Source organism: Rothia amarae (assembly GCF_042677725.1).
In the GTDB taxonomy this organism is placed as follows: domain Bacteria; phylum Actinomycetota; class Actinomycetes; order Actinomycetales; family Micrococcaceae; genus Rothia; species Rothia amarae.
In genome coordinates this window covers 76,204-133,874 of sequence record NZ_JBHUCN010000005.1, presented here as the reverse complement: position 1 = coordinate 133,874, position 57,671 = coordinate 76,204, and the positions used below count along the sequence as shown (strand labels likewise).

Annotated in this window: 51 protein-coding genes, 5 tRNA genes and 1 riboswitch (1 of these 57 running past the window's edge); of the genes, 44 read left to right on the top strand and 12 right to left on the bottom strand. The window is 52.4% G+C overall.

Features of this window, described 5'->3' with window-relative positions; translation table 11 throughout:
- Window positions 1-1,487 carry the 3' portion of an amino acid carrier protein gene (locus ACFR81_RS02015; RefSeq protein ID WP_151146710.1) on the top strand. 40 nt of this gene lie to the left of the window's left edge, so only the last 1,487 of its 1,527 coding nucleotides appear in the window; the start codon falls outside the window, past its left edge; it ends in the stop codon at window positions 1,485-1,487.
- 43 nt (window positions 1,488-1,530) lie between these two features.
- Here the strand turns inward: ACFR81_RS02015 and ACFR81_RS02010 are convergent, their stop codons facing one another.
- A complete protein-coding gene (locus ACFR81_RS02010; protein ID WP_068173065.1) occupies window positions 1,531-2,148 on the bottom strand; it encodes a mismatch-specific DNA-glycosylase in 618 nt (205 codons plus the stop codon).
- 94 nt (window positions 2,149-2,242) lie between these two features.
- On the opposite strand from ACFR81_RS02010, the gene ACFR81_RS02005 reads away from it, so the two are divergent.
- Both ACFR81_RS02005 and dxs read left to right on the top strand, forming a co-directional pair.
- Window positions 2,243-3,160, top strand: a complete 918-nt coding sequence (locus tag ACFR81_RS02005) for a DNA-methyltransferase (protein ID WP_343873896.1) — start codon at window positions 2,243-2,245, stop codon at window positions 3,158-3,160.
- 114 nt (window positions 3,161-3,274) lie between these two features.
- Window positions 3,275-5,251 (top strand): 1-deoxy-D-xylulose-5-phosphate synthase, encoded by a 1,977-nt coding sequence (gene dxs, locus ACFR81_RS02000; RefSeq protein ID WP_343873894.1) that lies wholly within the window; start codon window positions 3,275-3,277, stop codon window positions 5,249-5,251.
- A gap of 84 nt (window positions 5,252-5,335) precedes the next feature.
- Here dxs and ACFR81_RS01995 read toward each other — a convergent pair whose 3' ends face one another.
- From ACFR81_RS01995 to msrB, 3 genes are all read right to left on the bottom strand, one after another.
- Window positions 5,336-5,794, bottom strand: a complete 459-nt coding sequence (locus tag ACFR81_RS01995) for a Rieske (2Fe-2S) protein (protein WP_343873891.1) — start codon at window positions 5,792-5,794, stop codon at window positions 5,336-5,338.
- 48 nt (window positions 5,795-5,842) lie between these two features.
- A complete protein-coding gene (locus ACFR81_RS01990; RefSeq protein ID WP_377148608.1) occupies window positions 5,843-7,105 on the bottom strand; it encodes an HRDC domain-containing protein in 1,263 nt (420 codons plus the stop codon).
- A gap of 191 nt (window positions 7,106-7,296) precedes the next feature.
- Window positions 7,297-7,710, bottom strand: a complete 414-nt coding sequence (gene msrB, locus ACFR81_RS01985; protein WP_145174417.1) for a peptide-methionine (R)-S-oxide reductase MsrB — start codon at window positions 7,708-7,710, stop codon at window positions 7,297-7,299.
- A 144-nt stretch (window positions 7,711-7,854) separates the two neighbouring features.
- On the opposite strand from msrB, the gene ACFR81_RS01980 reads away from it, so the two are divergent.
- Window positions 7,855-9,141, top strand: coding sequence for an alpha/beta hydrolase family protein (locus ACFR81_RS01980; RefSeq protein ID WP_343873882.1), 1,287 nt, complete (start codon window positions 7,855-7,857; stop codon window positions 9,139-9,141).
- Here the strand turns inward: ACFR81_RS01980 and ybaK are convergent.
- On the bottom strand, window positions 9,138-9,632 hold the full coding sequence (ybaK, locus tag ACFR81_RS01975; RefSeq protein ID WP_343873879.1) for a Cys-tRNA(Pro) deacylase: 495 nt from the start codon (window positions 9,630-9,632) through the stop codon (window positions 9,138-9,140). The two genes, ACFR81_RS01980 and ybaK, sit on opposite strands and share 4 nt — an antisense overlap.
- A 193-nt stretch (window positions 9,633-9,825) precedes the next feature.
- On the opposite strand from ybaK, the gene zapE reads away from it, so the two are divergent.
- The 21 genes from zapE to ACFR81_RS01870 all read left to right on the top strand — a co-directional run bounded on the left by zapE (window position 9,826) and on the right by ACFR81_RS01870 (window position 26,804).
- Window positions 9,826-10,881: a cell division protein ZapE gene (zapE, locus tag ACFR81_RS01970; protein ID WP_318275038.1), complete on the top strand. Its 1,056-nt coding sequence runs from the start codon at window positions 9,826-9,828 to the stop codon at window positions 10,879-10,881.
- A gap of 215 nt (window positions 10,882-11,096) precedes the next feature.
- A tRNA-Gly gene (locus tag ACFR81_RS01965) sits at window positions 11,097-11,169 on the top strand.
- 50 nt (window positions 11,170-11,219) lie between these two features.
- Window positions 11,220-11,290 (top strand) — tRNA-Cys (locus ACFR81_RS01960).
- 27 nt (window positions 11,291-11,317) lie between these two features.
- A tRNA-Val gene (locus tag ACFR81_RS01955) sits at window positions 11,318-11,389 on the top strand.
- Between the two features lie 193 nt (window positions 11,390-11,582).
- Window positions 11,583-11,658: transfer RNA gene (locus ACFR81_RS01950), tRNA-Gly, on the top strand.
- A 121-nt stretch (window positions 11,659-11,779) separates the two neighbouring features.
- Complete coding sequence (locus tag ACFR81_RS01945) at window positions 11,780-12,661, top strand: cytochrome (protein WP_068173053.1); 882 nt, start codon at window positions 11,780-11,782, stop codon at window positions 12,659-12,661.
- A gap of 59 nt (window positions 12,662-12,720) precedes the next feature.
- Window positions 12,721-13,314 (top strand): peptide deformylase, encoded by a 594-nt coding sequence (gene def, locus ACFR81_RS01940; protein ID WP_145174428.1) that lies wholly within the window; start codon window positions 12,721-12,723, stop codon window positions 13,312-13,314.
- A complete protein-coding gene (gene fmt / locus ACFR81_RS01935) occupies window positions 13,314-14,246 on the top strand; it encodes a methionyl-tRNA formyltransferase (RefSeq protein ID WP_151146692.1) in 933 nt (310 codons plus the stop codon). The genes def and fmt overlap by 1 nt, the downstream gene beginning before the upstream one ends.
- On the top strand, window positions 14,243-15,955 hold the full coding sequence (locus tag ACFR81_RS01930) for an RsmB/NOP family class I SAM-dependent RNA methyltransferase (RefSeq protein ID WP_343873864.1): 1,713 nt from the start codon (window positions 14,243-14,245) through the stop codon (window positions 15,953-15,955). Before fmt ends, ACFR81_RS01930 begins: the two co-directional genes overlap by 4 nt.
- A gap of 99 nt (window positions 15,956-16,054) precedes the next feature.
- Window positions 16,055-16,717: a ribulose-phosphate 3-epimerase gene (gene rpe / locus ACFR81_RS01925; RefSeq protein ID WP_145174437.1), complete on the top strand. Its 663-nt coding sequence runs from the start codon at window positions 16,055-16,057 to the stop codon at window positions 16,715-16,717.
- 81 nt (window positions 16,718-16,798) lie between these two features.
- Window positions 16,799-17,728, top strand: a complete 930-nt coding sequence (locus ACFR81_RS01920) for a hypothetical protein (RefSeq protein WP_145174440.1) — start codon at window positions 16,799-16,801, stop codon at window positions 17,726-17,728.
- 70 nt (window positions 17,729-17,798) lie between these two features.
- Window positions 17,799-17,924, top strand: a riboswitch (FMN riboswitch).
- A gap of 126 nt (window positions 17,925-18,050) precedes the next feature.
- Window positions 18,051-18,764: a nicotinamide riboside transporter PnuC gene (gene pnuC / locus ACFR81_RS01915; RefSeq protein WP_068173040.1), complete on the top strand. Its 714-nt coding sequence runs from the start codon at window positions 18,051-18,053 to the stop codon at window positions 18,762-18,764.
- Window positions 18,754-19,824, top strand: a complete 1,071-nt coding sequence (gene ribD, locus ACFR81_RS01910; RefSeq protein ID WP_377148606.1) for a bifunctional diaminohydroxyphosphoribosylaminopyrimidine deaminase/5-amino-6-(5-phosphoribosylamino)uracil reductase RibD — start codon at window positions 18,754-18,756, stop codon at window positions 19,822-19,824. Before pnuC ends, ribD begins: the two co-directional genes overlap by 11 nt.
- A gap of 22 nt (window positions 19,825-19,846) precedes the next feature.
- Window positions 19,847-21,145 (top strand): 3,4-dihydroxy-2-butanone-4-phosphate synthase, encoded by a 1,299-nt coding sequence (gene ribB / locus ACFR81_RS01905; RefSeq protein ID WP_068173037.1) that lies wholly within the window; start codon window positions 19,847-19,849, stop codon window positions 21,143-21,145.
- Window positions 21,142-21,864 (top strand): GTP cyclohydrolase II, encoded by a 723-nt coding sequence (locus tag ACFR81_RS01900; protein ID WP_083147373.1) that lies wholly within the window; start codon window positions 21,142-21,144, stop codon window positions 21,862-21,864. Before ribB ends, ACFR81_RS01900 begins: the two co-directional genes overlap by 4 nt.
- Entirely contained in the window at window positions 21,861-22,337 is a 477-nt protein-coding gene (gene ribH, locus ACFR81_RS01895; RefSeq protein WP_068173035.1) for a 6,7-dimethyl-8-ribityllumazine synthase, read from the top strand. The genes ACFR81_RS01900 and ribH overlap by 4 nt, the downstream gene beginning before the upstream one ends.
- Window positions 22,338-22,430: 93 nt before the next feature.
- A complete protein-coding gene (locus tag ACFR81_RS01890) occupies window positions 22,431-23,792 on the top strand; it encodes a threonine/serine exporter family protein (RefSeq protein WP_343873852.1) in 1,362 nt (453 codons plus the stop codon).
- An 80-nt stretch (window positions 23,793-23,872) separates the two neighbouring features.
- Window positions 23,873-24,136: a phosphoribosyl-ATP diphosphatase gene (locus ACFR81_RS01885; protein WP_068173034.1), complete on the top strand. Its 264-nt coding sequence runs from the start codon at window positions 23,873-23,875 to the stop codon at window positions 24,134-24,136.
- Window positions 24,137-24,152: 16 nt separating this feature from the next.
- Window positions 24,153-24,998 carry an ATP phosphoribosyltransferase gene (gene hisG, locus ACFR81_RS01880; protein WP_343873848.1) on the top strand — a complete coding sequence of 282 codons (846 nt, stop codon included), beginning with the start codon at window positions 24,153-24,155 and terminating at the stop codon, window positions 24,996-24,998.
- Between the two features lie 8 nt (window positions 24,999-25,006).
- The gene (gene hisF / locus ACFR81_RS01875; RefSeq protein ID WP_068173028.1) at window positions 25,007-25,768 is read left to right on the top strand and encodes an imidazole glycerol phosphate synthase subunit HisF; all 762 of its coding nucleotides are present in this window, start codon (window positions 25,007-25,009) and stop codon (window positions 25,766-25,768) included.
- Window positions 25,734-26,804: an endonuclease/exonuclease/phosphatase family protein gene (locus tag ACFR81_RS01870; protein ID WP_141669449.1), complete on the top strand. Its 1,071-nt coding sequence runs from the start codon at window positions 25,734-25,736 to the stop codon at window positions 26,802-26,804. The genes hisF and ACFR81_RS01870 overlap by 35 nt, the downstream gene beginning before the upstream one ends.
- Window positions 26,805-26,898: 94 nt before the next feature.
- Here ACFR81_RS01870 and ACFR81_RS01865 read toward each other — a convergent pair whose 3' ends face one another.
- Complete coding sequence (locus tag ACFR81_RS01865; RefSeq protein WP_343873841.1) at window positions 26,899-27,540, bottom strand: TIGR03085 family metal-binding protein; 642 nt, start codon at window positions 27,538-27,540, stop codon at window positions 26,899-26,901.
- A gap of 51 nt (window positions 27,541-27,591) precedes the next feature.
- Between ACFR81_RS01865 and hisI the strand changes: the two genes are divergently transcribed.
- The 9 genes from hisI to ACFR81_RS01820 all read left to right on the top strand — a co-directional run bounded on the left by hisI (window position 27,592) and on the right by ACFR81_RS01820 (window position 37,456).
- Complete coding sequence (gene hisI / locus ACFR81_RS01860) at window positions 27,592-27,990, top strand: phosphoribosyl-AMP cyclohydrolase (protein ID WP_068173024.1); 399 nt, start codon at window positions 27,592-27,594, stop codon at window positions 27,988-27,990.
- 86 nt (window positions 27,991-28,076) lie between these two features.
- Window positions 28,077-29,663, top strand: coding sequence for an anthranilate synthase component I (locus ACFR81_RS01855; RefSeq protein ID WP_343873839.1), 1,587 nt, complete (start codon window positions 28,077-28,079; stop codon window positions 29,661-29,663).
- The gene (locus tag ACFR81_RS01850; protein WP_083147369.1) at window positions 29,664-30,233 is read left to right on the top strand and encodes a Trp biosynthesis-associated membrane protein; all 570 of its coding nucleotides are present in this window, start codon (window positions 29,664-29,666) and stop codon (window positions 30,231-30,233) included.
- 151 nt (window positions 30,234-30,384) lie between these two features.
- On the top strand, window positions 30,385-30,636 hold the full coding sequence (locus ACFR81_RS01845) for an HGxxPAAW family protein (RefSeq protein WP_343873834.1): 252 nt from the start codon (window positions 30,385-30,387) through the stop codon (window positions 30,634-30,636).
- An 81-nt stretch (window positions 30,637-30,717) separates the two neighbouring features.
- A complete protein-coding gene (gene trpC, locus ACFR81_RS01840) occupies window positions 30,718-31,548 on the top strand; it encodes an indole-3-glycerol phosphate synthase TrpC (protein WP_343873831.1) in 831 nt (276 codons plus the stop codon).
- A gap of 16 nt (window positions 31,549-31,564) precedes the next feature.
- The gene (gene trpB / locus ACFR81_RS01835; RefSeq protein ID WP_068173019.1) at window positions 31,565-32,902 is read left to right on the top strand and encodes a tryptophan synthase subunit beta; all 1,338 of its coding nucleotides are present in this window, start codon (window positions 31,565-31,567) and stop codon (window positions 32,900-32,902) included.
- Window positions 32,902-33,753 (top strand): tryptophan synthase subunit alpha, encoded by an 852-nt coding sequence (gene trpA / locus ACFR81_RS01830; RefSeq protein WP_343873828.1) that lies wholly within the window; start codon window positions 32,902-32,904, stop codon window positions 33,751-33,753. The genes trpB and trpA overlap by 1 nt, the downstream gene beginning before the upstream one ends.
- Window positions 33,753-34,631 carry a prolipoprotein diacylglyceryl transferase gene (gene lgt, locus ACFR81_RS01825; protein WP_343873824.1) on the top strand — a complete coding sequence of 293 codons (879 nt, stop codon included), beginning with the start codon at window positions 33,753-33,755 and terminating at the stop codon, window positions 34,629-34,631. Before trpA ends, lgt begins: the two co-directional genes overlap by 1 nt.
- A gap of 347 nt (window positions 34,632-34,978) precedes the next feature.
- Window positions 34,979-37,456: an ExeM/NucH family extracellular endonuclease gene (locus ACFR81_RS01820; RefSeq protein WP_343873820.1), complete on the top strand. Its 2,478-nt coding sequence runs from the start codon at window positions 34,979-34,981 to the stop codon at window positions 37,454-37,456.
- Between the two features lie 89 nt (window positions 37,457-37,545).
- Here ACFR81_RS01820 and ACFR81_RS01815 read toward each other — a convergent pair whose 3' ends face one another.
- On the bottom strand, window positions 37,546-38,124 hold the full coding sequence (locus ACFR81_RS01815) for a flavodoxin domain-containing protein (RefSeq protein ID WP_068173013.1): 579 nt from the start codon (window positions 38,122-38,124) through the stop codon (window positions 37,546-37,548).
- Window positions 38,125-38,455: 331 nt separating this feature from the next.
- Between ACFR81_RS01815 and pyk the strand changes: the two genes are divergently transcribed.
- Complete coding sequence (gene pyk, locus ACFR81_RS01810; RefSeq protein ID WP_343873816.1) at window positions 38,456-39,943, top strand: pyruvate kinase; 1,488 nt, start codon at window positions 38,456-38,458, stop codon at window positions 39,941-39,943.
- 88 nt (window positions 39,944-40,031) lie between these two features.
- Here the strand turns inward: pyk and ACFR81_RS01805 are convergent, their stop codons facing one another.
- Window positions 40,032-40,598: a hypothetical protein gene (locus tag ACFR81_RS01805; RefSeq protein ID WP_190616616.1), complete on the bottom strand. Its 567-nt coding sequence runs from the start codon at window positions 40,596-40,598 to the stop codon at window positions 40,032-40,034.
- 225 nt (window positions 40,599-40,823) lie between these two features.
- A tRNA-Leu gene (locus ACFR81_RS01800) sits at window positions 40,824-40,906 on the bottom strand.
- 192 nt (window positions 40,907-41,098) lie between these two features.
- On the opposite strand from ACFR81_RS01800, the gene ACFR81_RS01795 reads away from it, so the two are divergent.
- On the top strand, window positions 41,099-41,713 hold the full coding sequence (locus tag ACFR81_RS01795) for an ANTAR domain-containing response regulator (RefSeq protein WP_068172997.1): 615 nt from the start codon (window positions 41,099-41,101) through the stop codon (window positions 41,711-41,713).
- Window positions 41,714-41,987: 274 nt separating this feature from the next.
- Here the strand turns inward: ACFR81_RS01795 and ACFR81_RS01790 are convergent, their stop codons facing one another.
- Window positions 41,988-42,467, bottom strand: a complete 480-nt coding sequence (locus ACFR81_RS01790) for a PaaI family thioesterase (RefSeq protein WP_145174489.1) — start codon at window positions 42,465-42,467, stop codon at window positions 41,988-41,990.
- A gap of 89 nt (window positions 42,468-42,556) precedes the next feature.
- On the opposite strand from ACFR81_RS01790, the gene polA reads away from it, so the two are divergent.
- The 3 genes from polA (at window position 42,557) to rpsA (ending at window position 47,849) form a co-directional block, all read left to right on the top strand.
- On the top strand, window positions 42,557-45,394 hold the full coding sequence (gene polA, locus ACFR81_RS01785) for a DNA polymerase I (protein ID WP_377148603.1): 2,838 nt from the start codon (window positions 42,557-42,559) through the stop codon (window positions 45,392-45,394).
- Complete coding sequence (locus ACFR81_RS01780; protein ID WP_343873808.1) at window positions 45,395-46,042, top strand: GNAT family N-acetyltransferase; 648 nt, start codon at window positions 45,395-45,397, stop codon at window positions 46,040-46,042.
- A gap of 319 nt (window positions 46,043-46,361) precedes the next feature.
- The gene (gene rpsA, locus ACFR81_RS01775) at window positions 46,362-47,849 is read left to right on the top strand and encodes a 30S ribosomal protein S1 (protein WP_068172991.1); all 1,488 of its coding nucleotides are present in this window, start codon (window positions 46,362-46,364) and stop codon (window positions 47,847-47,849) included.
- A 255-nt stretch (window positions 47,850-48,104) separates the two neighbouring features.
- On the opposite strand, the gene ACFR81_RS01770 is transcribed toward rpsA, so the two are convergent.
- A complete protein-coding gene (locus tag ACFR81_RS01770) occupies window positions 48,105-48,809 on the bottom strand; it encodes an IMPACT family protein (RefSeq protein WP_343873804.1) in 705 nt (234 codons plus the stop codon).
- 99 nt (window positions 48,810-48,908) lie between these two features.
- Between ACFR81_RS01770 and coaE the strand changes: the two genes are divergently transcribed.
- Both coaE and ACFR81_RS01760 read left to right on the top strand, forming a co-directional pair.
- On the top strand, window positions 48,909-49,517 hold the full coding sequence (coaE, locus tag ACFR81_RS01765) for a dephospho-CoA kinase (protein ID WP_343873800.1): 609 nt from the start codon (window positions 48,909-48,911) through the stop codon (window positions 49,515-49,517).
- Between the two features lie 112 nt (window positions 49,518-49,629).
- The gene (locus tag ACFR81_RS01760; protein ID WP_343873798.1) at window positions 49,630-51,381 is read left to right on the top strand and encodes a BCCT family transporter; all 1,752 of its coding nucleotides are present in this window, start codon (window positions 49,630-49,632) and stop codon (window positions 51,379-51,381) included.
- Between the two features lie 98 nt (window positions 51,382-51,479).
- On the opposite strand, the gene ACFR81_RS01755 is transcribed toward ACFR81_RS01760, so the two are convergent.
- Window positions 51,480-53,000, bottom strand: coding sequence for a catalase (locus tag ACFR81_RS01755; protein WP_343873796.1), 1,521 nt, complete (start codon window positions 52,998-53,000; stop codon window positions 51,480-51,482).
- A 233-nt stretch (window positions 53,001-53,233) separates the two neighbouring features.
- On the opposite strand from ACFR81_RS01755, the gene uvrB reads away from it, so the two are divergent.
- From uvrB to ACFR81_RS01740, 3 genes are all read left to right on the top strand, one after another.
- Window positions 53,234-55,387: an excinuclease ABC subunit UvrB gene (gene uvrB, locus ACFR81_RS01750; RefSeq protein ID WP_068172981.1), complete on the top strand. Its 2,154-nt coding sequence runs from the start codon at window positions 53,234-53,236 to the stop codon at window positions 55,385-55,387.
- Between the two features lie 160 nt (window positions 55,388-55,547).
- Window positions 55,548-56,177 (top strand): NAD(P)-dependent oxidoreductase, encoded by a 630-nt coding sequence (locus tag ACFR81_RS01745; RefSeq protein WP_343873792.1) that lies wholly within the window; start codon window positions 55,548-55,550, stop codon window positions 56,175-56,177.
- A 263-nt stretch (window positions 56,178-56,440) separates the two neighbouring features.
- The gene (locus tag ACFR81_RS01740; RefSeq protein ID WP_145174507.1) at window positions 56,441-57,640 is read left to right on the top strand and encodes a TerC family protein; all 1,200 of its coding nucleotides are present in this window, start codon (window positions 56,441-56,443) and stop codon (window positions 57,638-57,640) included.
- Window positions 57,641-57,671 lie beyond the last annotated feature (31 nt).

The following is a 57,671-nucleotide window of genomic DNA, read 5'->3' as shown; positions in this document are numbered from 1 at the left end:
CGCCTGTTCTCGTATATCTATGTCTCATCGTTGGTGTTTTTTTCACCATCCGAACGAGACTATTGCAAATTCGAAAAATTCCTACAATGATTCGAAGCACCTTCAAAGGTGACTCCACTGCTGAAGGTGTTTCATCTTTCCAAGCTTTGGCAATGTCGCTTGCGGGTCGAGTCGGTACAGGCAACATTGCTGGTGTTGCCACAGCAATTGCTTTTGGCGGACCAGGCGCGGTTTTCTGGATGTGGATGGTTGCTTTCCTCGGTTCCTCTACATCATTCGTAGAATCTACCTTGGGTCAAATTTATAAAGAAAAAGATAAGCTCACCGGTGAGTTCCGCGGCGGTCCAGCTTATTACTTTGAAAAAGCTTACAAGCACACCAAATATTCTGGACTCTTCAAGGTCTATGCATCCATCTTTGCGTTTGCGACTGTTCTTGCTTGCGGTATTTTCCTGCCAGGTGTACAGGCAAACGGTATTGCGACCGGACTGCAAGGAGCATGGCCTTCCATTCACCCCTGGATGGCTGCTGTTGCCGTTACTATTTGTTTGGCATTCATCGTTGTCGGTGGTGTGAAGAGAATCGCAAACTTTGCATCTGTCGTTGTTCCCGTCATGGCCGTGCTATACATTATCGGCGCCATCATTGTTGCATTCGTCAACATCGATCAAGTTGTTCCTGTATTTAGCCTCATTTTCTCCTCAGCATTTGGTACTCACGCGGCTTTTGGCGCAATTCTTGGTACTGCTATTGAATGGGGAGTCAAGCGCGGAATCTATTCGAATGAAGCTGGTCAGGGCACAGGTCCTCACGCCGCGGCAGCAGCTGAAGTGAAACATCCTGCCTCACAAGGTTTTGTTCAAGCGATGGCTGTATACATTGATACCCTCTTCGTGTGTACCGCTACTGCTTTCCTCATCATCTCCACGGGGATGTACCGTGTCTACTCAGGAGGGAGCGAAGACAGCCCGGTTCTAGCTGAAGGTAGTGGAAATCTGCCAGACAATGCAGTGGTTGGTCCAGCTTTTGCCCAAAATGCATTTGATACAGTGTTTAGTGGTTTCGGCCCCATGTTTATTGCAATTTCTTTGGTCTTCTTCGCATTCACCACCATCATCGCTTACTACTACATGGCTGAAACCAACCTTCGCTACCTCACCCGCAATTTTAGAAACCTCGAAATTCAGCGAGCAGCTATTCGTGGCCTTCAATTTGTGATTCTGATTGCAACTGTAATGGGTTGTGTTAACAGTGCAGGTTCAGCATGGGCTTTGGGCGATATTGGTGTAGGGCTCATGGCATGGCTGAATATTATAGGCATCCTCTTTTTGAGGAGACCTGCTTTAGCGGTATTGCGTGATTATGAAGAACAGCAAAAGCAAGGTTTGGAGCCTACCTTCAATCCAGAGGCTTTGGAAATATACAATGCTGATTTTTGGCAGATTCGTCACGATACTGGAATGATGCAACAGGTAAGAAAGAACTAAAATCCTGATCTAATCGGACCCCTTCAACGAAAGGGGTCCGATTCTATATTGAGTCCCAGATTGTCTTCCACTTGTCACCTAAAGTCTGAATGGTCTCGTGCGCGTTGAGACCTGAGGGCTGGGGAGTCACCCATAATTCGATATCCTGAGGCCAATCATCCATCTCCGATGTATCCTGGTGACCCAGCTTAGCTTTATTATTTGAAAACGCCGTGCGGTAGGCGGTAATACCAATGATGGCAACGGCGCGAGGCTTTAGCTCTTCAGCAAGACGGATAATGCGCTGGCGCGATTCCTTGAGCTCTTCTGCCGTCAACTGGTCGGCACGAGCAGTTGCCCTCGGTACCAGATTAGTGATGGCGATTCCCGCATCGATCAGGCGTTGTTCATCTTCATCGCTGAGACCGGTCGAAGCATCTACTTTAGGACTCAAAATACCGGCGACGTCGAGCGAGGGCCAAAACCTATTACCCGGGTGGGCAAAGGGTGCGTTGACTGCCGCGGTCCATAGACCAGGGTTTATGCCAACCATCAACAACTTCACCGGATAGGGATTTTCCCCGGTAGGCAAACGGTCGGTGATTTCATCGTTTTCGAAGTGATGCAGTTCCTCTTTATGCGGGCGACGCCCCTGCAAAGGGGAAGGATGTAGTTTACTCATACTCCTATTGTGACCGCTGGTCTTTCGATGATTCTTCCATTGGGACTCAGAGCTAAATTCTTGTCAAGCAAAGTAATACTGTTAAAATGACTTCATGCCCCACGAACCCATCTGGACCCCGACTTCACCCAACACGGTGATTCAAGGAGATAACCTCAATGTGCTGCGTGAACTTCCGGATGAGTCTTTTCAGCTAATTTATATTGACCCGCCTTTCAACACGGGGAAGGTGCAAAAACGCCAGTCTCTGAAGACGGTGCGCTCGCAGGAGGGCACTCGCGTGGGGTACAAAGGGCAAACTTACGAGACGATCCGTGGAAAAATTACTAGCTACGACGATTCGTTTGAAGATTTTTGGGAATTTTTAGAGCCCAGGTTAGAAGAAGCGTGGCGGTTGCTGAAGTCTTCGGGAACCCTCTACCTGCATTTGGATTACCGCGAAGTTCACTATGCCAAGGTTCTTCTCGATGCCCTCTTTGGCAGAGAGTGCTTTCTCAACGAGATTATTTGGGCTTACGATTACGGGGCTCGTTCGAAGAAGCGTTGGCCTACTAAACATGACAATATTTTGGTCTATGTGAAAGACCCCAAAGGCTACTATTTCAACAATACTGAGGTTGACCGTGAGCCTTATATGGCGCCGGGCCTGGTTACTCCAGAAAAAGTAGCCTTAGGAAAGCTACCCACCGACGTCTGGTGGCACACGATAGTTTCTCCGAGCGGACGAGAAAAAACGGGATATCCTACTCAAAAACCCCTGGGCGTATTGCGGCGCATCATCCAGGCGAGTTCTACCGAAGGCGACTGGGTGTTGGATTTCTTTGGCGGCAGCGGCACTACCGGTGATGCCGCCCGCCAGCTGGGCAGAAAATTCTTACTCATTGATAAGAACAAGCAGGCATTTGACACGATGAAAACCCGCTTTGCGCGCGTCATCGACGCCGAAGAAGAATCTCAACAGATTCAGTTCGCCAAGTTTAGAAAGAGCCCTGTTCACCTGATTGAAGGCTGATAATTCGAAAGTTATTCCCTGGGACGGGTAAAGTTGAGACAGCGGAACCATCAGGGTACTGAGATGAGATACCCTGGTCACCGCTGAGAATTGTGCATACTAAAGGAGATCACCGTGGGATTGCTTGAGAACATCTCGACGCCTAAAGATCTAGATCGTCTTTCGGAGAGCGAGATGCATCAGCTGGCGCAAGAAATTCGTAGTTTTCTCGTGCAGCATGTGGCGCAGACCGGTGGTCACTTGGGACCAAACTTGGGCGTGGTTGAACTGACCCTCGGTATTCACCGCGTATTCGATTCGCCACACGACTCCATCATTTTTGATACGGGACATCAGTCCTACGTACATAAAATTTTGACCGGTCGCCACAATTTTGAGACTCTACGTCAAAAAGGCGGACTGGCAGGTTACCCCGACCGTGCAGAATCAGAGCATGACATCGTGGAGTCTTCTCATGCGTCGTCGTCGCTGAGCTGGGCTGATGGTATTTCTCGTGCCCACCAGTATAACGGGGAGGACGACCGCTATACTGTCGCGGTGATTGGCGATGGCGCACTAACCGGCGGTATGGCCTGGGAGGCAGTGAATAATATTGCTGCTGACCGCCAGCGCAAAGTAGTGATTGTGGTGAACGATAATGGCCGTTCCTATGCTCCTACGGTGGGTGGTTTTGCCAACCATATGGCTGAGCTTCAGCAAGAACTACAGAATCGTCTGGATCAGGTTCGCCTGGATCGCCGCTACGATAAGACTCTCGATGTGATGCGCCAGAAGCTACAGAAGTCTGGTCCTGTGGGCGAGATGGTTTACCGCGGTCTGCACGGTATGAAAGCGGGACTCAAAGATATCGTGGTGCCCAACGGTCTCTTCGAAGATTTGGGCATGAAATATGTAGGACCGATTGATGGCCATGACCAAGATGCCGTGGAAACCGCGCTGACAGCTGCAAAGAACTTTGGTGGCCCCGTTATTGTGCATGCGATTACCGAAAAGGGCCGGGGTTATGCTCCTGCCCGAGCGCATGAGGACGACCAGTTCCACGCGGTGGGTATTATCGACCCCGAAACCGGTCAACCTCTTGCTTCAAAGGGTGGGCAGTCTTGGACTGGCGTTTTCTCGTCAGAGATTAAGAATATTGCCGACGAGCGTGAAGATATCGTGGGCATTACCGGCGCTATGTTGATTCCTGTGGGGCTCAAACCCATGCAACAGGCTTACCCCAACCGTGTAATCGACGTGGGAATCGCCGAGCAACATGCCATCGCCATGAGCGCAGGTCTTGCTTTTGGCGGACTGCATCCGGTGATTGCCCTTTACGCTACCTTCTTGAATCGCGGATTTGACCAGCTATTAATGGACGTTGCGCTACACGGTGCTGGAGTGACCATCGTTCTCGACCGCTCGGGTGTCACAGGTCCTGATGGTCCTTCTCATCATGGTATGTGGGATCTTGCTCTTTTGCAGTTCATCCCCGGTTTGCATCTGGCAGCTCCGCGTGATGCTGCGACTTTGCGGGAAGAGCTGCGGGAGGCAGTAGCTATTAACGATGCTCCCACCGTTATCCGCTACCCTAAGGGCGACGTCGGCGACGACATCTCTGCTATCCACCGCATGGACGACGGCGTGGACGTCCTGAGGCAATCCGGCGATTCAGATAGCTCCAGCGGGCAGCTGGACGTACTGCTGGTTGCTGTGGGCGCGATGGTGCCCCTGGCGTTGAGTGTTTCCGAATCCCTGGAACAGCAGGGGGTATCGAGCACGGTGATTGATCCTCGCTGGGTCATGCCCGTGCCGGGGTCGGTTGTCAGCGCAGCACGCGACCACCGAATCGTTGTGGTACTAGAAGACGGCGTCAAGGCGGGGGGAGTTGGCTCCCGAATCCGTCAGGAGATGCGTTCGCACGGTGTTGATACCGCTTTAAACGAAGTGGGATTGCCCTCTGAATTTATTCCCCATGCTTCACGCAGTGAAATTTTTGATGAAGTTGGGCTCACAACCGAGAAAATTACCGGAGATATTATGGCTCAGCTTTCGGGGGAAATGGTTCCTTACGCTCGTGGTAAGGGAATTAAGCCCAAGCACGCTCGTTGATAGCTACCTCTGCATTGAATATTGAGTTATAAATAAAACCGCTTGAATATGAATAGGTTCAAGCGGTTTTTTCTGGTGTGAAGGCTAGGAGACGATGATTCGTCCGTTTTTTACCTCTACGGCATACTCGGGCAGAGGCTCGGGGGCGGGGCCGCCCTTGACTGAGCCATCTTCAATGCTGAACTGCGACGCATGGCAGGGGCATGCGAGATTCTTATTTTGCACGTTGAGCTGGCAACCCTGGTGAGTGCACACGGAGCTAAATGCTTTGAACTTGCCTTCGCTGGGCTGAGTTACCATGACCGAGAGATCACCCGAAGTAGCTTTGAGCGCACTGCCGACGGGAACATCTGCGGCAGCGGCAATATCGGTGGGAGCCGAAGGCTTTTTCGCCTCGGTCAGACCGCCTTCAGCGGACTTACCCGCATCTGAATCATTCGATCCGCAAGCGGTGAGGGTCACGCCCGCAACGCCTACGCCCGCTCCGCCAAGGGCTAGACGGCGGCTGACTGCGCCGGTCTCGGTTGTCTTTTCATTCTCCATGTTTGTTCCTCCCATAGGGGTGCCGCCTCATTTGGGCTGAAAACCTGGTTATTCCAGATATTTTTCAAAGAGCGGCAGAAGTCTTGGTACCACTAAGTTTATCTGCCAGTTACGCGCGCCCAAAGAGCGAAGCTCGTATGACAGAGAATCTTCGCTGATTTCTTGGGGTGGTTCCCAGCAGAGACGGCGTAAAGTATCGGGCTGAAGGATGTTGTCGTGGGGAATATTAATGTCGTCTGACAAGTCGTTGAGCGTTTCCTTTGCCGCCTGAATCAACGCGTGCGACGCTGGACGCTTGTGTTCCCAAGCCTTGATGGGCGGCGGAGCGCTGGCAGGGGTGGTGTAGGGCACCGGTTGTTCAGCGGATTTTGCTTCATGGATAGCCCGCACCCACCGGGGCGCTTCCCGTCGCAGCGATCGCGTTTGGAAGCCTGGGATCGCCAGTATAGCTGGGACAGTGCGGGGCATTGACCGAGCTGCTTGAATTAATGAAGAATCGGGTAGTAAACGCTTGGGTGCTATATCTTTTTTCTGAGCGAGATGGTCGCGTTCAAACCAAAGATTTTTCAGTGCCGTCAACTGGCGTCTGTTACGTAACGCCTGAATTCCCTTGGTTTTGCGCCAGGGGTCGGGGGTGCTTTCTTTGGGAGGGGCTGAAGCTAGGTAGGCGAATTCCTCTAATGCTATTTCGAGTTTTCCTTGCTCCCTCAACACGTCTTCGATGGCGTCTCTGAGATCAACGAGTATTTCGACGTCGAGCGCCGCGTAGTTTAGCCATTCAGCCGGCAGAGGTCGTTTGGACCAGTCCACTGCCGAGTGTTCTTTTTTTAGGCGGTAACCCAGTAGCTGTTCGACGACAGTTCCCAACCCCACGCGGTCAAAGCCAGCAAGGCGTGAACCTAGTTCTGTGTCGAAGAGAAAATCGGGGTGCATGCCTAGATCTGCGAGGCAGGGCATATCTTGCGTGGCGGCGTGGAGAACCCACTCGACGCCGCGTAATGCCTCGTTAATGAGAGAGAGGTCTTCAAATGCTTCGGGGTCAATCAGGATGATTCCTGAGTCTCCCCGTTTGAGTTGTACCAGGAAGGCTCGCTGACCGTAGCGGATTCCCGAAGCACGTTCAGTGTCCACTGCCACAGAACCTTCGGCGTTTTTGAGAACCTGCGCAGCATTGCGCAAACCGCGTTCTGTACTGATGACCGCAGGGATGCCATCGGCTGGTCGATTGAGGAGGACGATGTCAGGAATAGCGAATTCGCCTAGCCCAAGTTGCTCGCAAGTGGGAGCAACAGATTCAGACTGCCCACTCATACGAGACCCACCCATCCGTTTTATCCTCAAAAATAGCTCTTCCGATTGCCGAGGTTTTGATTCTTGGCACAGAATTCTATTCTACGACTGCCGTTGCATTTTTGGGCGGAAAATGACTTTAACGCTGAACACCTCTGGCGCCCTCGTTAAGGCGGAGGCGTCAGAGGTGATGGATTTTTTCTCACGTGAGCTTACTTTTGCGGCTCAAAGGTGAGACAGATGGAGTTGATGCAGTACCGCTGATCGGTGGGAGTATCGTATCCCTCGCCTTCAAAGACATGACCTAGGTGAGAATCGCAGGCAGCGCAACGGACTTCAATCCGTTTCATGCCCAAAGAGTAGTCTTCGAGGTAGCGCACGCTGTCAGAGGCTGCGGGGTCAAAGAAGGAGGGCCAACCACAGTGGGTGTCGAATTTTTCAGTAGAGCGGAAAAGCTCGGCGTCACAGGCGCGGCACTTATAGACACCTTCTGTTTTGTTATCTAGGTGCTCACCGGTAAAGGGACGCTCGGTCCCTCCTTCGCGAAGTACGGCAAATTCCTGGGGGTTGAGAACTTCTCGCCAGTCTTTGACGACTTTACCCACGCCAGGTTTGAACTCAGACATAAGTGTATCTCCTTCAGTTGCAATACCTATGTTCTCACTATAACCGGTCAAGACACACCGGTATTCCTTCCAGGAAAAGGGCAAACTTTTTTCAGTTTGAACGGCTATAGTTCACAGTGAAACTGGTGAGAACGAAGAAAGTCGTTGCAAACAGCCGTGAACAAAGCACAGACAAAAGACCGCATCCTGAATTCACCCTGGACCCCAGCAACTATCGGAGCCGCAGTCGGAGCCGGATCTGCAACAGTCGGTCTGCTGAGCGCAGCGGCTGTCTCAACCTATTTTGCTCGCAAGGTGGTGGTTCCTCCCAAACGGCCGGTGGAAAATTTACGCCTTATCTCGGTGGGTTATGACTCCATCGAGTTGACGAGCCACCAGCAGCCCTCAAGCGTGCGTTTGCCAGCAACCGAAGCAACTCTTGCTCCCGGCGAGTACGGTCTATTTTTTAACGGTGGTCAAGGATTCGCTGTAGTGGGTGAAATTACTGCCTATTCCCCCCAAGAACAGACGGTCACGCGCAAGATTCTCAATGTAGTTTCCGGTGATCTGGCGACGGCGCAGAGAGGTCGACTTTCCGGTGTTGTTTCGCGTACCCCCGAGGCGGCAGGGTATAGCTGTGAAGATATTTCACTGGAACTGGCGGTGGGCTCGGCCCCTGCCTGGTTAGTCCATCCCGATGCACGGCTTCCAGAGTCCGAATTCTCGCCAGATGTATCTCCGACAGTACAAACAGGTTCAAGAACTTGGGCAATCATGGTGCATGGGATGGGTGCCACCCGCGCAGAAACCTTACGGGCATTGGAAACAACACAGGCGCTTGGCATGACGTCGCTGCACATGTCGTATCGCAATGATCGTGAGGCACCGCCGTCGGTAGATAACCGCTACGGTCTAGGTTTTACCGAATGGGCAGATGTAGATATAGCCATCGACTACGCGCGGGAACACGGTGCGCAGGATGTAGTTCTCTTTGGTTGGTCAATGGGCGGTGCGATCTGCCTCCAGACTATGAGGCGCGCCCGCAATCGCCGTCTTATCCGAGCGATGGTTCTGGATGGGCCGGCAGCGGATTGGCTTGATCTGATGCAGTATCACACGCGAATCAATAAAATTCCGCTCCGCCTTGGTGCACTGGGAGTCTCGATGATTTCGCAACCTGCCCTCAACATCTTTACCGGTCTGCAAGAGCCCATCGAAATGGATACTCTCTCATGGACCAAACATGCGGGGGACATCACCGTACCCACATTGATTCTGCATTCAATGGATGACGCGTTTGTGCCCGCTTATAGCTCGCAGAAGCTGGCGGAGCGTTCACCTCTGGTAGATTTTGTCCCCTTCGAAGGAGCAACCCATACGCGCGAGTGGAATGTTGATCCCCGCCGCTGGTTTGATGCAGTTACCTCCTGGTTACCTGCGCATCTCAGCTAAGCGGCTATATCCGCATACTTTCCCTGGGCAAGAGCGAGCAAATCATCGGGAGTTAACTCGATGTCTAGTCCTCTCTTGCCCCCGGAAACCAAAATAGTGGGAAAGAGCTGGGCAGTTTCATCGAGCACAGTAACGTGAGGTGTTTTTTGACCTAGAGGAGAAATCCCTCCCACTACGTACCCGCTCCGTTTCTCTGCGACTGAAGGCTCTGCCATGGTGGCTGACTTCCACCCCAGAGCAGCCGCAGCAGCTTTGAGGCTGAGTTTGCCTGCCACCGGGACTACACACACCGCATACTCTTTTTCATGGTGAATCATAAGAGTTTTGAAAACTTGATCTTCCGAGCGACCCAGCGCAGCGGCGGCTTCTAATCCAAAGGCCTTTTCGCCGTCTTGATGTGCATATTCGCGCACCTCATAGGTAACGCCTGCTTCTTCCAGTACTTGCAGTGCCGCAGTTGCGGCGGCGCCTTTTTTCTTTTTCTTAGCCATGGTGTTCTCCTCATCTAAGGTTTCTGCCTCTAATGTACCGAGAGGAGAGCAACAAGAAAAATGTAAAGGCTAAGGCAACCTGTAGCCCGAAATAGAGGAAACACTCGCGGTGTTCACTAGACTGAGATATCAAGACAGTCACACTGCTGATGAATAGCACGTGTGAAATTTGTACCGGCTAGAAAGCACACTCGTGGTTACTTTTGAACATCTCACCGAACGACGTCCGCAGGTTTCACCTGAAGAATTGCTCGCAGGGTTCCGCCCCTCTGAACGATTTGGTGAGGTGTCGTTTGAGACCTATCGACCAGATCCACAGCAACCTTCTCAGTCCGCTGCCGTTGAGGCTTTGAAAAAGTTTGCGGCAAGCATGGGGCAGAGCCCACAGGGTTCGGGCGGCTTCTTCTCGAAACTTTTTGGTGGCGGAAGCAAAAATCCAGCGGCTGCGCAGGGTATGTATTTGGACGGCGGGTTCGGCGTCGGTAAAACTCACCTTCTGGCGTCCCTATGGCATGCTGTGGATGGCCCCAAAGCCTTCGGTACCTTTGTGGAATACACCAATCTGGTAGGTGCCATGGGATTCCGCAATACGGTTGGTGCACTGAGCAAATACAAGCTGGTCTGTATTGATGAATTTGAACTCGACGATCCCGGCGACACCGTTTTGATGTCCCGCCTAATGCGAGAGCTTTCCGACGCAGGAGTGCGCTTGGTGGCAACCTCGAATACCTTGCCCGGCGCACTGGGGGAGGGACGTTTTGCCGCCCAGGATTTCAAGCGAGAAATTCAGGTATTAGCGGATCAATTCGATGTATTGCGCGTTGACGGTGAAGACTACCGTCACCGCGGTCTAGAAAAAGCTCCCAACCCGGTTGTCCCAGGCACCGAGGAAGCAACTGTAGAAGAAAAATTCCCCGCTAACTCCCGCATTGCAGTAGATAATTTTGCCGACGTCGTGGAACACCTTTCGCAGGTCCATCCCTCTCGCTACCGTCAGCTCGTTGCGGACTTGGACGGTATCTGCTGGAAGAACGTTGAGCCTATTACCCGACAGGATATTGCCCTCCGTTTTGTAGTCCTTGCTGACCGGCTCTATGACCGCGATCTTCCTATTGTTTCCTCAGGCGTTCCGTTTGACCAGGTCTTTACCGAAGAGATGATGGCTGGGGGATACCAAAAGAAGTATTTCCGTGCGGTATCCCGACTCACCGCACTGGCACGCGAGGCAGCAACGGGTGAACGTGCATAAATAAAAAGAGCATCCCTGTGAGATACTCCATATAAAATGGTGGGGGGTCACAGGGGTGTTTGGATCTTCCGGTGCGGCTGAAATCCCTGATTTTCTGCGGTTTTTTGAGAGGTGTTGTGTCGATTTGGCAGCGGGGGATAAACTGTGTAAAGTATTTATCTGTCAGGTCAGCGAGTTGAAGAACTCCAAGTGACCATCCTGAAAAGGTGACATATGCGGTTGTAGCTCAGTTGGTAGAGCACCACCTTGCCAAGGTGGATGTCGCGAGTTCGAGTCTCGTCAACCGCTCGCATGCTGTTTCTAGTAAGAAGCACAGGCCCTGGCTTCATGCAAGGCACGGTGAGGTGGTCGAGTGGTTAGGCAGCGGCCTGCAAAGCCGTGTACGCGGGTTCAAATCCCGTCCTCACCTCGCAGACAATATTTTCATATTGTTTATGCGCGATTGGCGCAGCGGTAGCGCGCTTCCCTGACACGGAAGAGGTCACTGGTTCGATCCCAGTATCGCGCACAAACTAAACCCAGCTGAATTTTTCAGCTGGGTTTTGTGTTTAACACTAAGAGTTCTAAAAGTGACTGCCCAATCCTGCGCACCCTGCGAGGTGAACTTATCAGTGTGTTGCATATCGCAGCGAGATCCCCTTAGAATCATCCTTTTCAATTTGCAGGGTTTTAAAAAGTTGTGTATAGTATTTCTTCGTTGCGCGGTTGTAGCTCAGTTGGTAGAGCACCACCTTGCCAAGGTGGATGTCGCGAGTTCGAGTCTCGTCAACCGCTCCAAAGAAGGGCTTCCGAACCATCGGAAGCCCTTTATTTTTATCCCAGAATCCTGGAGCAGAACTCTTCAGAAACGTAGATTTCTAACCCCGCCCGCACGTGCGAGCAGAAGTGAAGGTGCAATATGACATCACCACGGCTAGCCTCAAACACCGACTTCGGTCGAATGTACGCACGCATTGTGGGGGGAGAGCTGGAAGTTCCTTCTATTACCACGGTAATCAGCCAGCAGGCTATGGATCTGGGCGGCTGGCACGGATACATGGCTGCTAAAGCGGCTCTAGAGGATCACCGGTCCTATCGGGCGTCGTCCTCTCCCGGTCTAAAATTTGCGATCATCCGGGATGCAGCCAATGCCAGTGAACGATTTAGGGACGACGCCGCTGCGCGTGGCGACCGCGTTCATAACTACGCAGAAAATGTTGCGTTGCGGGCAATGGGTGAGCCCCATGAAGCTGACGAAATGCGTGAAATTCTGGTGAGCCTTGGCGAACAAGCCTACGCAGACCGCTTTGACGAATGGTGGGATCAGTTTCGACCCACTCCACTAGCCACCGAAGTGACCATCTGGAACGACACTGTGGGTTATGCAGGAACGCTTGATTTGGTTGCGGAAATTGCCGGACACACCTGCATTATTGATTACAAAACTAAAGGAACAGATCGCAAAGGGCGAGTAAAGTCGCTAGATCACAAAGTAGTGATGCAGCTTGTTGCCGGGTTGAAGGCTGAGAAATCTCTGGTCGATGCAGAGGCCGGGCAATGGGAAGACTGGAAACACGGACAAGCTCCTATTCTGATGGGTGTTGCCCTCGGCGAGACCGAGGTCGTGGCGCAACAAGCTAACCCGAGAGTTCTGGAAAATAACTGGTATAAGTTCTGTGCTCTCAAGCGGGTGTGGGACTATAACAAGACTTTGGCTGAAGAAGAGTGTGAAGTGCTGATGCCGGTGATCCCTCCTCCTCTCAATGAGGCCGAGCCGTCTTTAGACGAAAAGAAAGCCTAATTTCTCTACACTGGTAAGAGAAAAACCTCCAAATGTTTTCCCTGCACGAAAGAAGATTCATGGCGATTTTGACCGTACGGACCGTGGGCGATCCCGTTCTGCGCAGTGAGTGTGAAGAAATCACTGTTTTTGACGACGATTTGAAGAAATTGATTGCCGACATGCTAGAGACCATGTATGAGGTCAACGGCGTGGGACTGGCGGGACCGCAAATCGGAATCAATAAGAAAATTTTTACATTCGGAAATATTGATGGTCGAGAAGGCTACATCATTAACCCTGTACTGGAGACCGGCGATGAAGACCAAGAAGGCGGCGAAGGTTGCCTCTCGGTTCCCGGTATTTCCTCCGATACCCCACGAAAAAATTGGGCGAGAGTCACCGGGGTAGACGCCGACAACAAGCCCCTTGTGCTTGAAGGTGAGGGTCTTTTTGCCCGTATGCTCCAGCATGAGACGGATCATCTATACGGCACCCTCTTTATCGACCGTTTGGTGGGCGAAGAACGTAAAGAAGCTATGCGTGCTATCCGCAAGGCAGATTTTGAAAATGTGTCTGCGGCTGTGCACAGCGAGCGCGCGAGTGCAGTTTCTTCTGCATTTGGGGCGGGCGTTGTGCCTTCTGGGTCTGCATTTGGAGGGGGAAAACGCTGATGGCATTTAAGGTTCTATTTGCAGGCACTCCTGATCTTGCCGTTGAAACTCTCAACGCTCTGATGGAAACCGACCATGAAGTGGTGGGTGTTCTGACTCGTGAGGATGCTCCTCAGGGTCGCAAACGCGTTCTTACTCCCTCAGCTGTAGCGCAGCGCGGCGAAGAGCTTGAGCTGCCAGTTATTAAGGCTAATCAGTGGTCGAAAGAGGTTGCTGAAGAAGTTAAGAAACTTCAGGCAGATATTGCTGCTGTAGTGGCGTTTGGTGCTATTTTGCCGCCGTCGGCTTTGGATTTATTGCCTCACGGCTGGATTAACCTGCATTTCTCATCGTTGCCTCAATGGCGCGGTGCGGCACCGGTGCAGCGTGCTCTGATGGCGGGGGAGAGCGAAATTTTTTCGAATGTTTTTCGGATTGAGCGCGGACTCGATACTGGTCCCGTTTTTCGCGAAGAATCAACCGGTGTTGGTCCTACTGACACCGCAGGTGAGATTCTGCTGCGTCTTGCCCGCAGCGGTGGCTCGCTCTTGAACGAGGCCTTTGCCGATATTGAGGCAGGAGGTGAAGGGATACCGCAGAGCGGCGACCCTACCCATGCTGCCAAGCTGTCATTGGACGATGGACGCCTGGATTGGAATCTGCCGAAAGCCGACATTTTAGCGCGCTATCGGGGAGTGACCCCCGAACCTGGCGCCTGGTGTACTTTCAACGATGCCCGCTTCAAAGTGGGGGAGCTCGCTCTCTCCGATGCCACACCTGCCGGTCCTGTGGGAACCGTGCACCTGGTGAATAAGAAGCCTGTGGTGACCGTAAGCGATGGCACGGTGGAACTCATCAAGGTGCAACCTGCAGGTAAAAAAATGATGAACGCAGCTGACTGGGCACGAGGTCTAGGATCTGCAGTAGCAGAGCAGAAAGTAGTGTTGTCATGAGCCAATCAAACTTCGGCGGGCGTCGTTCAGGCGGCCAATCGGTCGGAGCCGCAGGACACAACCGTGCGGGGCAGAGGCGAAGCGGAGCTAACCGTCGCGATGACCGCAACGATAGCTTCAATCCAGCCGGCGCGGGACGTACCAAACGCGGTGGCGGCGGAGAAACCCGACGGAACGATAAGGGTCGAGAACGCAACCGTAAGGCGCAGTTCTCCCGTGAGTTCTCCGAGTCGGCACCTTCGGCTCGCCGTCGTTCTAGCGATCCCGCCCGTTTGACTGCATATCAGGTGATTAACGCTGTGGTCATGGACGATTCCTACGCCAACCTAGTGCTCCCCAAGACTATTCGGGCAAATCATCTAGACCACCGCGACGCCGGATTCGCTACCGAACTTTGCTACGGTACGTTACGCCACCAGGGCACCTATGATGCGATTTTGGCACACTGCGTAGACCGCCCTCTAGAGAAGACCGGCAAGCAGATTATGACGGCGCTGCGCATGGGTGCTCATCAGATTCTCTCGATGCGCGTTCCCTCCCACGCGGCGTTGAACTCCACTGTGGCGCTGGCACGCGCGGAGATTGGTTCTGGCCCGGCAGGGTTTATCAACGCAGTGTTGCGTCGAGTCTCTGAGCGATCTCCCGAAGAATGGCAGGACATCATTCAGGCGGATGCCAAGGACGAATACACTCGTTTAGCGCTGTCCAAGTCCCACCCTGCCTGGGTAGTTCGCGCCTTCCGGCAGGCGCTGGCGGCTCATGGTCGTAACCCTGAAGAAATCGGTGCTCTATTGGACGCCGATAATGCCGCTCCTGTGGTGAACTTGGTGGCTTTACCTGGTTTAGGTTCTTTGGATGAGGCACTTGATAAAGGCGCTGAAGAGGGTACCTTGGTGCAAGGCTCTGCGTTGTACTCATCGGGTGATTTGAGTCGCCTAGAATCTGTGCGTGAGGGAACAGTGCGTGCCCAGGATGCCGGATCTCAGTTGGTCGCGCGTGCACTAGCGGATGCGCCTTTGGAGGGCACTGACCGTGCATGGCTTGATCTGTGTGCAGGACCCGGTGGTAAAGCAGCACTGTTGGGTGCGCTCGGCGCTGACCGTGGTGCTCAATTGCTCGCTAATGAGTCAGCAAAACACAGGGCAAAGCTGGTTGAATCCTCCCTCAAGCCGTTGACCCAGGGTAGCTATAAGGTTGTGACCGGCGATGGTCGGAAGATTTCTAGTACGGTAGAAAAACAGTCGCTGTTGCCCTCGGGTATGCGCCCCGGTCAGCTCTTTGACCGCGTCATGGTAGATGTACCCTGTTCAGGTCTGGGCGCGTTGCGGCGTCGTCCCGAGGCACGGTGGCGTAAAACCCCGCGCGATATCGCCGAGTTGCTCACCTTGCAAAAAGAGCTTTTTGATGCTGCGGCAGCGCAGACTCGCCCCGGGGGTTTGATTGCGTATGTTACTTGCTCACCCCACATGGCAGAGACCCAGAACATTGTGCTGGATATTCTCAAATCCGGTGAGGTTGAACTTCTTGATTCGGCAGCAGCACTGCGCAACGCGGCGTTGAAAGATTCTGCAGGTAATTCTGTACTGGCAGGGGAGCTAGACCCAGCGCATGTGCTCGATGAGAGGCATCCATCGCAGACTACAGCCCAGCTGTGGCCGCATATTCACGGTACGGATGCTATGTTCTTTGCACTGTTCCAGAAGAAATAAATCCATATATACTCAAGCCTCTCAGTTTATACTGGGAGGCTTTTGCAATAGAGTGGAATAGTAGCTACTGACCCACTGAAGTGTGAAGGCGGAATGACCATGAGTTGCCATATCAACCCCTCTATTTTAAGTGCTGATTTTGCTAACCTGCAGGCTGAATTAGAGGCGATTAGCACCGCTGATGCCGCTCATATTGACGTGATGGACAACCACTTTGTTCCCAACCTCACCTGGGGTCCGCCGGTGGTTAAGCGACTACGCGAGGTCTCACCTGTTCCTTTTGACGTTCATCTGATGATTGAGGACGTCGACCGCTGGGCACCACAGTACGCAGAAATTGGATGCGAGTCGGTGACTTTCCATGCGGAGGCTGCGATTGCTCCCATCAAGCTAGCCCGTACTTTGCGCGAGGCAGGAGCTAAGGCGGGGATGGCGCTTCGCCCCGCCACGCCCGTCGAACCGTATTTGGATATACTGAGTGAGCTCGACATGCTGCTGATTATGACCGTTGAACCCGGTTTTGGCGGCCAGAAGTTCCTTGACGTTACCCTGCCTAAAATCCGCCGTGCTGCCGTAGCACTGAAGGATTCGCCCACCCCACTTGCCATTCAGGTGGACGGCGGAATCACCGAAGAAACTATTGTTCGCGCTGCTGAGGCGGGCGCAAACGTTTTCGTGGCTGGTTCTTCGGTCTATGGTGCTGAGGATCCCTCAGCCGCTATTGCGGCATTGCGCCAGGCTGCAGAGCACCCCCACTCCTAGTTCTGCCCAGGATAAAGTTTGATCGAGCAACCAATCGTTCCGCGAATGCTCTGACTTAACTAAGATAAAAAATTCCTCCTCATGAAGAAAGGCAACACCGTGCACCAGCGCCCCATCAAACGTGCCGCCCATACGCCGCTGGGGCATGCATGGGAGTCTTTCGAGAAGGGACGGCGGCTCTTTGAACTGCAAGATTTCCCCGGTGCTATCGCAGTCTTCGAATCTTCCCTCAAACAATTCCGCGCCGTCCTAGAATCAGAGGGCGAAGCCATGGCGGCCTCAGCTATAGCTGCAGCCTATGGTAATAACGGCATGCACGAGTTTGCGATGCCTTTTGCCGAAGAAGCCTTGGATGCTTTCATCCGACTGGGGCATGCTGAGCAGGTTGCTGAACAACGTCAGAACCTTGGGTCGCTCTATATGTCCTGTGACCGCGCCGAGCAAGCAAGGCAGTCATTCGCTCAGGCAGCAGAGGACTTTATTTCTCTCAAAAATTGGGAGAGAGCTGGCGATAACGCACTTTTGGCCGCTAACCTCAATGCAAGAGACAACCAATTTGGATCTGCCCGCACCCTCTTTTTACAGGCACTGGATAATTTCAGCAAAGTTGAATCGGGAGCTTCAGAACATTCTCGTGCAACGGGGCTCATGCAGCTTGCCTACCTGGAAAAAGTCGAAAAAAATATGGACGCCGCGCGTCTGCTCTACGCCGAAGCTCTTGAAGCGTTCCAAGCAATGAACAGCCCCTGGGAAATCGGTTCGTGTTTAGAGGGCTTAGCAGCGGTGGAATTTGAAGCCGACGCCCTTGATTCGGCTGTTTTGCACGCCAAAGCAGCCCTCGATACATTCCAGCAAAACGGTTTCCGAAGAGATGCATTGCGAGCCAAGGTGAACTACCGAGCGGTCAAATTAGCCCAGGAACGAGCCAACCGTTTGGCGGCGCCGTCCTCCTCGGAGGAATCTGTCGGAAGTCACCTGCCCGGAACGCCTTTCCCAGATGAGCGCCCCTGACAAGTCCTGCCAAGAGTACACCTACTTGGGGCAAATAAATCTCTGTGCCATAATCAAAGCACAACTAAAAATCGTGCTCCGGGACCCGGTGAAATTCCGAACCGGCGGTGATAGTCCGCTAACTTACGCGCAAGCGTGAGCCTGCTAGGTGAAATTCCTAGACCGACAGTACAGTCTGGATGGAAGGTAGCACGAACAAAACGTTCTAAGAACCCGCCCCGGCACCAGCCGGAGGAGTTCTTTGAGTGCCGATTTGGGCTCCTACGGGCGTCCACGCATGAAAACGCTTTGTTCTCCCCGGAGCCTCCGCGAAAGGGAAACAATGGAATTTCTGCGGTGGCTCTTCGACGCTCAGTGGCAGATTGGCGATCAATCACTGTTGGTGCGCGAAGTCCTCGGAAATGTATTCGGTCTAGCCAGCGCGCTAGGTGGTATGAGACGTAAAGTGTGGGCGTGGCCAGTAGGAATCGCCGGGAATGCGCTTCTTTTCACCGTCTTTTTGGGCTCTGTTTTTGGGTCCCCCCACGCCATCAATATGCTCGGTCAAGCGGGCAGGCAAATCATGTTTATTGCCGTTTCAATCTGGGGCTGGTACCGGTGGAAGGCTTCAAAGAATCAAGGCGGCTCTGCCGTCGTTCCCCACTGGGCTAGCGGCAAAGAACGTCTGTTTCTCATCTTAGCAATGATAGCGGGCACCGGTCTTTTGACACCTGTTTTCCGAGCACTCGGTTCTTACGAGCCCGTGTGGTCAGACGCATGGATTTTCATGGGGTCATTGCTGGCGACCTACGGCATGGCGCGAGGCTGGGTCGAATTCTGGCTCATTTGGGTAGCCGTAGATTTGGTGGGTGTACCTTTGCTGTGGTCTGCCGGTTACTATGCGACCGCGCTGATGTACGTGTTCTACGGAATCTTTACGTTGACCGGCTTCTTTGTGTGGTGGCGTACTCGAAACCGAGAAATGGCGCGCGTTGAAGTAGAGACTAATTTTCCTGACCCCACTGTCAATACCGTAGAAGCATCCCATGAACGCTAAGCTCTTGCATTTACCCAAGCACGGAACTTATTTGAGTGAAAACTCAGCTATGAGCCTGGCTTTAGAAGCGGCATCCCAGGGGGTGCGCGGGGCAAACCCACTAGTGGGCGCTGTTATATGCAACGCCGAGGGGCGGTTCCTCACCGCAGGATGGCACCGCGGAGCAGGCACCGCACATGCAGAAGCCGATGCCCTGGCTAACGCCCGTGACCGGGGAATCGACGTGACCGGTGCGCACATGTTTGTGACACTAGAACCTTGCAACCACACCGGTAGAACCGGTCCCTGCTCCCACGCTATTGCAGATGCTGGTATTGCATCGGTGACGTTTTCAGAAGCAGACAGAACCAGCCAAGCCTCAGGCGGGGCACAGTATCTTGCATCCCGTGGAGTGAACGTTGAATCGGGGTTGCTGAGTACAGCAGCGCAGAAACTAAACCGCCGATGGTTTGACACGACATCCTCCGCTCGCCCCTGGGTAAGCGCAAAAATCGCTTCAACTCTTGACGGCTATATTGCGGCAGCAGATGGTAGCAGCCAATGGATTACGGGGGCTGAGGCGCGATTAGACGGCCATTCAATTCGTGCTCGTGTTGATGCCATCGTGGTGGGAACTCAGACGTTCTTTGATGACCAGCCCCGTCTGACCGCCAGAGATGCACAAGGGAACAACCTGTCCCATCAGCCACTGCGCGTGGTGATGGGGGAACGGAAGCTGGATGATAAGACCGCCGATGGGCAACCAGAAAACTTTCTGCATATAGCGACTCGGAACCCGCGCGTCGTGCTGGCCGAACTGCAACGACGCGGCGTCAAGCACCTGTTGATTGAAGGTGGACCCACCATTATTTCGGCCTTTTTAGACGCTGATGCGGTGGACGAAATCTTTTGGTATCAAGCCCCCAAAATTCTAGGTACAGGCAAGAGCGCCATTCCCGATTTGGGCATTGAGACTCTGGCGCAGGTGCGCCGCTGGGAACTGGATGATTTAGGTATGACTCCGGCGCTCACTCGCTTGGGGGATGACCTCCGAGTGCATCTAGCGCCGGGTGCTCACTAAGTATTTGAAAGAAGAGAAAACTATGTTTACAGGTATCATCGGAGCCGTTGGCTCAGTAGAAAAAATCGAACCCGCTGTGAACTCTGTCGGGGACCAAGAATCTGCGGTGATTACTATTCAAGCAGGTGAGATTGTCGACGATCTGGAACACGGTGGATCGCTGGCAGTCAACGGAGTGTGCCTCACCGCTACACGCACGGAGAACGTGCAGCCGGGCATCTTCGTCGCTGACGTGATGGGTGAAACGCTCGCACGCACCAACTTAGGGAAGATGCAACCTGGTACTCGCGTAAATTTGGAACGCTGCATGCCAGCGGGCGGCAGGTTTGATGGCCACGTAGTGCAGGGACATGTGGACGGGGTAGGCACTGTGGCTGCCGTCACTGAGCATGAAAGCTGGCGAACGATTCGCTTTGATATTCCTACCCGCTTAGCTGCTCACCTGACTGAAAAAGGTTCTATTGCTGTCAACGGTACTTCGCTTACAGTCACCGCCGTTTCCCCAGCCTCCGCCGATCATAGCTGGTTTGAAGTCGGCCTCATTCCAGCTACCCTCGAAGCTACTGTTTTAGGGGAAATGCAGGTAGGTGACACGGTCAACCTTGAAACCGATGCGCTCGCCAAATACGTTCAGCGCCTCCTGGAATTCTCTACTTCTACCGCCGGAATCACCGTTCAACCTGAACTTGCCGAGCAGTACCAGAATCGTATCCATCTCAATACGGTGAACGAAGCGGTGGACGCGATTGCCAACGGTCGCGCTGTGGTTGTAGTGGACGATGAGAACCGCGAGAACGAAGGCGATATTATCTTCGCCGCAGAACATGCTACTTCCGAGCTCATGGGATTCACCATCCGCTATACGTCCGGGGTAATTTGCACGCCATTGCCCGGTGCGCGCGCCGATAAGCTGAATCTTCCTCCAATGCTTGCCCACAACCAGGACCCCAAGGGAACCGCATACACCGTTTCCTGTGATGCGGCAGATGGAATTTCCACCGGGATTTCTGCTGCAGACCGGGCACTGACCGCGCGTATCTTAGCTGATGCACAGTCTGGAGCGGCGTCATTGACCCGCCCCGGGCATATCTTCCCCTTACGTGCTGTGGACGGCGGCGTCAACGAACGCCCCGGACACACTGAAGCTGCAGTGGAACTGTGTACCCTAGCAGGGCTATCGGGTGTAGGCGTCATCGCCGAATTAGTTCATGACGATGGGTCGATGATGCGATTTGATGCTCTGCGAACTTTCGCCACCGAACATAACCTGCCTATGATTTCGATTGAAGATTTAGCGCAGTATGTTCAGGGGAATCGATGAACGAATACCAACAAACGCGAAAGATTGAGCAGCCGGATTCGAAAGAGCTGACCCCTGTAGTTAAGCCCCGCCTGATAGCGCAGAGCCCCGCAGTCTGCGTTCCTACAGCGCACGGTCACTTTAAGATGATGGCATGGCAGTTTGCCGACGGCAGCGAGCATCTTTCCCTCCAAGCAGTTGATGCAGAGGGAAACCCTAGAACTGTTTCTAGAGATAAAAACGATGCGCGATCATTCGGTCCCGCCGTTCGTATTCATTCAGAATGTGCCACCGGTGATATCTTCGGGTCTTTTCGCTGCGACTGCGGTGCGCAGCTAGCTCAAGGTCTTCGCATCATTCAAGAACGAGGCGGTTACCTGATTTACGTCCGGCAACATGAAGGACGAGGGATAGGTCTAGTAAATAAGCTCCGCGCCTATAGTCTGCAGAGTGAGGGTCTTGATACCGTCGATGCCAACCTTGCTCAAGGACTCGCAGCAGACCAACGAGACTACCGGCAGACTGCCGTGATTCTCCGAGCGTTGGGACTGGACACTATTCAGCTCATCAGCAATAATCCCGCTAAGAAACAAGCACTTTTAGAATTGGGAATCAGAATCAGCGGTTTGATCTCTGATGAAATTGAACCCCGCCCCGAAAACCATACCTACTTAGAAACTAAACGTGAGCGGATGAACCATTTGCTCACTCCATCCCACCATCAGAAGGACACACCATGAGCGGCGCAGGCGCAGCACCCACCACCTTGAATCCAGAAACCATGAAAGATTTAAAAGTTGCCATTATTGCGGCGTCTTGGCATACCACCGTGATGGATGGTTTAGTTGCCGGTGGACAGCGCGCAACTGCCGATGCCGGTATCAAGAACCCCACGCTGGTACGGGTCCCAGGCACTTTCGAACTCTCAGTGGCAGCAGCTCAGCTAGCAGAATCACACGACGCCGTTGTGGCTCTAGGCGTGGTAATTCGCGGCGGAACTCCACACTTTGATTATGTATGCCAATCAGCAACACAAGGCCTCACTCAGGTATCAGTCAACTCCAAAACTCCTGTGGGCTTTGGAGTGCTGACATGCGACAATGAGCAACAAGCGCTAGAGCGCGCCGGACTGGAAGGCTCCTCAGAAGATAAGGGATATGAAGCAACCGCAGCTGCTCTAGAGACTGCCTTACTTTTGAAAAACCTATCCTAATTGCGGACGGCGGTTCATGTGGGCTGAAAAGTTCGCTCAAAGTACGGGTCGATAAAGATTGTTAACAACGAGTTGCCTAGTATGGTCAATTCAATGACCACCCAACACCGAATCTACGACTTTATGATTCTCGTGGGGGACTCCTTGATTCGCAGTGGTGCGAGCTCGGCGTCCACCACGAGAACTCTTCTTGCCATTGCCCAGGCTGAAGGCAAACAGAACGTTACGGTGAGCGTGACTCTGGGGCAGCTTTCGGTCAGTGACACAGATGGAATCGACGGCATACCTTATACCGATATGCACGAAATAGCCCCAGGCGTTCTTAATATCGGATGGCGAAGCACCACAGAAGAAATAGTCGCTGATTACTTACTCAAGCGGCTGACTCTTGAAGAGGCCCATCAGGAGCTGGAGCGCAGAATCGACCGTCAGTCTGAGCCTTCCAACCTAGCGGTTACTCTGGGGTTTGGAATTTTGGGCGGAGGCTTTAGCCTGATTCTGAATGCACAGACTTTGACCATGGTGGGCGCTGCTATTACTGCCCTCTTTGTATCCATCAGCTTCAACACGTTGGATCGATCTCGCGTACCTGGGATTTTTAGGTATGCGTTGGCCGGTTTTATCGCTGTTTTTATTGCAACTATCTATTGCCTTATTACTTCAGCTGATTCTGTGGCTGTTTGCATCGTTTCAGCTCTTGCGGGGCAGCTTGCTGGAATTGCTGTCTACGGAGCAACTCAGGATGCCATGATGGGCTGGTACCTTTCAGCTACTGGACGTATGGTTGAGGCAACTATGTCCACAGCCGGCCTGGTCTCCGGTGTGGCTGTATGCATGGGATTGATGAATCATTTCTTGAACGAAGATTTCACTTACTTGCAACCACTCAGTTCAGAGACCACCCCGCTGCTGAAGCAAATGGTGGGTGCGGCGCTGGTTACCGCTGGCTTTTCTTTGGCAAGCGGTGGGAGGAATTTGCGCTTGCTCATACTGGGCGGTTTAGGATTGGGTGCCACGCTGTTGCACTTCGTCATTGGCAATGTTTTGCCCTTTAGCCCTTTCACCGCTACCACCGTGGCATCGATTTGTGTGGGGGCAGTAGGAGTACTTATCTCCAAACAAATCCATCTCACTTCCAACGCCATTATGATGCTGGCTCTTCTGCCGCTGATTCCGGGGATGATGCTTTACCAGGGCATGCTGGGCTCGCTGTACAACGATCCGGATTCTTTCAGCATCCTTAAAGAAGCACTGGTCCTTTTCTACTGTCTCTCAGTGGGCGGAACTACAGGTCAGATGATTGTCTCTGAATCCATGTGGGCTATTCGTAAACGGCAATTTACCCACAGATACCCGGGAAAAGTGTTCAACAAAATCATGGTGGAAGAGCGAAATGCCCAAGACGTTATTTTGCCCGTCTTTAGCAGACCGTTTAGCCGTTCTATTCATAAATAAGAAAAATTCCCGAGTTTTGCATCTGAGAAAAATGCGGGGTTTCCTTTAATCGAGAGCTCTTCATCACATACAGTAGAAGAGTGAAAACATTTGATTCGCTTTTTGCAGAGCTCACCGATAAAGCCTCAGAACGCCCCGAAGGTTCAGGTACCGTTGCCGAACTGGATTCCGGCGTGCACGGGATTGGCAAGAAGATTGTAGAAGAAGCTGCAGAAGTATGGATGGCTGCAGAATTTCAATCCGACGCCGAATTCGCAGAGGAAGCCTCGCAACTGATTTATCATTTGCAGGTCATGATGATCGCCAAGGGACTGACTCCCGAAGATATCTATAAGTACCTCTAAATTCTAGGATTTCATCATGTTGCGTGTAGCTGTACCCAATAAAGGCGCCCTCTCTGAAGCTGCCACTCAAATGCTCAAAGAATCTGGCTATCTTCAGCGCCGTGATTCGCGCGAGTTGGTTATTGCCGATGCCGAGAACGACGTCGAGTTCTTCTACCTTCGCCCCCGCGATATCGCAGTGTATGTGGGTAAAGGAACGCTCGACGTCGGCATCACCGGTCGCGATTTATTGCAGGATTCTGAAGCACCTGCCCAAGAGGTGATGGGGTTAGATTTTGCGCGTTCAACTTTTCACTTCGCTGGTCCAAAAGGTAAATTCACTTCAATCGAGCAGCTCAACGGCAAACGGATTGCAACCTCTTATTCCAAGCTGGTGCGTCGTTATCTGCAGGAAAATAACATTGATGCCGCAGTGACTCGTTTGGATGGCGCCATCGAATCCTCCATCCGACTGGGAGTAGCCGACGCCATCGCCGACGTCGTAGAAACCGGCAATACTATGCGTGCTGCGGGGCTAGAACCCTTTGGGGAAGCTCTGATGAAGAGCGAGGCTTTGCTCATCAAACGCGCTGGTGTTGAAGATACGAGCGGATTAGATAAGTTGGCACGCCGCCTGCGTGGCGTTTTGATTGCCCGCCAGTATGTCCTGATGGACTACGACATCGAGCAGGCTTTACTGCCCCGCGCTACCGCCATTACTCCTGGGCTCGAAGCGCCTACCATTTCGCCGCTGGAACGCGACGGCTGGGTGGCTGTTCGCTCCATGGTTCCGCGAACTGCCGTCAACAAAATTATGGACGATCTCTACGAGATTGGCGCTCGCGCTATCTTGGTCTCGCCCATTCAAGCTGCTCGACTTTAGGAGTCATCATGGGTGTTGCAATTCGTGTTATTCCCTGTTTGGACGTCGATAACGGACGAGTAGTCAAAGGTGTAAATTTCGAGGGATTGCGTGACGCCGGGGACCCGGTAGAACTGGGGAAGAAATACAACGAGGCGGGGGCAGATGAGCTGACCTTTCTCGACGTCACTGCTTCTAGCACTGACCGTGAAACTACTTTTGATGTAGTAGCTCAAACTGCCGAAACGGTCTTTATTCCGCTGACCGTCGGTGGTGGAGTGCGAACAGCTGACGATGTCGCTCAGCTACTTCGCACCGGTGCCGACAAAGCATCTATCAACACAGCTGCTATCGCCCGGCCCGATGTGATCAACGAAATCGTGGAGCGTTTCGGTTCACAGGTTTTGGTGCTATCGGTGGATGCTCGGCGTAATGCACAGATGCCTTCAGGCTTTGAAGTTACTACCCATGGTGGAAGAAATTCTGCAGGATTAGATGCCGTTGAATGGGTGGAAGAAGCGCAGAAACGCGGGGTGGGCGAGATATTGCTGAATTCTATCGACGCTGATGGCACCAAAGCCGGTTTTGATGTGGAGATGATTCGCGCTGTCCGCGCCGCGGCGTCTCTACCGCTGATTGCTTCCGGCGGGGCAGGTGCACCTGAGCATTTTCCTGCTGCTATTGAGGCAGGAGCTGATGCGGTGCTGGCGGCGTCTATCTTCCACTTCGGGGAAGTGTCCATTGCTGAGGTGAAAGATGCCATCCGTGCAGCTGGGTTCGAGGTTCGTTAAGAAGCACCGCTCCCGGCAGCGGAAAACCCTTATTAGGGTTTTACTCTGGTTGATTACAGCGGCAGTAGCGGTGGTTGTGCTGTGCCCGGCGCTTGGGTTCTCGCGGTGGATGAGCGTCCGGCTTGGGTTTGCCCAAGTACTGGCTTTCAGTCGCATCGCAGGTCTTGTACTTTTGGTCATGGTAGCTTGCATAGTTTTGGCGCAAATATGTATCCGGCGTCCAGAAGACAATTCTAAAAAACTGACGTGGGGTTTTATCTTTTTGCTGGTGTGGGCGGGGTTGGGTGTCTATCTGGTGGCATTTCCTCAAGGGACGAGCGGGCAGGTTGCTGCCGCCGATATGGTATCGACTAGAACACTTAAAATTGTTTCGTTTAATAGCCAGGACACCGTCAATGCCGAGAACCTTCGCCACCTTGATGATGCCTTTCACGCAGATGTCTATGTTTTTCCAGAAGGTGGCGTTTCCACCGTCTCCACTGCGACCCAAGGAGCTGGCCTTACTGGAACCCTGTTTGAACCGCGGACTCAAGATTTTGGTGGATTGTATTCTGAGGCGGTAGCCCCCACTACAATTTTTGTGCGTTCATCCGCAGGGAATTTCGAGCAAAAGCCCGGTATTCCACTGTCCTTTGGCAGCGTTCGTCTAGAGTCTAAAACAGCGAATCCACTGACCATTCTGGGCGTGCATACCGCGCCGCCTCTACCTGCGCTGATGAGTAATTGGCGTAATGATTTAGGGCTCGTGGGCGAGTTCGACCGGCAGATAAATGATACCCAGTCCACCATCGTGGTAGGAGACTTCAACGCCACGATGAGACACGGGGAAATGGCTGACCTGGAAAACCTTCATGACGCCGCACAGCTTGCCCGGCAGGAGCGGGGCACTTGGCCGACGTCGTGGCCGTCGGCAGCATCAGCACCCATCGATCATATTCTGGTGAGCTCAGGAATTTCTGTAGAACGATTTGAAACTATTGCCTTAGACAATGGAGACCATCGGGCGATTTTTACAGAACTCAAAGTTGCTGACTAGTGCTTGAACCGTTTGTACCAGATGGCGTGCACCGTACCAGAATTTTCCCCGGTACAGTGCACATCATCTGGTACAAACTGCCTCAATATGTGAGTTAGGAAAGTTCTACCTTTGCGTGGTCTTCACGTCCGAAGAGGTACAACGCCAATTCACCCGGCTCACCGGTGAGAATTGTTGCAGGGATGTTTTCCTTCGGCTCAATCACTGTAAAGTATCCATCGACAAAGCCGGGGGCTTCCACAATCAGACCGTGTGGGAAGTTCTTTGCCGCCATCATCTTGGCGCGCGAGCGCACATCCTCCCAGATAGCCTGCTGAGTTTCGTGGTTCAATACGCGGGCTTTCCACTCAGGACGCGCACGGCGTACGTCTTCGATATGCACAAAGTATTCGATGAGGTTGAGTTTGCGGTCTACCTTGGTGGCGAGTTTGCGCATTTTGAGGTACCCGTCGAGATTTTCAAAGCGGTCGAGTGCACGATCGTAGGCTTCTCGCTCAATCAGGCTATCTGCGCGATAGTTGGTCACCCTGGTAGTGCGCTCACTGAGGAACGGCACCACGATTCCTGCGGCGGTTAGGAATTCGGTTTCGCGCAGCACGAGGTGTGCCAGCAGGTGGCGGCACTGCCAGCCTTCACACAGGGTGGGGTCGGTCGGCTGTGCTTGGCGCAGTGCCTGAACCAAGTCGGTGCGTTCTTCGCGGATGATTTGGGCTGGGGTTAGTGTTTGCTGAGTCATATAATGATTCTTTCACTGTTTCCCGCCCGCCTGAACATCTGAAGGATGAAAATGAGCGAAAAACTTTCTGAATCTAGAGATCTCGACCCTCACATTGCCGCTCGGCTCAAACGGGATGAGAACGGATTGTTTGCTGCAATTATTCAGCAGCATGACACCGCAGAAGTTCTTATGCTGGGGTGGATGAACGACGAAGCATTGCGGCGGACGTTGGCTGAAGGGCGGGTTACTTTTTGGTCTCGTTCGCGGCAGGAATTTTGGTGTAAGGGCGATACTTCAGGGCATTTTCAGTTTGTGAAGAAGGTACAGCTAGATTGCGACGGCGACGCCCTGCTTATTCAGGTCGATCAGGTAGGAGCCGCCTGCCATACCGGTTCCAGGACCTGTTTTGAAGCAGGGGGAGAGCTGCCCGCCGCCGTCGGCAACCGCCCGGTCGAACCTTCAGAGTAAAATCACGGGATTCCTTTGCCGCCGAGGTATTGTGACCTATCGACTAAGATGGCATGCAAAGCACGTTTTTCTAAGGACTTTTCACTGTGCAGGATTTAGGCAACATTTCGCTTGATCTCGAAGAATTTCGCGAACTTGCGCGGACCCGCAGGGTTATTCCCGTACACACCACCATTTTGGCGGATTCGCTCACTCCTATTGGGATTTATCGGGCGCTCGTTGAGCGAGAGGGGTGGGCACTTGCCGGTACTTTTTTGCTGGAATCTGCGGCGGAGGATGCCAGGTGGTCCCGGTATTCTTTCATTGGGGCTAGCTCCCGGGCTACTCTAACGACTCGCGAGGGTGAAGTGCTCTGGCAAGGAGAAACTCCTGCAGGGGCACCGGTAGATGGTGATCCGGTGGAAGCCATTCGCAAGACATTGGAAATCTTGCATACGGAAAAATTTGAGGGCTTACCGCCGCTGACTAGCGGTTTAGTCGGTTATTTGGGCTGGGATGTTGCCCGCCACTGGGAGAAACTACCTCACAGGCCCCAGGACGATGTTAACCTGCCTGAGTTTGCGCTCAATCTCGTGAGCGATATGGCGATTCACGATAACGCTGATGGCACCGTGACTTTAGTTGCCAACGCGGTGAATTTCAACGGCACCGATTCCAACGTTGATGAAGCTTACGCAGACGCCGTCGAGCGTATCGAAGCGATGCTGGAGAAACTAGCGAGTCCTCTGGCAACTACTACCGTTTCGACTTTGCACGACACTGACTCTGTGGAAGAGAAAACCCGGACTGAGGTTGTTCATAGCTGGGACGAGCAAGGCTTTTTAGCCGCTATAGATAAGTCGAAGAAAAATATTCTTGATGGCGATGTCTTTCAAATTGTGGTGTCCCGTCGTTTTGAGGCTGAGAACAAAGCGAAAGCGTTGGATGTTTATCGGATTCTGCGCCAAAGCAACCCCTCACCTTATATGTATCTGTTCAATTTAGAGGACCATCAGGGAGAGCCCTTCCATATTGTGGGGTCGTCTCCTGAAGCGTTAGTGACGCTCAAAGACGGTGTAGCAACCACTCACCCCATTGCTGGTTCGCGCCCGCGAGGGGTCGACGACGTCCACGACCGGGCATTGGCTGAGGAATTGCTGGCAGATGAAAAAGAACGTTCTGAGCACCTGATGCTCATCGATTTGGCGCGTAACGATATTTCCCGTATTGCTGTACCCGGTACGGTGAGCGTTTCGCAGTTCATGGAGATTGAACGTTTTAGCCACATCATGCATATCTCTTCGACCGTCACCGCTTCCCTGCGTGAGGGGATGTCTGCCTATGATGTGCTAAGGGTGGCTTTCCCCGCTGGTACGCTTTCGGGGGCTCCTAAGCCTCGCGCCATGCAACTTCTGGACGAATATGAGCCAGTAGCACGCGGTATTTACGGGGGAGTGTGCGGCTATTTTGATTTTGCGGGAAACATGGATATGGCCATTGCTATACGCACCGCGCTCCTCAAAGGAAATAAAGCGTATGTACAAGCGGGCGCTGGTATCGTGATGGATTCTGACCCTGCTTCAGAAGCACTGGAAACCGTCAATAAATCGGCTGCACCTCTGCGAGCAGTGCTCACCGCTTCGGGGCTAGAACCCCTAGATACCTCTCTCAACCGCCTTTCGAAGGAGAGCTAATTGTCTTCATCTATGACACGCCCTGGAACAGTGATGCTGATTTCCCTGGGTGCTGCCGCCATTGCTTTTGGGACCACGTTGCCCACCTGGGTCATCGTTCACGTAAAGAATACTCTGAGCTCACCCACTATTGAAGTTGCTGGATCTGACGCCGCCCCGGCGGTAAGTTCGTTAGCCTTGGTATCGCTAGCTGCCTCAGTTGCTATCCGGATTGCAGGGCCCAAGCTACGGTGGGCAATCAGTGCCATTATGGCGCTGGCTGGATTGGGTATGATTCTATCCATTTTCTCGGTAGCGCAGGATCCTGGCTCAGCAACCCTCACAGAGGTGGGCAACGCTACCGGTATGGCAGATTCCAGCAGCGACTTCACGGTGACGTTCTGGCCCTGGCTTGCACTTTGTATGGCGGTAGTCCTTTTCATCAACGCCCTGTGGACCGCCTATGTGTCCCGCTCCTGGCCCGTGCGTCGTAAATACGAGCGTGCTGTCCGCACCGAACATGAAGACCTCGACGAAATCGACACTTGGGATTCGTTCTCCGCAGGAGAAGATCCCACAGCTCGCGTATAAGAACCCTTACACAGTGAAAAGTTGCATCAAATGGGGCAACATATGGACTCAATGAACACGAGTTCTAAATTTTCACCTAGAATCATTAAGAAGAACTCTCCGCAGAATACTTTCACACGTTTCGCGGGTCACATACGTTCAAGGAGAAAACATGGCAGAGAAGCAGCTGACGCTCACTCCCGAGGTTCCCTACCCTAACCACGGTAACACCGTAGCGGCATGGGCCCTTGTTTCTATTACCGTTATTGGCGCTATCATTGCAGCTGTCGGTTTTGATACTTTCCATTGGCCAGTTGTTATTGCAGGTGCAGTAGTGATGGTTGTTGGCGTTATCGTTGGCATCGCACTTCGCGCAGCTGGTTACGGCCAGGGCGGTTCGAAGACCAAATACAAGCATCACTAAACCATCCGGGTGAATTGATGGTGGGCGCCTCGCATCGTAGCGGGGCGCTTTTTTAATAGGTGATAAGGAGTTGGTAGCAAGATGACAACAGTTTTAGACGACATTATTGTGGGTGTTCGTCAAGATATGGACGAGCGTAAAGCTCAGGTACCGCTGGAAGAAATGAAGGAGAAGGCTGCGCACGCTCCTGCGGCACTTGATGCGCTGGCGGCTCTGCGCGGGGCTTCGGAAGATACCCTTGAGGTGATTTCAGAAGTCAAGCGATCATCGCCTTCTAAAGGTGCGCTTTCTGATATTCCTGACCCTGCCGATCTTGCCGCCGCCTACGAAGCGGGTGGAGCTGCAGCAATCTCCGTGCTGACTGAACAACGTCGATTCAAGGGGTCGCTAGCTGATCTCAAAGCAGTTCGCGAACGAGTTTCCATCCCCGTACTGCGCAAAGATTTCACCGTGGATGAGTACCAAATTTATGAGGCGCGGGCATATGGCGCCGATTTGGTTCTGCTGATTGTGGCGGCGCTCGATGATGAGACCCTCCAGCGTTTTCTTGACCTCACCCACGAATTGGGCATGAGCGCCCTGATAGAAACCCATACCCCGGAGGAAATCGAACGGGCAAAAGCGGTAGGTGCTCGCATCGTGGGAGTCAACGTGCGTAACCTGAAAACCCTAGAGGTCGATAATTCGAACTTTGAAAAGCTTGCCCATCTCCTGCCTGAAGATGCCGTCACCATCGCCGAATCAGGAGTGCTCTCTGCACAGGAGGTAGCCGACTACGCCTCCCACGGCGCCCAAGCTATTTTGGTCGGTGAAGCTTTGGTGCAATCTGGCGAACCTACCGAAACAGTCCAGCTATTCCGCGAGACAGGTCAACGCGCCCGTCACGAATTTTTGAACCATCTAAAGAACTAAGGCAAAGGAATAAGAGATGTCCGAACAACTGGCAGATGCCTTTTTGAACCCCCAAGAATCCGATTCGCTGAAGAACGCGCCTGGCCCTTACTTCGGCAAGTACGGTGGTCAGTGGATGCCCGAATCATTGATGGCAGCGATGGAAGAACTAGAGGAAACCTTCAACAAAGCGAAGGAAGATACTGAGTTCATGGAAGAATTTCAGCGCCTCTCCCGCGAATATTCCAACCGTCCTTCTTTGCTAACCGAGGCACCTCGATTCTCAGAACATGCCGGGGGAGTCCGTTTCTTCCTCAAACGTGAGGACCTCAACCACACCGGCTCGCACAAGATTAACAACGTGATTGGTCAGGCGCTTTTGGCAAAGCGCATGGGCAAGACCCGCTTGATTGCTGAAACCGGTGCCGGCCAGCACGGTGTGGCAACCGCAACCGCCGCAGCGCTCTTTGGCATGGAATGCGTGGTGTACATGGGGGAGGAAGACACCGAACGTCAGGCTCTGAACGTTGCGCGTATGCAGCTTCTGGGGGCAACCGTGATTGCGGTTCAAACCGGATCTCGTACCCTCAAAGACGCCATTAACGAAGCTTTGCGTGACTGGGTAGCCAACGTGGAAAACACTCACTACCTGCTAGGAACTGCTGCCGGGGCGCATCCTTTCCCCGCCATGGTGCGCTTCTTCCATGACGCCATTGGTACCGAAGCCCGCGAGCAAATCCAAGAACTCACCGGCAAACTACCCGACGGCATCGCAGCCTGTGTCGGTGGCGGCTCCAACGCCATCGGCATGTTCCATGCTTTCCTCGACGACCGCGACGTCCAAATCTTTGGCTTCGAAGCAGGCGGAGACGGTATCGATACCCCTCGCCACGCCGCAACCATCAACCTGGGCCGCCCCGGTGTCCTGCACGGCGCAGTAACCTACCTGATGCAAAATGAAGACGGTCAAATCATCGAATCTCACTCCATTTCCGCAGGTTTGGATTACCCCGGCGTTGGTCCCGAGCACTCCTACCTGAACGACATCGGACGCGTCAGCTACCAGCCGGTTACCGACGCCGAAGCCATGGACGCCCTCCGCCTGCTCTGCCAGACCGAAGGCATTATTCCCGCCATCGAATCTGCCCACGCGCTGGCAGGTGCTCTGCGCGTTGCCAACGAATGGGCGAAAGAAGACCCCGAGGGCGCTCGCGAGAAAATCATGATCGTCTGTCTCTCTGGCCGTGGCGATAAAGACATGGGAACGGCTCTGGAATGGTTCAAGTTGGGCAAGGCAATCCCTAGCTCATCTTTGACCACCGGTAACACTGAGGCAACTAACGAGCGCAAAGCGCAGAAAAGCGAGCAGAAGTAATGACTTATCAGGATGCAATTTCTGGCGCAGCTAAGTATTCTGTGCTGAATAAATCGTTCCCCGCACCCAACACCGACTCAAAGCTGGCGGCAAAAATCGCTCAGTGCAAGTCTGAGGGGCGCCCCGCTTTGGTCGGGTATTTGCCCGTGGGTTATCCCAGCGTGGAAGAATCGATTGCTGCTGCTATTGAACTGGGCAAAAACGGTGCAGATATCATTGAACTGGGTATTCCTTATTCTGACCCTGTAATGGATGGTCCCGTCATTCAGAAGGCAACAGAAGAAGCCATCGAGAACGGCTTCCGCCTTACCGATACCTTCCGAGCCACACGAGAGATTACCGCAGCGTGCGATGCCGTTGTTACCGTCATGACCTACTGGAACCCCATTCTGCGTTTTGGCGTCGATGAATTTGCCCGCGAATTTTCTGAAGCTGGTGGCTCTGGTCTCATTACCCCGGATTTGGTTCCCAACGAGGCATCAGAGTGGTTTGAAGTATCGGAAAAATACGGTCTTGACCGTATCTTTTTGGCGGCTATTTCCAGCTCAACGGAACGTTTGCACATGATTTCTGAGGCATCCTCCGGCTTCGTCTATGCAGTGTCGGTGATGGGCGTGACGGGCGCTCGCTCGTCGGTCAATAACGCCGCGCACTCCCTGGTGGAGAATCTCCGCTCGGCTGGCGCTCCTAATGTGTGCGTTGGCTTGGGTGTTTCTAAGCGCGAGCATGTAGAAGAAATCGGTGCCTATGCCGACGGTGTGATTGTGGGTACTGCCTTGGTCAAGGCATTGCAGTCCGGCGGGCCCGAGGCAGTGGGTCAGCTCGCGCGCGAACTAGCGGGGCGTCAGTAGTGCTCCATAGTTCCTCTGATTCACTGATTCTTGCCTCTATTCCTTCACCCTCTGTTAGTTCGTTCCCCGTGGGACCGTTCACCGTACACATTTATGCACTGTGTATCTTGACGGGTATTGCCGTGTGCCTTTGGCTCACGAGCGTGCGGTGGACGCGCAAGGGGGAGAACTCCGATAACGTGTGGGATATTGCTCTGTGGGCTATCCCTTTTGGCATAGTAGGTGCGCGCGCCTATCACGTGCTTATTACTGACCCCCAAAGCTACTTTGGACCCGGGGTTGACCCCTGGGGCTGGGCAAAAATCTGGGAGGGTGGCATCGGCATTATGGGCGCCATCTCAGTCGGTGCTTTGGGTGCTTGGATTGCCTGCAAACGCTACGGGGTTTCGTTGGCCAAATTTGCCGACGCCGCCGCGCCGGGTATCTTGCTTGCACAGGCATTCGGTCGTTGGGGCAACTGGTTCAACCAGGAACTTTTCGGTAAACCAACCACGCTGCCCTGGGGACTAGAAATCGATCCGAGGTCGGCGAATTTTCCCTCGCAGTATCCTGCAGAAACTCTCTTTCACCCTACTTTTCTCTATGAGTCGGTATGGAATCTGCTGGGTGCTATCTTGCTGATAGTGCTGGGGCGAAAAGCTGCTCTGAAGCTGGGGCAGACTTTTTGGCTTTACGTGCTGTGGTATGGAATCGGCAGGTTCATGATTGAGGTCTTTTTGCGCATTGACCACTCAGAAATGCTGTGGGGACTTCGCATCCACATTTGGACTTCAGGGTTCCTGATTCTGCTGGGTCTAGTCGGGTTTCTGATTGCAGGTGCTCGGGGACGCCGGAAGGTTCAGCTAGACGGCGAACAGCAGGTATCTGTGCGGGTTTAGTTATTTCTAAGTGGTTGAAAAACGGGTAAGTTTCTAAGGGACTTACCCGCTTTTTCGCCCTTATTGGGCACCCTTGGCAATTTATATCTATTTCTCATTACGCAGGCAAGAGAAAAATTCCGAGAAAATTTCTAGCTGCGACAACTAACTTTCAGTGAATAAAATTCATACCACAGGGGTAGTAATGGGAGCGAAAAGAATGCTAAAGACTAGAACCGCCATCGATTCTTAACCCAACATTCATCGTTGAATCTGCCGGAAAACATCAAGCTGAATTTAAACTTTTGAGAGAGCCTCTTCACACTGGCTCAATCCACACCACGTATATTTTCGCTAAGGATTCTCTCGTGAGCTCAGCTTCAACTTCCCGAAAGCTGGCGGCATCGCTTTCGGTCGCCACCGCCGCATTCGTCGTCGCCGTTCCGACTGCGGCGTCGTCCACCACCGCTGCATCTGCCGCTGAAATAACCAGCATTGCGGACATCCAGGGCACCTCAGATACCTCTCCATTGGTCAATAAAACAGTGACCACGAGCGGTCAAGTCACCGCAGTCTACGCTGAGGGCGGGCTGCGCGGTTACACCATTCAAACCGCTGGAACCGGGGGAGAAAATGACCCCACTCCGGGTATCTCAGATGGTCTCTTCATCTATTCACCGGACACCGTCGGATCGGTACATATCGGAGACTATGTGGAAGTTACCGGCACCATTTCCGAATACCACGGTCTAACCCAGATGACTGTTGCCCAAGGCAAAATGCGCCAGGTTCCCACCCGTATTATCCCCGTGCAACCCTATAAGGGTGCTTTCCCTGACACCTCGGCAGGGCGCGAAGAACTGGAGAGCATGTTGCTCCAGCCCACTGGTAATATCACAGTGACCGATAACTTCAACACTAACCGCTACGGCGAAATTAAACTGACCAACGGCACCTCACCGTTGCGCACTGCCACCGACGTCGTCGCTCCAGGTGAAGCCGCCAAAGCATACGAGGCAGCTAACGCCGAAAAAGATTTCATTGTGGACGACGGCGCTACCGTTGATTACACCCGAGGTGGCAAAGATATCCCGCTACCTTATCTTTCTGAGCAGAACCCCGTGCGCGTTGGTTCGGCAGTCACGTTCACTCAACCCACGGTGTTGCTGTATAGCTTCGATGAGTGGCGCTTGAACCCTACCGAGCCCATCACCGGTGCCAGCAATCCCGCCACAATTCCCGCAACGTTCACCAACACCCGCACTGCAGCCCCTGAAAAGGTGGGTGGGGATTACACTATCGCCAGCTTCAACGTGCTCAACTATTTCTCCACCACCGGCGATGAACTCACCGGTTGCACGTTCTACACTGACCGCGCCAAGAACCCCATTACGGTCAATAGCGGCTGTGATGCGCGCGGTGCTGCCAACGATGAAAACCTCAAGCGCCAACAAGACAAAATCGTCGCCGCCATCAACACCATGAACACCTCTATTCTCTCCCTAGAAGAAATCGAGAACTCAGCGGCATTCGGCAAGAACCGCGACGAAGCATTGAACACCTTGGTGGCAGCGCTGAATGATGATGCCGGATTTGAGCGGTGGAAGGCAGTTCCTTCACCGGAGGCGCTCCCTGGTCAAGAAGATGTCATTCGCACCGCTTTCATCTATCAAGATGACCAGGTTCAACCTCAAGGTGATTCTGAAATCTTGCTTGATTCGGATGCATTCAATAATGCCCGTAAACCGCTAGCGCAAACCTTCGAACCTGTTGGATCAAAGGTTAAAGGCGATGAATTCGTAGCCATCGTCAACCATTTCAAGTCTAAGGGCTCAGGTTCTGGCGTAAATGCCGATCAGGGCGATGGTCAAGGCGCCTCCAACGCCGATCGCAAGAAGCAGGCACAAGCTCTGGTAGCTTTTGCGGACCAGGAGAAAAAAGAAAATAAAACAGACAACGTTGTTCTGCTCGGTGACTTCAACTCTTACTCAAAAGAAGATCCTATGAAGATTCTGGCAGAAGCTGGATACATTAACATTGGTGATCAATTCGACGCCGGTTACTCTTATGTTTATAGCGGACGCCAGGGCAGCCTGGACCACGTGTTGGCTTCTCCCTCTATGTTCAAACAGGTGACCGGGGCAGATGTTTGGAACATCAACTCCGTAGAATCCATTGCTTTTGAATACAGCCGCTATAACTACAACGCTACAAACTTCTACCAGCCCAACGCCTACCGTTCCTCCGATCACGATCCAAAGGTCGTGGGTTTCAACTTGCGCGCGGATGCTCCCATTTCGTTTACCGACGTCCCGGGAAACTCACCCTTCTATTCTGAAATCATGTGGCTGGCTCAGTCCGGTATTACTCAGGGGTGGGATGACGGCACCTTCCGCCCGCATGAAAACATCTCCCGCGGGGCAATGGCTGCTTTTTTCTACCGCATGGCGGGTGAACCTGAGTACAACGCGCCAGCTCAGTCCAAGTTCTCTGATGTTTCCACCACACATCCCTTCTATAAGGAAATTTCATGGATGGCAGAGCAGGGGATTACTACCGGCTGGGCAGACGGTACTTTCCGCCCCGAAGCTCCTGTAGAACGTGCAGCGATGGCAGCATTCTTCTATCGCGTAGCAGGTTCCCCTCACTATGTAGCACCTCGTAGCGCTGAATTCTTTGATGTTCAGCCCGGTGGAGCATTCTATAAAGAAATCTCCTGGATGCATTCTAAGGGTATTTCTACAGGTTGGGACGACGGCACCTACCGCCCCGCTGATCCCATCAAGCGTGATGCAATGGCGGCTTTTATTTACCGCTATGAGCACAATGTAGCGGGCAAAAAGTAAGAGTCCTGTCCACTCAAGCAGTCCAATAAGAAAGTGCTCCTCCTACTCGTTGAGTAGGAGGAGCACTTTGTTAAGAGTAGAAAATCCCCTTATTTTTGGAGCATCTCCGCCACGGTGGCTACCAGCGGCTTGGTGTCTTCGCGGTTGGTGTAATCACCGCCGCCGTTGTCGAATGATTCCACCATCTGCTTGTCATATTCGTTGGCGTGGGGCTTGAGCTTGTATGCGGTACGCACGCCAGCTAGAACAGTCTTGTGGGTTCGTGTCATCTGGGAAAGGTCTAGACCACCACGGAAGTGGAATGCGGGGCGGCCGCCTGCAATCTCTTCTTTGTAGCTCTTGAGCACACGGTTATCGAGGTATTCGCGTGGATATACTGCAAGCCCGTTGAAGCACACGGTGAAGAAAACCCGGTGCGAAACTTTAGCCATTGCTTCGCGGCGCTTGCGCAAAGTGGGTGCCCCGGTGAGGAAACCACCCAGGTAGCTTGCGCCTACGATGAGGACGTCGGCGGATTCAATGAGCTCATCGGTAGCCTCGGCAATGGGGGAGAGAATCACGGTGGGTTGGGTCTCCAGTTCCCGCAAATCTTCTGCAATCCACCGAGAGTAGCGTTCGGTGAATCCGTAGTTTGAACCGTAGAGAATTACTACGTTTTTTGATGTCACAGTTATGTCCTTGCTTGCAAAGTTTTAGTCATATTTTTCTGACTAAAAATGTTTGTTTACCTGCCAGGATAGAACAGAAACGACGGGGAAGAAACCATTACGGAGCTAATGTGAGTTTTTGTGGGTTAGATGGAGGAATTGACGGACTGGATGGTGATTTTCTTGAACAATCCCACAGAACACCACGTATAATAGGGAATGTTGAGTTGGGTTTTGAAGTGAGAATGTGTGAACTGTTGGGAAGTTTCCCACGGAAAGTTCAGATTGCACATATGCTCACCTTCCCCATGCCCCTATTATTACGACTACTGAACTGACTAAGGTTTAACACATGAGACGCGCAAAAATTGTATGTACTATTGGTCCGGCAATATCTTCCCCCGAAAAACTTGCAGCAGCGATTGAAGCTGGCATGAACGTAGCTCGTTTGAACATGAGCCACGGCACGCACGATGTTCATACGGAGTCCTACACTAACCTGCGCGAGCAGAGCCAGAAGCTCGGCCGCAACGTCGCAATTCTTGCTGACTTGCAGGGGCCTAAGATTCGTCTGGAAACATTTGAAAACGGTGCGGAAATTCTTGAGCCCGGCGACACCTTCAAAATCACCATTGATGATGTTGCAGGTAACAAAGAGATTTGTGGAACTACCTACAAGGGGTTGCCCGGCGACGTGAGGCCCGGCGATACTCTGCTCATTGATGACGGCAAAATCCGCCTGCAGGCTGTAGAAGTAGACGAGCGCACCGTCACTACCCGCGTCGTCGTTGGCGGTCCTGTTTCCAACAACAAGGGTATTAACCTACCGGGTGTTGCAGTTTCTATCCCTGCGCTTACTCCTAAAGACGAAATTGATCTTCGCTTCGCTCTGAAGCTTGGCGTAGACATTATTGCGCTCTCTTTCGTGCGTTCTGGGAACGACATCATTCGCGTTCACGAAATCATGGAAGAAGAAGGCGTCAAGCTTCCCGTCATTGCAAAGATCGAGAAGCCCCAGGCAGTTGAAAACTTGCAGGATATTGTGGATAAATTCGACGGCATCATGGTTGCTCGTGGCGATCTCGGTGTTGAATATCCTCTGGAAGAAGTTCCTCTGGTGCAGAAACGCGCCATTGAACTTGCTCGCCGTTGGGCTAAGCCCGTGATTGTGGCTACCCAGGTTCTGGAAACTATGATAAATAACCCCACACCTACTCGCGCTGAGGCATCTGACTGCGCAAACGCCATCCTCGATGGCGCAGATGCTGTGATGCTTTCTGGCGAGACTTCAGTGGGTAAGTACCCCATTATCACCATTCAGACGATGGGGCGCATTATTGCGGCTACCGAAGAGCGCGGTCTGTACCGTGTACCCCCGTTGGGAACTGCTCCGAAGACTCGCGGTGGCGCAATCACCCGCGCGGCTGTAAACGTTGCAGATCAGCTCGATACCGATTTCATTACCACCTTTACACAGTCAGGTGATACCGCTCGACGTCTGGCTCGTTTGCGTCCCGCAAAACCGGTCATTGCGTTCACCCCGGATCCCAAGGTTCGCGCATTCCTTGCTTTGCTGTGGGGCGTACAAACCGTTCAGGCAAGTAGCGTAGGGAATACGGATGAGATGACCGCTTTGGTTGATCGCTACCTGTTGGCTAATAAGTTATCCGAGCCCGGTAAGTTGATTGTAATGGCTGCAGGTTCACCTCCCGGAGTAGCCGGTTCAACCAACCTATTGAAGGTTCACCGCGTTGGAGATATGGACGACGCCGGTGCGGTGCTCCCTGAAGAGCGTGAGAAGCTAGGACCCTGGTTGGATGACCAGAACATTCACGGCTAATCTTTTTTGATTGTGAATCAGAAATAAAAAGGACTCGTTCCCGTTGGGGGAGCGAGTCCTTTTTACCTGGTGGTGTCTGAGAGAATCACTAACAATGATCGACCATGCCCTCGTCTTCAGCATTGGCATAGGTGAGTTTGTATTCGCCTTTGTTATTTCTGGTGACATCAATGACGTAAAAATCGTAGGCGGTATATCCTTCTTGGGCTTTTCCGGTGTAGTCCAAAAATGATTGATCCCCGTATTTCATCTCGGAAATATCAACACATGCGTACATTTTGAAGGCGTCCGTATTGTCGTCACCTTTGTAGAATTCGGGAGCATTTTGGCTTCGGCTGTCTTTGTAAACAGTTCCTTTCATCAATCCTAAAGGTTTTTGCCCGTCGTCAGCCGCTGCTTTTCCAATCTCCATGAACCCATAAATGAAACTGGCGAATGCTGTATCTATATTGTCTTTGGTGATCAGCTGATCCAGCTGCTCGTTGGTGAAATCGTTGTACAGCGCCTTGTTCATGGGATCCACAATCTGTTGCTCAAAGATGGCGCTGGCTTCGTCGACAGCTTGGGTTTTGGCATCTTTGGGCGCGGAATCGGCGCAGGAACTCAACAACAGCGTGGAGGAAGCTATGAGCAACGGAAGAATTTTGAGTTTCATGTGCGTTCGTTCGTAGATTATGTATCGGGGCTCTAAGGATACAACCAATTCTTGAAAAATATCTGGGATATTTCAACATATAACATCTAGATTTTGAGGTCACGGATTAGCGTATCGCCAAGGGGACAGTGGAATTTGAAATTGGCATGTGAGGAATACCTTGTCAACAAAAAACCCTCTCTTGTCAACAAGAGAGGGTTTGTAACGCTCAAGCTAAGCGTTGAATGGTGCCCAAGGTGGGACTCGAACCCACACTCCTAAGAACCGCATTTTGAGTGCGGCGCGTCTGCCAATTCCGCCACTTGGGCCTCTGTCTCAGAGACATCCACCAATCGGTGAGTGCTTTATTACTGTACATTGATTTTTCTAAAAAATAAAATCGGCTCATATTCCATTGCCCACCCCCACCGATTTCGCACCAGAATTTACCTCCTAGCTTCGCTACCACAGCCTCAAACGTGAGAAACTTAAATATAAGAATAAGATTAAAGGAGTAAAGCATGTCAGAGCAGACGCCAGCTGATTCAGTCAGCGAAGAACAGGAGCCTGCCCGCACCGTCGTCGTTGCAGAAGATGAAGCCCTCATCCGTATGGATATTGTTGAAATCTTGCGTGACCAAGGCTTTGACGTCGTTGCAGAGACGGACAACGGTCAAAAAGCTGTTGAACTAGCTGAACTGCATCGCCCCCATCTGGTGTTGATGGATGTGAAAATGCCGATTATGGACGGCATTACAGCAGCCGAAGAAATTTCCAAGAAACAATTGGCCCCGGTAGTTTTGCTGACGGCATTTAGCCAAAAAGAACTAGTCGATCGAGCTACAGAAGCTGGGGCAATGGCGTACGTCGTCAAGCCTTTTGGCCCCCATGATTTGATTCCTGCGATTGAAGTTGCCATCAGCAGGTACGAACAAATTGTTGCCTTGCAGAACGAAGTGACAAATATCAAGGACCAATTCGAAACCCGCAAATTAGTCGATCGCGCGAAGTCTTTGCTGATTTCAAAGATGGGATTGAGCGAGCCTGAAGCTTTCCGCTGGATACAGAAAACTTCTATGGATCGCAGACTGTCGATGAAAGAAGTAGCGGAAACCATCGTCAATCAAGTTTCCTAACCGTTTGTTAAAGGTGAAAGAACCTCATATCAGCGACGTCCCTCTATTAAGCGGGACGTCGCTGATTTTATAGGCGTTACCGCTGTGATTTTTCTTCAGAATCTGATGATGTAAAGCCGATACCCCACAGAGTCACTAAAGTGCAGAGAAAGACGCCCAACCACCACCAACTACCTATATTGATAGCTGTCACCAGGCAAAGTATGGTAAGCAGAAGAAAGACTGTGCCGATTTTTTGACGCATATAAAGTACTTTCGCTAACTAAAGAGTCTGTTATCTGCGGGGGATGATGCTGTTTGTCATGCGCCCGGTACTAATGAGCTTTCCGTGCTCATCGGTGATATCAATACGGTGCACGCACTGCCTCCGACCGATTTTTAGGGCGATGCAGGTTCCCCGAACCAAACCCGAAGTTGCCGAGCGAACATGGGAAATATTGAGTTCTGTACCAACCGCCACGTATCCTTCGGGCGTAGCTTCGTTGGCTGCGAAAGAGCCGAGCGTCTCGAGGAGGGCCGCGCTGGCTCCACCGTGCAATAGGCCGCCGGGTTGAGTATTTTCTGCCACTGGCATAGTTGCCACAGTATATTCTGCAGTTAATTCTTCGAAAAAGATGCCCATTTTAGGAATCAGTGTTCCCAGTCCATGCTGGGAGAACCTGTGCCACTTTTCTTGAGGAATGCCGCTCTTTTCTAGGTCCCGTTGAAATTGAGGGTCGAGTGGTTCACTGGAATGCTCAGAATTGGGAGTCATCGGATGCCTTTCTCTAGAAGATTCGCCTATGAGAGTATCCTAGTAACCTGAACTTTTCACCGTAGAAGCAAATACTGGAAGCTATTAGGATGGACACCGTGACTACAACTCATGCAGTAAACGATAAGAAAAAGCTTCTCCTCATTGACGGGCATTCGCTAGCTTTCCGTTCCTTCTACGGCGCTCCTGCGGAGGTCTTCGTGACCAGCTACGGGCAGCACACTAACGCCGTCCACGGGTTCCTCTCCACTTTATTGAGCCTCATCAAGTCTGAGCAACCAACTCACATTATTACTGCATTTGACCTAGCTGGCGGTACATTCCGCACCGAAGAATATGGCGAATACAAGGGTGGTCGCTCGGAAACTCCCGAGGAATTTTTTGGCCAGATTGAACTCATCCAAAAGGTTTTGGAAGCTCTGCAGATTCCGTCGGTGACGGTTGAACGCTATGAAGCCGATGACATTGTGGCAACTTTTGCAAAAGCGGCAGTGGCCCAAGGATTTACCGTGGGCATAGTCTCTGGCGACCGTGATGCTTTCCAGCTCATTAACGACGACGTCACTATTCTTTACCCTGTCACCACCGGCCCCTCCAAGGGAATTCGTCGAATGGATGCCGCGGCAGTAGAAGAAAAATACAAAGTACCTCCTCACCTTTACCCCGACCTGGCTGCGCTCACCGGCGAACAGGCAGATAACCTTCCTGGTGTTCCCGGTGTTGGACCAGGTTTCGCCGCTAAATGGATTAACGAATTTGGCGATCTCAACGGCATCATTCAGAACCAGGATAAAATCAAAGGCAAAAAGGGTGAAGCCCTGCGGGAACATGTAGAAGACGTTCTGCGTAACCGCCGCCTCAATAGGCTGGTGGATGATTTGGAGATGCCAATTACTCTGGACGACGCCGCACACTATGGTCCTGCAGACCCGGCAGAGTTAGACGCGCTCTTTGACGAACTGGAATTTTCCACGATTCGCAAGCGAACCGCCGAACTTTTCTCTTCGATGGCGCAAGCAGCCGCAATGCAGGTAGATATTACTGTGGATGCGGTGACTACGGTCGAAACTGCTGAAGGTTTTTCTGGGTTCGTGCAAAACGCCCAGGAATCAATCTCGGCAACGAACCGTCCCGTCGAAGTTCCCCAGCGGCTGGCAAACGCGCTGGTGTTGCTCCCGCAAGCGCAGCCAGATGCACCGGAAGCCGGTTATGCGCATGAAGAAAACCTTCAGGGAGCAGTGTTGCTGGGCGGTACTCAGGCTGCATGGATTGATTTTACCTCAGCAAGTCCCGAGCTAGAGAAAGCTTTTTCTGATTGGCTAAGCGATGAAAACGCACCGAAAATCGTCTATGACCTCAAGCAGCAGTTTAAGTCTCTGAAAGCTCGTGGTTTTCAGCTCACGGGCGCAGTGGAAGACCCGATGCTGAGTTCCTATGTCTGCGGGCATATTCCTACCGCACGTCGTCGTAGCTTTTTAGCCATGATGCAAGATCTCTGTACTCAGTATCTGCACACTGATTTTCCCGAGCCCGAGGCGCAAGAAGAAAATGTGCAAGGGGACCTGTTTGCTGAAGAGCCCAGTGTGGACATTGAATATGCAGCGTTGACCGCCCGCTATCTTCAAGAACTAACGCTTGCCCTGGATATGGATTTGCGCCAGCAAAATCAACTTAAACTGTATGAAGAAATCGAACTACCTCTGGCTACTGTGCTTGCTGAAATGGAAATTGCAGGTATCGCGGTAGATTCCCAGGTGCTGGGGGAGCTCAAGGAGTATTACCAAAGCTTCATCAAACAGGCTACCGAAGAGGCATACAGCCTCATTAACCATGAGGTGAACCTAGGATCGCCCAAGCAGCTTCAAAGCGTCCTCTTTGAAGAACTTGAACTGCCTACTACTCGCAAACTGAAATCTGGATATTCTACCGACGCCGATTCAATGGCTGACTTACTCGCAAAAATTAGCCCAGAGTCTAAGGGCGCGCAGTTCTTGGTGGCACTTCAGACCTACCGTGACTTCACGAAACTCAAACAGACTGTCGAGGGCTTGCAAAAGGCTACAGCGGGGGACGGGCGCATTCACACCACTTTCCAGCAAAATGTTGCTGCAACGGGGCGTCTTTCCTCGACCGATCCCAACCTGCAGAACATCCCGATTCGTACTGCTGAGGGTCGAAAGATTCGCGAGGCGTTCATCGTGGATCCTCGCACGATTGACGGCACCGATTTCACCACCTTGCTGACCGCCGATTATTCGCAGATTGAAATGCGGATTATGGTGCATCTGGCGGATGATGAAAAGCTGATTCAGGCGTATAAGGAGGGCGAAGACTTGCACCGCTTCGTCGGTTCAGAAGTCTTCGGAGTGGCTCCCGAGGACGTGACTTCAGAGATGCGCGCCAAAGTAAAGGCTATGTCCTATGGACTCGCATACGGGCTCTCCCGTTTCGGACTGTCCAAACAGTTGGGTATACCTGTGGATGAAGCTGCCCTACTCACCGTTAACTATTTCAAGCGATTTGGCGATGTCGGGCGTTTCTTGCGGGGCACCGTTCAGCAAGCCCACAAAGATGGCTATACCGAAACGATGTTTGGGCGACGCCGTACCCTGAGCGACTTGAATAGCTCTAACCGCCAGCGCCGCGAGGCCGCCGAGCGTGCAGCTTTGAACGCTCCCATTCAAGGTACAGCCGCAGACATTATGAAGATTGCCATGATTAATGTGCAGAATCGTTTGGAAAAAGAGCAGCTCAAAACGCGCATGCTTTTGCAGATTCACGACGAACTCATTCTGGAAGTTGCGCCGGGCGAGGAAGAGGCTGCAACCCAACTATTACAAGAAGAAATGAGTAGTGCAGTCAGCCTCAATGTACCCATGGACGTGCAGGTGGGTAGCGGAATCTCTTGGTATAAAGCGGGGCATTAAGTGAACGACTTTCCGCAAGAAAAAATTGAAGATCAGGCAGATTGGGGCGTGGAAGCGTATCCTCAGAATGTCACTATTACGTCCTTACAAATGCTGGATTCTGCCCTGGCTGAGCAGCCTTCAGAGCTTCCCCAGGGGGTTCGTATTGAACGTGCGCAACATGTTACCCCTGAGCTGGTCCGCTGGTTCTACGCAGTAGTTGGTGGTCCATATCGCTGGTATGAACGGTTAGGGTGGTCGCGTGAGCAGTGGCAGGAAGAACTTGATGCAGAAGGTAGCGAAGTTTGGATTCTGACGCTCGATGGCACTCCTGCAGGGTACTGCCAACTCAGCGCCGAGCTCATGGCGTCCTCCATAGCTCCCACCGCGGACGTCGAAATTCTCTATTTTGGGCTGATGGACTGGGCACATGGCAAAGGCTTGGGTCGTCTTTTCTTGCAGACCGTCATTCAACGGGCGTGGGATATTCCCAATAGACATCATTTGCCGGAGGTTCATCGGGTGTGGGTGCATACCTGTAATCTCGATGGTCCGCACGCTCTCGCGAATTATCAGGCACGCGGATTGAGCGTGTACAAGGTAGAACAGCACCAGGAAATTGTGCTCAAACAGCCGCTGGGCTCTTGGTCGGCTATGTTCGCACAATAAGGTCAGAAGAAGCGGCTCTCGGTATCTTACTGGTGATACGACACACCCGAACGCGTGATTGCCTCTACATAAGGGGTAAATTACCGAAAATAACCGGTGATTTAACCGCGCCAATCGTTGACCTTCGGGGGAGTCCTCCCTAATATTTAATAAGTGCGTGTACTATGCGCGCACATTGTCCGAATAAACGCTCGGTACAGAGCGGAACCACTCGTTGCGATACCGCAGGTAGATACTCTCAATTGGGAACTAGAAGCTTGCGGGGGAACTACGGCTGTATCGACCTACCAAATCTATCCATAATGGAGCCCTTTACTACATGAGCACCAACACTCCTCAGGTTGCAATCAACGACATCGGAACTGAAGAAGACTTCCTCAAGGCCGTTGACGAAACCATCAAGTACTTCAACGACGGCGATCTCGTCTCAGGTGAAGTTGTCAAGGTTGACCGCGATGAGGTTCTCCTCGATATCGGTTACAAGACCGAAGGCGTTATTCCTTCTCGTGAACTTTCCATCAAGCACGACATTGATCCCGGCGAAGTCGTCTCCGTTGGTGACGAAGTTGAGGCCCTCGTCCTGACCAAGGAAGACAAAGAAGGTCGTCTGATTCTCTCCAAGAAGCGCGCACAATACGAGCGTGCCTGGGGCGACATCGAGCAGATTAAGGAAAATGACGGCGTTGTTACCGGCACTGTCATCGAGGTTGTCAAGGGCGGCCTTATCCTGGACATCGGTCTTCGTGGCTTCTTGCCTGCATCCCTCGTCGAAATGCGCCGTGTACGCGACCTCGCTCCCTACATCGGTCAGGAAATTGAAGCTAAGATTATCGAGCTCGACAAGAACCGTAACAACGTTGTTCTTTCGCGCCGTGCATGGCTTGAGCAGACCCAGTCTGAGGTTCGCTCAACCTTCCTCAACCAGCTCGAAAAGGGTCAGGTTCGCACCGGTGTCGTTTCCTCCATCGTCAACTTCGGTGCATTCGTGGACCTTGGCGGCGTAGACGGTCTCGTTCACGTTTCCGAGCTCTCCTGGAAGCACATTGATCACCCCTCAGAGGTTGTTGAAGTTGGCACCGAGGTAACCGTTGAGGTTCTTGAAGTCGATCTTGATCGTGAACGCGTTTCACTTTCACTCAAGGCAACTCAGGAAGATCCTTGGCAGGCATTTGCTCGCACTCACGCGCTGGGTCAGGTTGTACCCGGTAAGGTCACCAAGCTCGTTCCCTTCGGCGCATTCGTTCGCGTTGAAGACGGTATCGAAGGTCTTGTCCATATCTCTGAGCTTGCTGTTCGCCACGTAGATCTTGCTGAGCAGGTAGTTTCCGTTGGAGACGAATTGTTCGTGAAGGTTATCGACATCGATCTCGATCGTCGTCGTATCTCCCTCTCACTCAAGCAGGCTAACGAAGGCGTTGACCCTGAGGGCACCGAGTTCGACCCCGCACTCTACGGCATGGCTGCAGAGTACGACGAAGAGGGCAACTACAAGTACCCCGAGGGCTTCGACCCCGAGACCAACGAATGGCTCGAAGGCTACGAAACTCAGCGTGCAACTTGGGAACAGCAGTACGCAGACGCTCAGGCTCGCTGGGAAGCACACAAGGTTCAGGTTGCTAAGGCGATGGAGGCAGATGCAGAAGCAGCAGCTACTGCGGCTACTACCTCTTCATCCTCATCTTCCTCCTCCAACTCAGCTCCCGCAGCTCCTACCTCTTACTCATCCGATGACAAGGGTACCGAGTCCGGCACCTTGGCATCAGACGAGGCACTCGCTGAGCTTCGCAAGAAGCTCACCGGCAACTAAGAGGTTTACCGATTAGTTTCTTGCGAAGCTGATTCCGCCGAATTTCTGATTCGCTTCGCGGAAATTCAGCTCCATCGCAAGAAGCTCACCGGCAATTAAGAGGTAAAAGCCGAAGTAGCTTAGAAGAGCCCGCCCCAGATTATTGGGGCGGGCTTCTTTTATTTGCCGGTAAAGATTAACAGAGCAGGAGAGTCGTGCGAGTTTCGCCTAGCGAAACACGCGATGTTTGAGCTGGGACCTAATACGCCTGCGTCGCTAATTCATTACCTCATCAACCCACGACGTCTCTCCCCATGAAATTTCTCCCTTACCCATGGTCAGTTCGGCTACTTTAGTCTTAGCTTCATTGCGGGTGGCGGGAGAATCAAATACACCGAGAGTAACCACAGCGTGCGAGGCGAAGTAGTCGACTGAGATAATAGTAAACCCTAGAGACCTCACCTCGTTTTCAAACTTTCCTGCTTCTGCATGGGGTAGTTTCACTACGCCCGCCCGTAGGCGTCGTCGCTGAGTCGTAGTTGCTTCATCAAGTACCTGAACCACGGCGTCTGTATATGCCCGCACCAAACCGCCAGCACCGAGTTTGATTCCGCCAAAATAGCGAACAACTACCACGCAAATATCAGAGAGATTTGTACTGCTAGCTTCCGAATCGGGGTCAGTTCTCCTTGCCAGTACAGCTTGCAACATAGGGATACCAGCAGTTCCGGCAGGTTCTCCATCGTCCGAAGATCTTTGAATATCTCGGTCTGCACCAATGACGAATGCCGAACATACGTGGCGGGCATCGTGATACTGCTTGCGCAAAGACTCTATGAATGCCCTCGCATCAGCCTCGGATTCTACACGCTGGGCAAAGGCGATAAACTCACTCCTCTTAATTTCCAAAAGCGATTGAACAGGATCCCATTGAGTAAGAACGGCGTATGAGGTGGCACGAGTTTCATGGTCGGTATTCATCTCCTTATTCTATGGGGAAGAAGCTTGTTGAAGTGTCCTGTGGGAAAAGGCGCGATAGTGTGGGGTTGAAAAAGATAAGTAAGTTGAAAGGTCAGCACATTGCCGCATTATGGACTCACCGGGGGAATCGGTTCAGGCAAATCGACTGTTGCCGCCATGTTTTCAGACAAAGGTGCCTTTATTATTGACGCCGATGCCATTTCACGCGAACTTATGGAACCAGGTGAAGAAACGTTACAACGGGTAGTTGCCGCATTCGGTGAGGAAATACTGTTGGATAACGGGCAACTCAACCGCCCCCACCTAGCTTCCCTCATCTTCGCGAACCCCGCAGAACGGGAAAAGCTGAACGCGATTGTTCACCCTGCAGTACGTGAGCGCTCTCAATTACTCAGGGAGGAAGCCGTCGCACAGCAGGGGGAGAACGCAACCATTATCGAAGACATCCCACTACTTACTGAAACAGGGCAAGCCGACCGCTTCGACGGCGTCATTGTAGTGTGTGCAAATGAGAAGGTGCGTTTGGAACGCCTCACCACCCAACGTGGGATTCTGAAAGAAGATGCCCTGGCACGTATCAAGGCGCAGGCCAGCGATGAGGAAAGAGCCCAGATAGCCCGTTGGATTATCGACAACTCCGGCAGTTTAGAAGAAACCCAAGAGCAGGTAGATCGGATCTGGCAGAAGATTACTCAGCTTACCTCATAAGTGGAATCTACTCTCCAAAATCAATACCATCATTAAGTCGTTTCTTTTGGACGATTTACAACGGGGTGGATCATAGTGCCGTTGTAAGACCACAACCTCCACCGGGAAACCCGTGTTGCTAAAACTCCATGACAGATTGGGATTGCGTACGAATCCCCCTATTTTCTTTACGACTGCAGGGTTTATAGCACTTTTTACCCTCAGCTTTATCGCCTTTCCCACACAAATGGAAGGCGTCTTTGGTGCCATGGCTCAATGGATTATCACCTATTTTGGGTGGTTTTACGTCCTGGGCAATGCTTTATTCTTCATCTTCCTGGTGTATCTAGCAGCAAGCCGATTTGGACGCGTTAAACTAGGGCCAGACGATTCGGTTCCGCAGTATTCAGGCGTGGCATGGTTTGGAATGCTGTTCGCTGCTGGAGTTGGCGCAGTGCTTCTCTTTTGGGGAGCCGCAGAACCTATTTCTCACTTCGCTAACCCGCCCTATGACGGTGTCGAACCTCAGTCCGATAGGGCAGCCCGCGATGCGCTGGCAATTTCTAACTTTCATATCGGGCTGTTTATGTGGGTCATTTTAACCGTCCCTGGGCTTGCCTTTGGATATTTTACGTATAAGCGCAAACTACCCCCGCGTGTTTCGTCAATTTTTCAGCCGATTCTCGGTGAAGGTATTCACGGTCCGCTCGGCAAGATGATAGATGCGTTGGCCATTATCTCTACCGTATTTGGGCTGGCTGTATCTGTAGGTCTTGGAGCCCTCCAAATCAACTCGGGTTTGCAGATTCTCTACGGTGTTCCTTATGCCGGATGGATCCAAGCTGGAATTATCGCTTTAGTGACTGCTGCAGGCATCACATCAGTGGTAGCTGGTATGGACAATGGCGTGAAACGGCTGTCCTACTTCAACATCTTGATGGCGGTAGCTCTCCTGCTTTTCATCCTGATGGCCGGCGCTACCCGTACTGCCTTGATGGGAACCATTGAGTCTGCCGGGTATTTCTTGATGCGTCTACCAGAAATGATGTTTTTCAATGATGCCTTTGCAGACACCGGATGGATAGGTTCGTGGACTGTCTTTTACTGGGCTTGGACGGTGTCGTGGGCTCCTTTCGTGGGACTGTTTATTGCCCGTATTTCTCAAGGGCGCACCATTCGAGAGTTTGTGATTGGCGTGCTGGCCGTACCTTCCATTTTTGTGATGTTTTGGATTGGTATTTTCGGGATGAACGCTTTTGATATTGAGCGCAACCAGAATGGTCAGCTGATTGAAAATGTAGTGGATAAAGGTGACATTCCGGCAGCTCTCTTCGAGTTCCTGGGGCATTTCCCTCTGTTTGAATTCGTTGCGCCTTTCACCGTTTTAGTCATCACGATCTTCTTCATTACCTCCATCGACTCAGCAGCGCTGACTATGGACGCTATTGCCAACGGTCATGAAGATAAAGCTCCTAAACGTCAAAGGGTCTTTTGGGCGCTCTGCATCGGAGTAGTGTGCGCGGTCATTCTCGTAACCACCGGAGACTCCGGTCTAGATATTCTGCAACATGTCATTATCGTGGTGGGTTTCCCCGTCTTTATTCTGGGATTCTTACAAATGTGGATGGTTATTCGCGCATTGCGTGAAGATGCTGGGGAAGTAGCTCCTATGAGAACTCGCCAGTGGAAGCAGGTTATCCCCGCTGAAGAATATCGCCGACGTGCGCGGGAGGACTTCAGCTCCGTTCAGGAAGTGGTCATAAAACCCGAATTTGAAGAAGGAACGGAGCCAGAATTTGAAGCTCGTGTGCCTAATACGGGACAGATAAGGGCGGTTAAAGCTGATTCGAAGACTGAAAAGAGTTCCAGCACATCGGCAGAATAAAGGTGTGTAATCATAAACGATGAAGGGGTCGGGGAGATTTCTCCCCGACCCCTTCATCGTTGAAAATAGCTTCAGAAAAAAGCTATCTCGTGGCTAGCTTATGCTCGCTGCTGAGCAATAGCCTCGCGTACGCGTGCACCAAGTTCTGGATGAACGTTATCCCAGTACTTCATACCGCGTTCGCGAATCTCATCGGATTTCACCACGCCCAGGTGCCCGGCAATGTTCGAGACCAAACGTTCCCGAGCTGCGGCGTCCATAACCTCAGCATAGAGGGTGCGTGCCTGGCCGAAGTCGTCGTCTTCTGAGTGCAAAGTTGCTGCGGCGCGTACCATCTCACCGTCTGACTCCCAGCCGCGAGATTCGAAAGCACGATCTGAATCAGCTACCGGACCTCCAACGCTGTTGGGCGCATAGTTCGGGGCATCGGCGGGGGTGTACTGATAACGCATAGAGCCCTCTACCGAGTAGCTGTTGTTCTGCGCATTCTTGGGCTGGTTGACCGGCAACTGAGCGTAGTTGGTACCAATGCGGTAGCGCTGGGCATCTGGGTAGGAGAAGATGCGCGCGAGCAACATCTTGTCAGGAGAAGCGGCAATACCAGGAACCATGTTCGCCGGCGAGAAAGCAGCCTGCTCGATTTCAGCGAAGAAGTTCTGCGGGTTGCGATTCAAAGTGAGCTTACCGACCTTGATGAGCGGGTAATCCTTCTGCGAAATGGTCTTGGTGACGTCGAAAGGATTGAAGCGGTAGGTCTTGGCATCTTCGTAAGGCATAACCTGAACGCAAAGAGTCCACGAAGGATAGTTGCCTTCTTCGATGGCATTATAGAGGTCTTCACGGTGGAAGTCTGGGTTTTCACCTGCCATCTTGGCGCCTTCGTCTTCAGTCAAGAAGTCGATACCCTGATCGGTCTTGAAGTGGTACTTGACCCAGAAGCGCTCACCTTCAGCGTTAATCCACTGGAAGGTGTGGGATCCGAAGCCATCCATATGACGCCACGTCTTGGGCAGACCTCGGTCACCCATGAGCCAGGTAACCTGGTGGGCGGACTCGGGGGAGAGGCTCCAAAAATCCCACTGCATGTCGTGATCGCGCAAACCGGTTTGAGGGTGGCGCTTTTGCGAGTGTATGAAGTCAGGGAACTTGATGCCGTCGCGGATGAAGAAGATAGGGGTGTTGTTGCCCACGAGGTCGTAGTTTCCCTCGGTGGTGTAGAACTTCATGGAGAAGCCACGGGGATCTCGCCAAGTATCGGGTGAGCCTTGCTCGCCTGCCACGGTGGAGAAACGAATCAGCATGTCAGTTTTTTCGCCGGGCTGGAAGAGGGCTGCCTTGGTGTAAGCAGAAACGTCCTCGGTGACTTCCAGAACGCCGTAAGCTCCGGCGCCTTTGGCGTGGGGGTTACGTTCGGGAACGCGTTCGCGGTTGAACTGAGCCAGCTTTTCTACGGTGTAGACGTCGTGTAGGACGATGGGACCATCGTTGCTCACGGTGAGTGAGTGAGCGTCATCTGCCACGGGAGTCCCGGTGGTAGTGGTGGTAAAATCGCCGCGGTGATTGACGGGGGAGCCACCTGTTACCGTTTCTTTGATTTTTTTCAGGGGGTTCTCAACCATGATAATCCTTCCCGATTGGGTCAGTAGAGTTCGTTTTTCTGACAACTTGTTCTTCAAACTCTACCTTATTTTGATAAATTCACAATAAGAAAGAAGTGAAATACCCACATACTTTCTAGAATCGAACCATTGACTCACCCAATAAAAACTGACTGACCAACTGAAATTGGCGCAGAGAATAATTCGTAGGTATGTTCTAGTTCAACTATCTCCACAGTTGTACTCTTGTATCTATGAGTCTTGCGCAGAAAATTGAGCGTGTAGTTGCGCCCTTCGAAGTCATTTCAGAATACAAACCCGCAGGCGACCAGCCAAAAGCCATCGCCGAGCTGACAGAACGTGTCAACGCCGGAGAAAAAGACGTCGTTCTTATGGGTGCCACCGGCACAGGTAAGTCAGCAACAGCTGCCTGGCTCATCGAATCGGTGCAAAGGCCGACACTAATCATGGTGCAGAACAAAACCCTGGCTGCCCAGCTTGCCAACGAGTTGCGCGAACTGTTACCCAACAACGCTGTTGAATATTTCGTTTCCTACTACGACTACTACCAGCCAGAGGCCTACGTTCCCCAGACCGATACTTTTATCGAAAAAGACTCTTCCATTAATGAAGAAGTGGAGCGTCTACGTCACTCAGCCACCAATGCCTTGCTGACGCGCCGCGACGTCGTCGTGGTATCTACCGTTTCCTGCATCTACGGTTTGGGTACGCCCGAAGAATATGTTGAACAGATGGTCACGGTGAAAGTAGGACAAGAGCTCGACCGCGATGAACTACTGCGCCGCTTCGTCAATATGCAGTATGTGCGCAACGATATGGATTTTCACCGCGGAACCTTCCGCGTGCGTGGGGACACCGTAGAAATTATCCCCATGTACGAAGAAAACGCTATTCGGATTGAATTCTTTGGCGATGAAATTGAAGCGATTTATACCCTGCATCCTTTGACGGGCAATATCATCCGCGAGGAAAAAGAGATGTACGTTTTCCCCGCTTCTCACTATGTTGCCGGTGCCGAACGAATGGCTCGTGCTCTTCACTCCATCGAAGACGAACTCGGCAACCGCCTCAACGAACTAGAAGGGCAGAACAAGCTGTTAGAGGCGCAACGTTTGCGCATGCGTACTCAGTATGACCTTGAAATGATGGAGCAGATGGGTTTCTGCAATGGCATCGAAAACTATTCCCGTCATATTGACGGGCGCGCACCCGGTTCCGCTCCGCACTGTCTGTTGGATTATTTCCCCGATGACTTCTTGCTCGTAGTAGACGAGTCACATGTGACCATTCCTCAGATTGGAGCAATGTACGAAGGCGATATGAGCCGCAAGCGTACACTGGTCGAATTCGGATTCCGCCTGCCGTCGGCGATGGATAATCGACCGCTCAAATGGAACGAGTTTCTGGATCGAATCGGACAAACCGTTTATATGTCGGCAACCCCTGGTAAATACGAGCTGTCCCAGGCGGACGGGGTAGTGGAGCAGATTATCCGACCCACCGGCTTGGTGGACCCTGAAATCGTGGTCAAACCGACCAAGGGGCAGATTGATGATTTGCTGGAGGAAATCCGGCTTCGAGTGGATCGGGACGAGCGTGTTCTCGTGACCACTTTGACTAAACGAATGGCAGAGGACCTGACCGAATATCTCTCCCAGCACGGGGTGCGCGTGCAGTACCTGCACTCGGACGTCGACACCCTCAAGCGTATTGAACTACTGAGAGAATTGCGCATGGGATCCTACGATGTTTTGGTGGGTATTAATCTGCTTCGCGAAGGTTTGGACCTGCCTGAGGTGTCCTTGGTTGCCATTTTGGACGCCGACAAAGAAGGCTTCCTGCGCTCTACTACTTCACTTATCCAGACCATTGGGCGTGCCGCGCGTAACGTTTCGGGGCAGGTGCACATGTACGCGGATAAGATCACCGATTCTATGCGCACGGCGATTGATGAGACCACCCGCCGCCGGGAAATTCAAACCGCTTACAACAAAGAGCACGGCATTGACCCGACCCCTCTGCGTAAAAAAATTGCTGACATCACCGACCAGCTCAACCGCGAGGTCGAAGATACTGCTGAACTACTTGCCCAGCGTAAAGCAGCAAACGGTAAGCTGGCACCGGTCTCCCAGAAAAAGGGCTCGGCGAAAAACGCCCAGGCGTCCGGTGAAGCCGCAGAAGTTCTGGCTCGTGCTGAAGCGCGGGTGCGTTCAGATGGTTTGGCTGCGGCACCGGCAGAGGACCTCATGGATCTGATTGAAGATATGACGGCGCAGATGATGAAAGCCGCAGAAGAGCTTAAGTTCGAATTGGCTGGTCGTCTCCGCGACGAAATTGCCGACTTGAAGAAAGAACTGCGGCAAATGAAGAACGCCGGGCACGCCTAAGCTATAGAATTCAGGACTCTGTAAAGATTATTCTTCAGCCGTCTCACTATGAAAGATTCCCGAACGTTTAGACCGTTCGGGAATATTTTCACAGGCACATCGGTCTTGAAAAGGTCAACACAGAATAAGACTGTTGGAAAATAAGCGAAAGGATACGGCAATGAAAATAGCAGTTATTGGTGCCAATGGAATGGTAGGTTCACGGGCGATAGCAGAAGCAGTAGGGCGCTCGCATGAAGTAGATGCCTACTCACGCAAGGGCAACGATGTCCACGGAGCAACCGGGTACTCTCTGGACGCAACCAACACCACCGAATTGGTTCAGGTCATCAACAGCCACGATGCCACTATTATCGCCACCGCTGGTCGAGACCAGTCCGATGAAAGCATGAAAAACCTGCACTCTCAGCTCATTGCCGCAGCGCCCAGCGGCCGCCTCATCGTGGTCGGTGGAGCCGGTGCGTTAGAGAATTCTGAAGGTGAGCGTTTCTACAACACCCCTGATTTTCCCGAGGAATACCGCTCTGAAGCCAAGAAATTTGGAGGAATCCTCGATGATTACCGTGAGAATGCCTCCATGCTCAAGTGGACTATGCTCGCTCCTGCGTTCGTCATTGCTCCCGGCGTTCGCACCGGTCTGTATTTTGAAAGCAAAGATACCCCTGCCGGTGGTTTTGTTTCGGCAGAAGATTTTGCAGTTGCACTAATTGATGAAGCTGTAGCACCCAAACATATGCGTGAACGCTTTACCGTGGCTTCCCAGAACGAAGAAACGGCGCAAGGTAAATAAACAGTTAAGTTGCTTGTGAATTAATCCCCGTGTGGTGGCAGAATAGCCAGCACACGGGGATTTGCTTAACCTCACGTGGAATAACTTAAGCTACGTGCGCTTATCTAGGGTAAACTTTTAGCACGAGCAAGGGAGTATCCCGCTAATTTCTATTTCGTCAGCACGTTGACCAAAGATGTTCAACCGGAGTAGAAAACCACCGTCTATTGGTGGTGGGAGAGACTTGTGGTTTCTGGCATATCCTCACCACAAGAAAGGCTCCCATGCATATTTCTGGGTTGCAATGGGCGGTAACAATCGCCGTCATTTTGGCTCTTTTGGCCTATGACTTTTTCTTTCACGTGCGCAAACCGCACGAACCTACTATTAGAGAAGCCGCTGTTTGGTCAGCATTTTACGTAGGTATCGCTCTACTCTTCGGCCTGGTCATCCTCATCTGGGACGGCCCGCAGTTCGGCGCAGAATACTACGGCGGCTACATTACCGAGAAAGCATTGAGTGTTGATAACCTCTTCGTTTTCTTGATCATTATGGGCTCTTTCAAGGTTCCGCGTGAAGATCAGCAGAAGGTACTGCTTTTTGGCATCGTCTTTGCTTTGATTGCCCGCACCGCCTTCATTCTGGTAGGTGCCGCGGCTATTGAGCGCTGGAGCTGGGTCTTCTACCTTTTCGGTATTATTCTGCTCTGGACCGCAGGCAACCTTATCAAGGGCGAAGTAACCGATAAAGATGAGGAAGATGAAGCCAACAACTTCATCATTCGTCTGGCGAAAAAGATTTTCCACACCACCGATTACTACGATGGCGATAAGCTCTTCACCGTAGAAAACGGCAAAAAGGTTATGACCCCCATGCTGCTGGTGATGGTGGCTATCGGCGGTACAGATATTCTGTTCGCACTTGACTCCATTCCCGCGATTTTCGGTCTAACCCAGGAATCCTACATCGTCTTCACCGCTACCGCATTCTCCCTCATGGGTCTGCGCCAGCTATACTTCCTCATTGATGGAATGCTCGATCGTCTGATTTACCTCTCCTGGGGTCTCTCTGCAATCCTCGCCTTCATCGGTGTCAAGTTGCTCCTCCACGCCCTGCACGAGAACACCCTGTCCTTCATCAACGACGGTCAGCCAGTTCACGTAGTGGAAGTTAGTATCGGTCTTTCTCTCACGGTCATTATCGGTATCTTGACCATCACCGTTCTGGCATCGCTTCTGAGCCCCAAGGGCAAAGCACTCGCTGCCATCCAAAAGGTACAGCGCCTATCCGAGCAGTACCTGGAACTTCCCGATAACGCATCCACTGAGGAACGCAACGAGCTACAGAAAAAGCTGGACGACGCCACCGCAAAGTCTCGTAACGTACCTCAGAAATACCGCGACGAACTGATTGACTCAGAACGAGAATTCCAAGACTTAGTTTCCCGTGCTCGCGGTGAACACGAAGCATACATGCAACAGTAATCATGCATCGCTTGAAATAAGTTAGATACCA

Coding starts and splice junctions, on each gene's coding strand:
- pnuC (WP_068173040.1), top strand. CDS start 18,051: ATGGAATTTCTGCGGTGGCTCTTCGACGCTCAGTGGCAGATTGGCGAT.
- ACFR81_RS01805 (WP_190616616.1), bottom strand. CDS start 40,598: ATGAAACTCAAAATTCTTCCGTTGCTCATAGCTTCCTCCACGCTGTTG.
- ACFR81_RS01990 (WP_377148608.1), bottom strand. CDS start 7,105: ATGAGTGGGCAGTCTGAATCTGTTGCTCCCACTTGCGAGCAACTTGGG.
- msrB (WP_145174417.1), bottom strand. CDS start 7,710: ATGTCTGAGTTCAAACCTGGCGTGGGTAAAGTCGTCAAAGACTGGCGA.
- ribH (WP_068173035.1), top strand. CDS start 21,861: ATGAGCGGCGCAGGCGCAGCACCCACCACCTTGAATCCAGAAACCATG.
- hisG (WP_343873848.1), top strand. CDS start 24,153: ATGTTGCGTGTAGCTGTACCCAATAAAGGCGCCCTCTCTGAAGCTGCC.
- ribD (WP_377148606.1), top strand. CDS start 18,754: ATGAACGCTAAGCTCTTGCATTTACCCAAGCACGGAACTTATTTGAGT.
- rpe (WP_145174437.1), top strand. CDS start 16,055: ATGAGTTGCCATATCAACCCCTCTATTTTAAGTGCTGATTTTGCTAAC.
- ACFR81_RS01745 (WP_343873792.1), top strand. CDS start 55,548: ATGAAAATAGCAGTTATTGGTGCCAATGGAATGGTAGGTTCACGGGCG.
- ACFR81_RS02005 (WP_343873896.1), top strand. CDS start 2,243: ATGCCCCACGAACCCATCTGGACCCCGACTTCACCCAACACGGTGATT.
- ACFR81_RS01945 (WP_068173053.1), top strand. CDS start 11,780: ATGACATCACCACGGCTAGCCTCAAACACCGACTTCGGTCGAATGTAC.
- ribB (WP_068173037.1), top strand. CDS start 19,847: ATGTTTACAGGTATCATCGGAGCCGTTGGCTCAGTAGAAAAAATCGAA.
- trpC (WP_343873831.1), top strand. CDS start 30,718: ATGACAACAGTTTTAGACGACATTATTGTGGGTGTTCGTCAAGATATG.
- ACFR81_RS02010 (WP_068173065.1), bottom strand. CDS start 2,148: ATGAGTAAACTACATCCTTCCCCTTTGCAGGGGCGTCGCCCGCATAAA.
- ybaK (WP_343873879.1), bottom strand. CDS start 9,632: ATGGCTAAGAAAAAGAAAAAAGGCGCCGCCGCAACTGCGGCACTGCAA.
- ACFR81_RS01920 (WP_145174440.1), top strand. CDS start 16,799: ATGAAGAAAGGCAACACCGTGCACCAGCGCCCCATCAAACGTGCCGCC.
- ACFR81_RS01900 (WP_083147373.1), top strand. CDS start 21,142: ATGAACGAATACCAACAAACGCGAAAGATTGAGCAGCCGGATTCGAAA.
- ACFR81_RS01995 (WP_343873891.1), bottom strand. CDS start 5,794: ATGGAGAATGAAAAGACAACCGAGACCGGCGCAGTCAGCCGCCGTCTA.
- ACFR81_RS01870 (WP_141669449.1), top strand. CDS start 25,734: ATGCCATCCGTGCAGCTGGGTTCGAGGTTCGTTAAGAAGCACCGCTCC.
- ACFR81_RS01755 (WP_343873796.1), bottom strand. CDS start 53,000: ATGGTTGAGAACCCCCTGAAAAAAATCAAAGAAACGGTAACAGGTGGC.
- ACFR81_RS01790 (WP_145174489.1), bottom strand. CDS start 42,467: ATGACTCCCAATTCTGAGCATTCCAGTGAACCACTCGACCCTCAATTT.
- ACFR81_RS01740 (WP_145174507.1), top strand. CDS start 56,441: ATGCATATTTCTGGGTTGCAATGGGCGGTAACAATCGCCGTCATTTTG.
- uvrB (WP_068172981.1), top strand. CDS start 53,234: ATGAGTCTTGCGCAGAAAATTGAGCGTGTAGTTGCGCCCTTCGAAGTC.
- rpsA (WP_068172991.1), top strand. CDS start 46,362: ATGAGCACCAACACTCCTCAGGTTGCAATCAACGACATCGGAACTGAA.
- pyk (WP_343873816.1), top strand. CDS start 38,456: ATGAGACGCGCAAAAATTGTATGTACTATTGGTCCGGCAATATCTTCC.
- ACFR81_RS01865 (WP_343873841.1), bottom strand. CDS start 27,540: ATGACTCAGCAAACACTAACCCCAGCCCAAATCATCCGCGAAGAACGC.
- polA (WP_377148603.1), top strand. CDS start 42,557: ATGGACACCGTGACTACAACTCATGCAGTAAACGATAAGAAAAAGCTT.
- trpB (WP_068173019.1), top strand. CDS start 31,565: ATGTCCGAACAACTGGCAGATGCCTTTTTGAACCCCCAAGAATCCGAT.
- ACFR81_RS01890 (WP_343873852.1), top strand. CDS start 22,431: ATGACCACCCAACACCGAATCTACGACTTTATGATTCTCGTGGGGGAC.
- hisF (WP_068173028.1), top strand. CDS start 25,007: ATGGGTGTTGCAATTCGTGTTATTCCCTGTTTGGACGTCGATAACGGA.
- fmt (WP_151146692.1), top strand. CDS start 13,314: ATGGCATTTAAGGTTCTATTTGCAGGCACTCCTGATCTTGCCGTTGAA.
- ACFR81_RS01770 (WP_343873804.1), bottom strand. CDS start 48,809: ATGAATACCGACCATGAAACTCGTGCCACCTCATACGCCGTTCTTACT.
- ACFR81_RS01795 (WP_068172997.1), top strand. CDS start 41,099: ATGTCAGAGCAGACGCCAGCTGATTCAGTCAGCGAAGAACAGGAGCCT.
- ACFR81_RS01845 (WP_343873834.1), top strand. CDS start 30,385: ATGGCAGAGAAGCAGCTGACGCTCACTCCCGAGGTTCCCTACCCTAAC.
- ACFR81_RS01930 (WP_343873864.1), top strand. CDS start 14,243: ATGAGCCAATCAAACTTCGGCGGGCGTCGTTCAGGCGGCCAATCGGTC.
- def (WP_145174428.1), top strand. CDS start 12,721: ATGGCGATTTTGACCGTACGGACCGTGGGCGATCCCGTTCTGCGCAGT.
- trpA (WP_343873828.1), top strand. CDS start 32,902: ATGACTTATCAGGATGCAATTTCTGGCGCAGCTAAGTATTCTGTGCTG.
- hisI (WP_068173024.1), top strand. CDS start 27,592: ATGAGCGAAAAACTTTCTGAATCTAGAGATCTCGACCCTCACATTGCC.